Below are 55485 nucleotides of genomic sequence, written 5' to 3' on the forward strand. Positions count from 1 at the left end.
CATCGAGGGCATCACCCACAGCATGTGCAGCCTGGAATTCGAGAACCACCGTCCCCTCTACGAGTGGGTCATCGACAACCTGCACCTGGGGCCCTTCCCCATCCAGCGGGAGTTCGCGCGGCTGAACGTCTCCAACACGGTGATGAGCAAGCGCTACCTGCGGGAGCTGGTGGAAAAGGGCATCGTGGACGGCTGGGACGACCCCCGCATGCCCACCCTGTGCGGCCTGCGCCGCCGGGGCTACACCCCCTCCAGCATCTTCGAGTTCGTGAAGAAGGCGGGCGTTTCCAAGGTCTACAGCCTGGTGGACTGCCGCCTGCTGGAGCACTGCCTGCGCACCGAGCTGGAGCTGACCGCCCCCCGGCGCATGGCGGTGACCGACCCCATCCGGCTGACCATCACCAACTACCCCGCCGGCAAGGTGGAGTATTTCGACATCCCCAACAACCCCAACAAGGCCGCCGGCGATGATTCCACCCGCAAGGTGGCCTTCTCGGGCGAACTGTACATCGAGCGCAGCGACTTTGCCCAGGTGCCCCCGCCCAAGTTCCAGCGCCTCAAGCCGGGCGGCGAAGTGCGCCTGATGGGCGCTTATATCGTGAAGTGCGACGAGGTCGTTCTGGACGAAACGGGCGAAGTGGCCGAGCTGCGCTGCACCGCCGACCTTGAAACCGGCAACGGCATGCCCGCCGACGGCCGCAAGGTCAAGGGCACCATCCACTGGGTCAGCGCCGCCCACGCGGTGGACGCCCAGGTACGCCTTTACGACAAGCTGTTCACCCAGGAGAACATGGGCGATCTGCCCGAGGGCGCCGACTACAAGGACTACCTGAACCCCGAGAGCGTGAAGGCGCTGCCCGGCGCGAAACTCGAGGCCGCGCTGGCCGGCGCGAAGGCGGGCGACACCTTCCAGTTCGTGCGCATGGGCTACTTCACCGCCGACTCCAGGAACCCGGGCGTCTTCAACCGGGCGGTGACCCTGAAAGACAGCTTCTCCAAAACCCTGGAGCAGAAATAAATTTTTCACGCGGAAAGGCCCCGGCGCTGGTGCGCCGGGGCCTTGCTTTTTTGCGCTTTGCCGCCGCCCTTTGTTTTCTCAGGCGGGCTGTTCGCCCACCGCCGCCTCCTTGGTGCGGATGCACCGGCGCAGCCAGCCGCCCTGGAGGTAGTAGGCCAGGAAGAACAGGCTGGTGAGGGACCAGCTGACGGGGTAGCAGGCCAGCGCGCCGATGAGGGTGGGCCAGACGGCGGCCACCACGGTGAGCACCCAGAGGATGCGGGTGACGCACACGCCGATGCTGGTCATGATCATGGGGATGAGGGAGTCGCCCGCGCCGCGCACCGCGCCGCTGAGGATCTCGATGAGCACATAGGTGGGCCAGAAGGGCGCCACATAGCGCAGGATCTCCACGCCCTGCCGGATGACCGGCGCGTCCTGCACGAAGAGGCGGAACAAAACGCTGCCGAAAACCAGGGCGACGGCCATCAGCGCGCCGGTGGCGATGAAGGCCATCAGAACGCACTGGCGCACCCCCTTCTTTACCCGGCCGTACTCGCCCGCGCCGAAGTTCTGCCCCACGAAGGTGGTGATGGACAGGCCGAAGGAGTTCATGGTCATCCAGAAGATGCTGTCGATCTTGCCGTAGGCGGTGTAGGCGGCCACCACGTCGGTGCCGAAGCTGTTGATGGAGGCCTGCACCACGCTGTTGGACAAAGAGTACATCACCGACTGCAGCCCCGCGGGCAGGCCGATGCGCACGATCTTTTCCACCATGTCCTTGTCCAGCCGCAGATAGGCGGGCACGAAGCGGTAGCAGGCGGTGGTGTGGGAAAGGCTCATCACCGTCATGCCCGCCGCCACGCACTGGCTGGCCACCGTGGCCAGCGCCGCGCCGGCCACGCCCATGCCCAGCAGGGCCACCAGCACCACGTCCAGCACGATGTTGGTGAGGCTGGCGCAGATGAGGAAGTAGAGCGGGCGTTTGGAGTCGCCCACCGCCCGCAGGATGCCGGTGCCCATGTTGTAAATGAGGCTGGGCACCATGCCCAGAAAACAGATGCGCAGATAGAGCACCGCGTCCTCCATCACGTCCGCCGGGGTGTTCATGACCGAAAGGGCCCAGCGGCTGGCGGCAAGGCCGAGCAGCATGATGCCCACGCCGCCCAGCAGAGCCATGGCCATGGCGGTGTGCACCGCCCGCTGCACCTCTGCGCCCTTTCTTGCGCCGTAGTACTGGCTGATGACCACCGACGCGCCGCTGGCCACGCCCACGAAGAAGCCCACCAGCAGGTTCTGCACCACCGCCGTGGTGCCCACCGCCGCCAGGGCCCCCTTGCCCACAAAGTTGCCCACGATCACCGCGTCGGCGGTGTTGTAGAGCTGCTGGAAAAACGTCCCGAACCAGATGGGGAAGAAGAACAGCAGGATCTGCTTCCAGATGACCCCTCCGGTGATGTTGTTGTTCATTGCCCACCCTCCAAAATCAAGAAAAGCGGCGGCCTTTGGCGCATCCTGCGCACGAAAGGCCTCCACTGCATTATCACGATACTTCAGCCGCCCGCGTTTGTCAATAGGGGCGCGGGCCCGCCGGGAAAATTTTGCGGCGGCGGGCAAAGGGGGTGGCCCGCCGGCTTTTGATATGTTATACTGAATCTATATGGACATCACAGGGCGCGGCCCGTTTTGCGCGCCCTTCGAGGAGGCATTTCATTATGAGTTTTGTGTGGTTGCTGTGGGGCCTGTGCGCCCTTGCGCTGCTGGTGCTGGCGCTCGTCGCCGCGGCGGCGGTGCGCGCGGCGCGGATGAAGCCCACCGGCGCGGTGAAGGCGCAGTTCCCCGAGGCGGACATGGCCCGGGCGCAGAAATACGCCGAGGGCCTTGCGGGCCTTGTGCGCTGCGAGACGGTGTCCTTCCGGGGGCAGACGGACCGGCGCAAGTTCGCCGCCTTTCACAAGGTGCTGCGGCGCACCTTCCCCAAGCTGCACCGCACCGCCGAGATCATTGAGCTGGACAAAAGCCTGCTCTACAAAATCGCCGGCACCGCCCCCGGCCACAAGCCCCCCATCCTGCTGATGAGCCACCAGGACGTGGTGGCCGCCGAGGGCGAGTGGCCCCACGAGCCCTTCTCCGGCGACATTGCCGACGGCGCGGTGTGGGGCCGCGGCACGGTGGACACCAAAGGCAGCCTTTACTGCATCATGCAGGCGGTGGAAGAGCTGCTGGCAACCGGCTGGAAGCCGGAGTGCGACGTGTACATTGCCTCCAGCTGCACCGAGGAGTGGAGCGGCGACGGCGCCCCCGCCACCGCCGCCTGGCTCAAGGAGCACGGCGTGCACCTGGGCCTGCTGCTGGACGAGGGCGGCATGATCATGGAAGGCCCCATGGCCGGGGTGCGCGGGCGCTACGGCATGGTAGGCGTGGTGGAAAAAGGCTACGCCGACGTGAAGCTGGTGGCCAAGGACGACGGCGGCCACGCCAGCGCCCCGGGCCGCAACACCGCCCTGGTGCGGCTGGCAAAGCTGATGTGCCGGGTGGAAAAGCGCAACCCCTTCCGCGCGCGCTTTTCACCCACGCTGCGGGAGATGTTCCGCCGCATGGCCCCCAACATGAAGTTCGGCATGCGGCTGGTGCTGGGCAACCTGTGGCTGTTTGAGCCGCTTTTGTGCTTTGTGCTGCCCCGGGTGAACCACCTGGCGGGCGCGATGATGCGCACCACCTGCGCCTTCACCACCGCCAAAGGCTCCGACGGGCTGAACGTTCTGCCCCAGGAGGCCTATGTCACCGCCAACATGCGCTGCATCCCCCACCAGCCCACCGGCGAGAGCATCGCCATTCTGGAAAAGCTGGCGAAGAAGTACGGCGTGGAGGCCCAGGTCATCTATCAGGACGCGGTGCCCCCCGTGGCGGACTATCACGCCGCCCCCTTCAAGCTGCTGGAAGAGACGATGGCCAAGGTCTACCCCGGCTACGGCGTCTGCCCCTACATCATGACCGGCGGCACCGACGCCCGCTTTTATAAGGAAGTCACCGACAACGCCCTGCGCTTTGCCCCGCTGGAGATCAACCACCAGCAGCACGCCAGCATCCACGCCGCGGCGGAAAACCTGTCGGTGCTGGCGCTGCCCCCCGCGGTGGACTTCTACAAGCAGCTGCTGGAGAGCTACTGCACCCTGGAGGAGGGCCGCCGCCCCGCCGCCAAAAAACCCGCCGCCCGGCGCGCCGCCAAAAAGACCGCGCCGGCCAGCGCCCCCAAGGCTGCCGCACCGGAAACCCCCGCCGCCCCGGCGGAGAAGGCCCCGGCGAAAAAGCCGGCCGCCAAAAAGCCCGCGGCCAAAAAGCCCGCGGCCAAAAAGCCCGCCGCGAAGAAGGCCGCGCCGAAATCGGCTGCTGAAACTCCCGCCGAGCCTGCCCCCGCCGAGGGGACAAGCCCCGCCGAGGCCCCGGCCGCGCAGGCCGAAGCTGCGGAACCGGCCACCGTCTGAGCGCGGCGGCTGTCAAACCGACAAAACAAGACCCGGGACCCCAACGAGCGTTGACCGCTCAACGGGGTCCCGGGCCTTTTTGTTTTGAACCGTATGCCCTATGCCGGGCAGCGTTTCCGCCCTCAAAAAATCAGCGGTGCAGTATCTCCCGGCGGATGATGGCAAAGGCCTTGTCTTCCCCTTCGTTGCGCACCAGAAGCAGCATCTTTTCCAGCAGGGCGCGGGTGTTCGGGTGGAGGATGTAGTGGTCCCGCCCGTGCTGGTAGTACTCCCAGGCGGAGGAATCGGTGTAGGCCTCTTTCAGGTACACCCGGCTGGCGGCCAGCCGGTCGCAGAGCATCTCCGCCACATACTTCACCGGCATCTCGTTGCCGATGAGGCTGCCGGTGCCCGCCGGGTCGTAGTCGATCCAGTATTCCAGATGGTGGCGGTTGCGGCCCTTGTGGTGCAGCCAGGCGGTGCTGCAGCCCTCGGCGCGGCGCTGGGCGTCGTTGGGGCTGCGGTCGCCCTGAAAGTACTTCACGCCCGGCCAGAATTCCGCCGGGCTGTACTTCGAAAGGTCGTGGCAGAGCCCCTGGCGCACAAGGCCCAGCCGCCGGCAGTAGCCCAGCACCAGCCACTTGTGATAGGTGATGGTGGCCAGGTGCCCCCAGAACCTGCCAAGGGGGCCCCGCCGCTTCGCTTCGTCTCTCACAGGGTCTGCCTGGCCTGCTCTTTCATCTTGCGGCTGCCCAGATGCACCAGGGGCAGCCTGCCCTCGGCGCAGATGGGGCACTCCTCCGGCAGGTAGCTGGGCAGGTCCAGCTTGGCGGCGCTGGCCACGATGGGGATGGGGCTGGGGGCGTCCGCCTTGGTGCGGTCCACCACGCAGGCAATGCCCAGGCACACGCCGCCGGCCTCTTCGATGGCCCGCTTGGTCTCCAGGCTGGAGATGCCGGTGGTCACCACGTCCTCGGCGATGATGCACTTTTCGCCGGGCTTGATGGAAAAGCGCTTGAGGGTCATCACATTGTCCACCCGCTCGGTGAAGATGGCCCGCTTGCCCAGCTGGCGGCCCAGCTCGTAGGCGTAGACGATGCCGCCCATGGCGGGGCCCACCACCACGTCCACGTCCAGCTCTTTCAGCTTTTCCGCCACCGGGGCCATCACCTGGGCGCACTTGCCGGGATACTGCTGCAGGTAGGCCATCTGGCAGTAGGCGCTGGAATGGCGGCCGCTGCTCAAAAGAAAATGGCCTTCCAGAAAGGCCTCGCACTCTTTCAGAATCTCCACTGCGTTGCTCATGTTCGTCGCTCCTTTGGTTCGTTGTGTTCACATCCGGGCGCAGCCGCGGATCTCGTCGAGGGTTTTCACCCCGTGGCGGTCCATCCACTGGCCGATCTCGGCGGTGATGCGCCCGCAGGCCCGGGGGTCCATGAAACTGGCGGTGCCCACCTGCACGGCGGCGGCGCCGGCCATGATGAATTCCAGCGCGTCGGCGCCGGTGGTGATGCCGCCGAGGCCGATGACCGGCACGCCCGCCGCGCCCACCGCCTGCCACACCATGCGCAGGGCGATGGGCTTGACGGCGGGGCCGCTGAGGCCGGCGAAGATGTTGTTGAACACCGGCTTGCGGCGCTCGATGTCGATGGCGCAGGCCTGGAAGGTGTTCACAAGGCTCAGCGCGTCCGCCCCGGCCTTTACGCAGGCTTCGGCCATGCGGGCGATGTCTTCGGCCTGGGGGCTGAGTTTCACCACCAGGGGCTTTTTGCACACCGCCTTCACCCGGCCCACCACCTCTTTGGCGCTGGCCGGCTGGATGCCGCAGGCGATGCCGCCCTGCTTGACGTTGGGGCAGCTGATGTTCAGCTCGATGAAGTCCACGGCGGTCTCGCTGAGCAGCCGCGCGCCTTCCTCGTAGTCCTCGATGCAGCCGCCGCCGAGATTGGCGAACACCGCGGTGCCCAGCGCCAGCATCCGGGGCAGCTCCTCGGCGATGAAGTGGCGCACGCCGGGGTTCTGCAGGCCGATGGAGTTGATGAGGCCCGCCGGCGTCTCATACAGGCGCTCGCCCTCGTTGCCGTACCTGCCGTTCAGGGTGAGGCCCTTGGAGCAGATGCCGCCCAGAACGCGCAGGTCATACATGCCGGCGTATTCCTCGCCGTAGCCGAAGGTGCCCGAGGCCGCGATGACCGGCCCGGCCAGCCGCCTGCCCAGAAGATCCACATGCAGATCGCTCACTGGCCGAACACCTCCTTCGCATCGAACACCGGCCCGTGCTTGCACACGCTCCTGGCCCCTTTGGTGGTGTGGCAGGTGCAGCCGAGGCACGCCCCCACGCCGCAGGCCATCTTCTTTTCAAGGCAGACCAGGCACTTCACGCCCGCCGCGCCGCACTTGGCGGCCACCGCCTTCATCATGGGCTCGGGGCCGCAGCAGAGCACCAGGTCGTATTCCTCCGGGTGGAGGATGCCGGTGACCAGGCCGTGGTAGCCCACCTTGCCGCTGTCGGTGGCGACGTGCACCCGGCCGCACAGGGGCGCAAAGCGCTCGAGGCCGTAGGGCTCGTCCCGAAAGCCGGTGTAGAGGTGGGGCTTTTTGCCGGCGGCGGCCAGCTCCTTCACCAGCTGGTAGAGGGGCGCGGTGCCGATGCCGCCGCCCACCACCGCGATCCTGCCCGCGGCGGCGGCCGCGTCGAAGCCGTTGCCGGACGGGCCGGTGAGCAGCAGGGTGTCGCCGGGCTCAAGCGCCGCCAGCATGCGGGTGCCCTGGCCCCGCACCTCATAGAGGAATTCCAGCGTGCCGGCAGCTTCGTCCCAGCTGTGGACGCTGATGGGGCGGCTCAAAAGGGGGGCCGCCGTGTCCGGCCAGCAGCGCAGCATGAAGAACTGCCCGGCATGGGGGGCTTTGTCCGCCCGGGGCCAGGCCGCCGCCAGCAGGCGGATGCCCGGCGCGACCTGGCTGTGGGCCAGGACCTTCGCCTCACAGGCTGTTGCAGGCATGGGCAATGGCCTCCTTCATCGCGACGCACTCGCTGCGGGCCGCCTCGTCGAAGGCCGTGCCGGGCTGCTTTTTGTAGGCCAGCAGCACCGCGCGGCTGGAGTTCACCACGCCGCCGTTGCCGTGCCTGTCGAGATAGCGGGCGATGTCGTCGGCGGTGCCGCCCTGGGCGCCGTAGCCGGGGATGAGGAAGAAGCTGTCTTCATAGCGGGCGCGGATCTGGGCCGCCTCCTCGATGTGGGTGCCGCCGATGACCAGGCCCAGGCTGGAATAGCCCTTCTCGCCCATGCACTCGAGCCCCAGCTCGTGGAGCTTGTCGCCCACCATGTCGTAGACGTGGCGGCCGTCGGCCAGCTTTTCGTACTCAAAGTCCTTCGCGCCGGGGTTGGAGGTGCGCACCAGCACGAACAGGCCCTTGCCCGCGGCGGTGACGTAGGGCAGGTAGGGGCGGATGGAGTCGAGGCCCATGTAGGGGGCCAGGGTGATGAAGTCGGCCTCAAAATCCCCCTCGAAGTGGGCCTTGGCGTACATCTCGGCGGTCTTGGCGATGTCGCCCCGCTTGATGTCCGCGATGACCGGCATGCCGGCGGCCTTCACATAGTCCAGGGTCTCCTTGTAGGCGCGGATGCCGTCCAGGCCCAGGCTCTCGTAGTAGGCGATCTGCACCTTGAAGCAGCCGGCCACGTCCCTGGTGGCGTCCACAACGGCCTTGTTGAACCGCACGATGTTCTCGCCGGCGGTCAGCTCCGCTTTGGCAAAGCCCTCCGGCAGGTAGGAAAAGTCGGTGTCCAGCCCCACGCACACCGGGCCGCGGGCGGCCACCGCCTCGTACAGCTTGTCCATGTTGGTCATCATAACGCTTCCGCTCCTTTTAAGAATTGTATTAGAAAAATAAATTATAACTATTTGTATTACCGCTTCCAGGTGACCCTGCCGCCCTTGAGGGTGAGGTCCACCCGGCCGAACAGCCGCGCGCCGTGGTATTCGCACAGGTGCAGGCTGCGCACCGTTTCAAGGTTTTCGGCCAGCCGGCAGCCCCAGGGGGAGATGTCCATGTCCTCGGCGCGGCTCATGATGACAAGGCCCCGCTGGGCGGCGATGAGGCCGTTTTGCAGCAGCATGCGCAAGCTCGCTCCTTTCCACATCCCGCGGCCGCGGAAAGCCGGGATTTTGGGTAAAAAAAACTTTTCCCCCGAAAAGGAAAAGTCAAAGAAAAAGCACGGAAAAAACACGGGCCCGCAAACCAAAAAGCCAATGCTGTGCAAATCGGTGGGTCATCGCGCGCCGGCCCCTTTCTGTGCGTCTTAAACCATCTAATGTTAGCATACTTTTTACTGTGCGTCAAGCCTGCCCGGCGCCGCCCCTTGCGCCGGGCGGCGCTTTGCGCTACACTGGGAACAGCGCCCGGCGTTTCGGGCGCGGAGAGGAGCTTTTTTGTGATGAAACGACTGCTTTTGCTGTTTGCCTGCCTTTTGATGCTGGCGGGGTGCGCCGGCCAGCCGGCGGCGCCCTCCCTGCCCGCCGCCACGCCCGAGCCCACCGCCGTGCCCGAACCCACCGCCACGCCGGACCCGGAGGCCGCCTGGGCCGAGGCCGCCGCGGCCTTTCGGGAATGGCTGCCTGCCCAGCCGGGCTTTGAAAACTTCTCCTTCGCGGTGCAGGAGGGCTTTCCCTACCTCATCTGCGTGAACCGGGCGGCCAGCTGCGTGACGGTGTATGCCGACGACGGCGCGGGCAGCTACTCGGCGCCCTACATGGCCATGGTATGCAGCGGCGGCGAGGACACCCCCATCGGCAGCTTTTCCACCCCGGTGAACTACGACTGGCGGCTGCTCTCCGGCCCCTGCTACGGCCAGTACGCCACCCGCATCGACGGGCCCTATCTCTTCCACAGTGTGCCCTACTACACCCAGCACAAGGACGATCTGGAATACGACCAGTTCAACCAGCTGGGCACCCCCGCCTCGCTGGGGTGCATCCGGCTGGCGGTGGCGGACGTGCGCTGGATCTACGAAAACTGCCCCATCGGCACGCCGGTGGTCATCTATGACGACGCGGAGAACCCCGGCCCCATGGGCAAGCCGGAAACGCTGTACATCGACCCGGCGGACGAGACCCTGCGGGGCTGGGACCCCACCGACCCCGACCCGGCCAACCCCTGGGACGACAGCTATCTGGACGGCACCGCCATCCGCAGCCGGGCGGCGGCCGCCGACTGGGAGGCTTTTAAGAACAGCGAGGCCTTCACCCAGAACCTGACCCCCACCGACCTGCAGGGCTGGAGCCACGACAGCTCCATCGAGGGCACCCGGGGGTAAGCACGGCAGCGAAGGGCCGCCGGCCCGCACAAAACCAAACAGCCCGCAGGGCCCGGAAAAACCGGGCCCTGCTTTTTTTGCAAAAAAATCCGCTCTCCCTTGAAGAAAGCGCCGGCCGCGGCTCGTCTTTTCGTTCAGAAACAGAAAACGCCCGGCGAAAACAGTGAACGGTTTGCCCGCTGGCGACGAACAAGAAGAAAAGGGCGGCTGTTTTTCTGCCCGGCGTTTTGAAAAACAAAGAGGAGTGGATGAGGGATGAGCAGGATCATATCATTTTTGGGCCGGCATAAAAAGGCGCTGATCGCGCTGGCAGTGCTGGCGGCGGCGGGCGCGTTCGGCTGGGTGCGGATGAGCCGCGCGGCTCAGGCCGCGCAAAAGGCGGCGGCCCAGCAGGTGCAGACCTTCACGCTGGAAAAGGGCGACCTGCGCCGGACTTTGAGCGTGAGCGGGAGCATCCAGTCCGCCCGGGTGACCGAGGTGGCCGCGGCCCAGACCTACCCGGTGGCCGAGGTGCTGGTGAGCGAGGGCGACGTGGTGGCCGAGGGCGATGTGCTCGCCACGCTGGACACCACCGACCTGGACGCCCAGATCAAGGCCCAGCAGGAGGCGGTGGCCGCGGAACAGCGCCAGAACGAGCTGAGCGTTTCCCAGGCCCAGCGCCGCCTTGAGGACGCGCGCAACCAGAAGGCCATCGACGAAGAGGCCACCGCCGACTGGGACCAGGCCGAGCGGGACGCAAAACTCCGGCAGGACAGTCTGGCCATCGAGGACGCCCAGGATGTGCTGGTGAACGCGGTGACGGCGGCGGACGCCCCCAGCGCGGCGGCGCAGCAGCTGGGGACCCTGCAAAACGCCAAAAAGCAGTGCACCGTCACCGCCCCCTGCTCCGGCACCGTCACCCAGGTGAAGGCCGTGACGGGCGGCGCGGCGGGCGCCATCGCCACCATCGAGGACCAGAGCGCGCTGGAGGCGCTGCTCACCGTGCGGGAATACGACATCAACCAGCTGGCGGTGGGCCAGAGCGTGACCCTCACCTCCGGCGCGAAGGATGTGTTCCACGGGGCCGTCGCCTGGATCGCCCCCAAGGCCTCCGTGAACGAAAACGGCGAGGCCTGCTATGAGGTGAAGGTCTCGGTGGACGACGCCACCGGGGCGCTGCGGCTGGGCATGACCGCCAAGGCCAAAGTGCTGCTGGAAGAAAAAAAGGGCGTGTTCAGCGTGCCGCTGGACGCGGTGGGCGTGGACGAAAACGGCGCGCCGGTGGTCTACCAGAAAACCACCGACGCAGAGGGCAACGTGACCTTCGTCCCCGTCCCGGTGACCACCGGCATGGAGACCGACCTGTCGGTGGAGGTGAGCGGCGAGGGCCTGACCGAGGGCATGGAGCTGCGCAGCCTGGCCGACCCGGAGGCGATGCAATGAGCGGCGAAAAGCAGCCCATCATCCGGCTGAGGGGCATCGTGAAGAAATTTTACATCGGCCAGCCCAACGAGCTGGAGATCCTGCACGGCATCGACCTGGACGTGAATGAGGGCGAGTTCGTGGCGATCGTGGGCGAGTCCGGCAGCGGCAAGTCCACCCTGATGAACATCGTGGGCGCGCTGGACAAACCCACCCAGGGCAGCTACCTGCTGGACGGCATCGACATGACCGCCGCGAAGGACGGCGAGCTCTCCGCCCTGCGCTGCCGCAAGATCGGGTTCGTGTTCCAGACCTTCAACCTCATCGGCCGCACCAGCGCGCTGAAAAACGTGGAGCTGCCCATGCTGTACAACGGGGTGGGCGCGGCAAAGCGCACCGCCCGGGCCAAGGAGCTGCTGGAACTGGTGGGCATGGAAAAGCGGATGGACCACCAGCCCAACGAGCTTTCCGGCGGGCAGAAGCAGCGGGTGGCCATTGCCCGGGCAATGGCCAACGACCCGGCGGTGCTGCTGGCGGACGAGCCCACCGGCGCGCTGGATTCCGCCACCGGCCGGGTGGTGATGGACCTGTTCCACAAGCTGCACAAAGAGCAGGGCAAGACCATCCTGCTCATCACCCACTCCCGGGAGCTGGCCGCCGAGTGCGAGCGCATCATCACCATCCGGGACGGGCGCATCACCGGCGAAGCGAAAGGGGGCCGGGCGCAGTGATCTGGGAAAACATCAAGCTGGCCCTGGGCGGGCTGCGCAGCAACAAGATGCGGGCGCTGCTCACCATGCTGGGCATCATCATCGGCATCGGCTCGGTCATCGCCATCGTCACCGTGGGCAACTCCCTCACCAGTTCGGTGAGCGAGAGCCTGGTGGCCATGGGCGGGAACAATCTGCAGCTGAGCGTGGACCCCCGCCCGGACGAAAACGGCGACTACCTCGGCAGCTACGGTTACATGGAAAGCGACCTGCTCAACGATGAGATGCTGCAGGCGTATCAGGAGCGCTTTGCCCGGCAGATCAAAGCCGTGGTGCTCACCGAGAGCTGGGGCGCGGGCCGTATCCAGCAGGGGGCAAACACCGCGAAGGTGAACATCACCGGCGTGAACCAGGGCTACTTCGACGCGGGCAAGTGCGAACTGGTGGCGGGTCGCGCCCTGAACGAAACGGACCAGGAAGGCGCGCGGCAGGTGGCGCTGGTGAGCGACCTGCTGGTGGAGAACCTGTTCGGCGGCGACGCGCAGGCCGCTCTGGGCCAGACCGTCGAGGTGACGGGCCCCGACGGCGGGGTAAATGAGTTTGCCATCGTGGGCGTTTACGCCTACCAGATCATGGGCCCGCTGCTGGGCGGCGGCACGGTGAACAAAAACACCACCACCGACCTGTATCTGCCCCTCGCCACGGTGCACGAGATGGAGGGCATCGCCTCCGGCGGCTATTTCTGGTGCGAGGTGGCGCCCGCCGCCGGCGTGGACGCGGACGCTTTTCAATCCCGCAGCGAGCAGTTTTTCGAGGAACGCTTTTACAAAAACAACGAGCAGTTCCAGGTCACCGTGTACAACCTGCAAAGCGAGATGAGCTCCATCACCAGCGTGCTGGGCACCATCTCCCTGGCGATCGGGGTGATCGCGGGCATCAGCCTGCTGGTGGGCGGCATCGGCGTGATGAACATCATGCTGGTGAGCATCACCGAGCGCACCCGGGAGATCGGCATCCGCAAGGCCCTGGGCGCTTCCAACGGAGCCGTCCGCACCCAGTTCATCGTGGAGTCGGTGGTCATCTGCCTGGTGGGCGGCGCGCTGGGCATTCTGGCGGGCTTTGGCCTGGGCAGCCTGGGCGCTTCCCTCATCGGCGCGCCCGCCCGGGCAGACCTGGGCACGGTGCTGGCGGCGGTGGGCTTCTCCATGGGCATCGGCGTGTTCTTCGGCTATTACCCGGCCAACAAGGCCGCCAAGCTGGACCCCATCGAGGCGCTGCGCTACGAATGAGGGGGCCGGCGGGCCTCAGCCCGCCAGTTCCTCCATCGCCTCGCGGGCGGTGTCGGCGCTGAACAAAAAGGCTCCGCTGAGGGTGTAAACTTCCACGTGGCCGCCCACATAGCGAATTTCGTACTCCATATTCCATTGCCCGCCTTTCTGCGTTTTGGCTGTTTGCGGGGCTTCACCGCCCCGCCTCATGCTACCAGTATAGACGAACATGGGTACGATAATCAGGATTTTGAACGCCGGCGGGAAATTTTTCCGCCGAATGAAACAGGGGCCGCCCCCGGCGTTTGCGGGGGCGGCCCTTTTCGTTTTGGGTCCGGCGGCTCACTCGGTCTTTTGATAAACCGCCTCGATCTCGGCCACATACATGGTGTGGTAGTCCTTTTCCGGGTACCAGCGCCCGTCTGCGTCGCAGCCGGGGGCGAAGCCCGCCGGGTCCAGCCTCTGGGTATAGAGGGTGCGGCAGACCAGCACCGTCCGGGCCTGGGTGAAGGCGGGCGCGCCGTCAAAATCGCACACCTCAAAGCCCGCCTTCGCGATCTTGTCCTCGTTTCGTCCGCTCACCCGGCCCAGATAGGCCAGGTCCTGCCGGTGCTCCTCGCCGTAAAAGCTCAGGGTGAAGCGCCCGGCGGCGTCCACGAACTCCTTGGTGAAGCGCTGGGGCCGCAGGAACACAAAGGCCACGTCCTTGCCCCACATCACCCCCATGCCGCCCCAGCTGGCGGTCATGGTGTTCACCCTGCCCTCTTTTTCGGCGCTCACCAGCATCCACTGGCGGCCGATCATGGCAAAGGGCTCGGCGTGCAGTTCACTCAGTTCGATCTTTTCAAAGGACATCTCTCATCACACTCTGCTTTCTGTCTGAAACTTGCGGGGGGCCGGGCGGCCCTTGCCGCCGCCCCGGTAGCGGTCGTAGCAATACTGGATGATGGCGCCCCGCTTGACGATGCCGATGAAGCTGCGCTTGTCGTCCAGCACGGGCACAAAGTTCTGGCTCATGGCGGCGGCCACCAGTTCGTCCATCTGGGTGTTCACCGTCACCGGCAGATAGTCCCGCTTGCGGGGGATGGCCTTGATGGGGATCTCCTCCGCGTTCTCGATGCGCAGCCCCTGGTTCTTGATGGCCCACAGCAGGTCGCCCTCGGTCATGGTGCCCACATACTCCCCCCTGCGGTTGAGCATGGGGATGGAGGAATAGCGGTGATATTCCATTTTTTCCAGAGCCTGCCGCAGTGTGAAATCGTCGTACAAAAATGCCACGTCCTGTTTGGGTGTGAGGAAAAACAGGATGTTCACGCGCAAGACCTCTTTTCTGAAGCGCGGGGCGCTTCGTCATTCTTTTGTTACCTTTATTATACCACGGCGGGGCTCGCCGAGTGTGAAGAACTTGTTAAACCCGGCTCACAAAAGTGCGGCAAATTTTTTGGACCTGCGGTGCAAAACGGGCCGTTCCCCTTTTAAAATATCCGTTTCTATGGTAGAATAGAACACGATTATCCCACTTTGTGAGCCGAAAGGAGGCCGCATTTTGCCCTTTGCAAAACGAGCCGCCGCGCTGGCGCTGGCGGCCTGCCTTTTTCTGACCGGGTGCGGCGCGCGGCCCGAGGCCGATCCCGCCCCCGCGCCCAGCCCCACCCCCGCGCCCGCCGGCGCCGCCGCGGACCGGCTGGTGCTGGGCTACACCCCCGGCGACGGGTTCAACCCCTTCCTCACCGGCTCCACCCTGGTGCGCCAGAACGCGGGGCTTCTGTTTGAAAAGCTGGTGGAGATCGGGCCGGACATGTCCATCGTCTACCGGCTGGCCAGCAGCATCGACGTGCTGGACCTGCAGGCGGTCATCCACATCCGGGGCGGCGCCACCTTTGCCGACGGCGCCCCCGTCACCGCCGAGGACGCCGCCGCCAGCATCGAGGCCGCCCGCACCAGCCCCCTCTACAGCGGCCAGCTGGCCAACGTGACCAGGGTGGAGGTGAGCGACGGGGCGGTGGTGGTGACCCTGGCCCAGCCGGACTCGCTGTTCAGCTATCTGTGCGACATCCCGGTGCTGAAGGCCTCGGAGGTCGCCGCCGCGAACCCCACCTCCAGCGGGCGCTATGTCTACAGCGATGGCGCGCTGGAGGCGAACCCCCGCTGCCTTTTCGCCGAGGACGGCCAGCCGGAAACGATCGGCCTTGCCGAGGTGAGCAGCTACAACGAGATGGTCTCGGGCCTCACGGTGGGCACGCTGAACCTCTACCAGACCAGCGAGCTGAACGATTCGCCCTCCGGCGTTGCCAGCTCCCTGAGCTATTACCGCACCAACAACCTCATCTTCCTGGGGGTGAACGCCGACGCGGCCCAGGGCAGCGCCATGCTCGCGCCCCTGCTGGGCACCGCCGCCGGGCGCGGGCTGCTCAGCCAGGTCATCGACCGGCGCATCCTGGCGGAAAAGGGCTACTACTCCCGGGCCTACCCCGCCACCGGGGCCATCAACAGCTTCTACCCCTGCGTGCTGGCCCAGCAGGTCATCCTGCCGGAGGCCCAGCTGGACGAGGCGGCGGCCCGGGCGGCGCTGGCGGCGCTGGGCTACGCCGAAAACGCCATGGACGGCTTTTTCTACACCGCCGGCGGCCAGAAGTTGACGGTGCGGCTTCTGGTCTACAGCGGCAACACCTACAAGCGCTACGCCGCCAGCCTTTTGGCGGACCAGCTGGAGGCGGTAGGCGTTGCGGTGACGCTGGAGCAGACCGACGATTTTGAAGTTTTCCGCGAAAAAGTGCTTTTAGGCGATTTTGACCTGTACATCGGCGAGGTCAAGTTGTATAATAATATGGATATGAGCCCGTTTATGGAGGGCGGCGGCGCCAGCGCCGGCATCCTGCAGAGCGAAACGCTCGCCGCGGCCTACAGCGCCTTCCGCAGCAACATGAGCGCGGCGGCCGCCTACGAAGCGGCCTTTGCCGCCGAGATGCCCTTTGTGCCCCTTCTGTGGCGCAACGGCACCGTGGTGCACACCCGCAGCATCCAGGGGCTCACATCCTCCATCAGCAATGTGTTCTATTCCCTGGGGCAGCTTCAGTTTGTCTCCGCAGACTCTTAACCGAACAGGAGGTTGTTTCTATGATCACCTTGCAAAACCCGCTGGGCACCATCAGCATGAACGCCGACTACTTCGCCGAACTGGTCAGCCTGGCGGCCCGCAGCTGCTACGGCGTGGCCGGCATGGCCACCGGCGGCGCCCACGACGACTTCAAAAGCCTGTTCTTCGGCAGCGATTTCCCCGAGAAGGGCGTGCGGGTGACCCAAAGCGACGGCAGGCTCACCATCGAGCTGCACATCAAGGTGGGCTACGGGCTGAACATCGCCACCATCGTGCAGAGCATCACCCACAAGGTCAAACACGAGGTGGAAAACGCCACCGGCCTGAAGGTGGAGCGCATCGAGGTCTCTGTTGACGACATCGTGGCCGACTGACGGCCCTTCCCGCCGCCCGTGGAGGGCGGGACCCATAACTTTGACGTTGAGGTGTACTGTATGATTACTGGTCGTATCCTGCGTGACGCCATCCTCTCCGGCGCCAACAACATTTCCAACCAGCGCTCCCGTGTGGACGAGCTGAACGTCTTCCCCGTGCCGGACGGCGACACCGGCACCAACATGAGCATGACCGTGGGCGCAGCCCGCGCCGAGCTGGAAGCCATGGGCGACGACTGCACCGTGGGCGAGGCCGCCAAGGCCGCCGCCGGCGCGATGCTTCGGGGCGCCCGGGGCAACTCCGGCGTTATCACCAGCCTTTTGTTCCGGGGCTTTGCCAAAGCGCTGGACGGCAAAAAGGCCGCCGACGCCGCCGACGTGGTGTCCGCCCTGCACAAGGGCGTGGAAGCCGCCTACAAGGCCGTGATGAAACCCACCGAGGGCACCATGCTCACGGTGGCCCGCATCGCCAGCGAAGAGGCCGCCGCCTCCGGCATCGCCGACGTGGTGGAGCTGTGGAAACTGGTGATGAGCGCCGGCCAGCGCGCGCTGGACAACACCCCCAACCAGCTGCCGGTGCTGAAAAAGGCCGGCGTGGTGGACGCGGGCGGCCAGGGCCTGATGGTCATCTTCGAGGGCATGCAGATCGTGTTCGAGGGCGGGGCGCCCGTGCAGTGCGAGGAAGCGGCCCAGAACAAGGCAAAGCTCTCCACCGCCGGCGCCGGCAAGGGCGTGTTCACCGACGACCTGATGAAGGTGGAGGACATCAAGAACGGCTACTGCACCCAGTTTTTGGTGAACAAGGACGAGGGCGCCAGCATTGCAAAACTGCGGGCCTTCCTGGAGTCCAACGGCGACAGCGTTGTGGTGATCGAGGACGACGACGTGGCCAACTGCCACGTGCACACCGCCGACCCGGGCAAGATTTTGTCCGAGGCCATCCGCTACGGCTACCTCACCGGCTTCAAGATCGAGAACATGCACGAGCAGTTCCTGGCCCGCCAGAAGCAGGGCAAGGGCCTGGAGAAGCAGAAGGCCGCCGAACAGGCGCCCGCCGCCGCTTACCCTTACGCCGCGGTGGACCCCGAGCGCGCCTTCGGCTTTGTGGCCGTGGCCGCCGGCGAGGGCCTGGCCTCCGTGTTCACGGACCTGGGCGTGGACGCCGTGGTCAGCGGCGGCCAGACCATGAACCCCGCCACCGAGGACATCCTGGCCGCGGTGCAGAGCGTGCCCGCCGGCACCGTGTTCGTGCTGCCCAACAACAAGAACATCATCATGGCCGCCGAGCAGGCCCAGAAGATCGCCGACCGCAAGGTGGTGGTGCTGCCCACCCGCACCATCCCCCAGGGCATCACCGCCATGCTCAGCTTCGACCCGGACGCCGACGCCGACGCGAACTCCATCGCCATGATGGAGGCCGCCGGCCGGGTGAGCACCGGCCTTGTGACCTTCGCCGCCCGCAACAGCGACTTTGACGGCCACAAGATCAAGAAGGGCGACATCATGGCCATGGAGAACGGCAAGATCGTGAACATCGGCACCGACATCTCCAAGATGACCTACCGCCTGGCCCGCAGCATGGTGAAGAAGGACACCAGCTTCATCACCCTCATCAGCGGCTGCGACGTGAGCGAGGAAGAAGCTCAGCGCACCCTGGAACTGGTGCAGGCCAAGGTGGGCGACAGCGTGGAGGTCACCCTCATCAACGGCGGCCAGCCGGTCTACTACTACATGATCGGCGTGGAATAAGCCCGTAAAACATCCAAAGGCGGCAGGCACGGAATGTGCCTGCCGCCTTTTTGTTTTGTTATTCCCTGGCAATGCGCTCCAGCCGGCTGCGCAGTTTTTTCAGCCCCCGGTAGCCGCACTTGCGGGTCTGCTCGTAGGGCAGGCGCAGGGCGCGGGCGATCTCGGCGTAGCTCATCCGCCGCACACAGCGAAGCCAGACGATGGTGCGCTCCTTTTCCGCCAGCTCGCCCAGCAGCCATTCCTCCAGCGAGACCTCCCCCTCCCGCTCTGCCCCGCCGCCGCTGCGCGCCGCAGCCTGGCGCGCCCGCTCCCAGTTTTGGTTCTTGCGGTAAAGGTCCAGGGCGCGGCGGTCGGCGATGGCGGCAAGATAGCTTTTCACGCTGCCCTTCTCGGGGGAAAACCGCTTCCATTGCAGGCAGAAATCGGCCAGCGCCTCATAAACGCACTCCCAGGCGTCTTCCGGGTCCTGCAGGCGGCGGGAGCACACGCCCCACAAAAGATAGCGGTACTGCTCCACCAGCGCCGCCGCCCCGTTTTCCGGGTCGGCGCGGAACAGCTCCAGCAATTCCTCGTCCCTCATCCGCGCACCCCTTTCAGCCCACAGCAGGCCGCTTTATAACTGGATTCGCCGAAAAGGTGCGGATGGGGACAAAATTTTCCTTTTTTGTCAGTTTTTTGATCAAAAAAACGAAGGCCCGGCCTTTTTCAAAAGGCCGGGCCCGCGTTGTTTCAATACCAGTGGAAGGTCCCCTCGCCGGTGTTGGCGGTGGTGCCGCTGACGTAGTTCAGGTGGATGAGCACCTCCCGCCCGTCGTCGCTGTAATAGACGGCGCTGCCGTCGCCGTTGCGGTGGCGCAGCTGCCAGCGGGCGTTGGAATCGTCGAAGATGATGTTGGGCAGCGTGCCACGGCCTCCCCCGGCCGCATCCTCCGCCCCGCCCCGGAAGGCGGGCGCGGAGGAGCCGCCGAAGAACAGAGGCCGGATGATGACGCTCCAGCCGATCAGCGCCACCGGCACCGCGAACGCCAGGCCGATGACGATGCCGATGGCCGCGCCCAGCATTTCGGGCTTGAATTTGAACAGCAGCCAGATCGCCCCGTGGCCGGCCACCATGAGGGCAATGGCCTTGCCGCCGCTCTCTTTGGCCAGGCCCCGGCCCGCCGTCCAGAGAACGCCCGCCGCCGTGAACACCACGGCAAAGGCGGGGAAGTCGTGGGCGGAATCCACCATCAGGCCCAAAAAGGTGAGGAAATAGGGAACGATGAGAGAGACCATATATACCCGGACCCCCTTTTCTTCAGCCGAACAGGCCGAAAAAGCCCTTCTTTTTGGGCGCGCCGGGCAGCGGGGCGCCGCTCTGCAGCGCCTCGACGTCCTTCATAAAGAGCGCGCAGCTCTGGGGCGCGGGGGCGGCGCCGGCGGGATACTCTCCGGCCAGGTCCGGCAGCTGGCCCGCCTTCAGCTGGGCCTCCATGGCCTTGCCGTAGCGCCGGAGGTACTGCTGGTATTGCTGGCGGTAGTCGGCAAAATCGTTGGGGTACTCCGCTTTCTGCTCGGCGGTGAGGGTGCCGTTCAGCTCGGCGGCCCTGTCCAGATGCCACTTGGCGGCGGCCAGCATTTTGCCGGATTTGGAAAAATCCACCGCGTCAAGGCACAGCGCGGCCCGGAAGTACTCCGCCATGGCCTTGTAGCCCGCGGCCTCCATCAGGGCGCAGCCCCGCACGGCCGCCGCCAGCCACACCCCCTGGCCGGCCCTGTCGTCCCGGCCCGCCTCGAAGGCCCTGGCCACAGAGGCATAGGTGGAAAAGGCGTTGCCGCTGACTCGGAAGCTCCTGGTCTCGCCGCCCAGCGCCAGGGCGTACATCATGTCGAAGGCGCGGCCATAGCCCTGCCAGTCGGCATCGTTCATCATGCCCGGGTGGGCCGCGCCGATGGCCTCGCCCAGCAGGATGACCTTGGTGTAGAGGGTCATGGCCTGGCCGTTGGCTCGCCCGAAGGAGCGGGCGTTGAGGGTGCCGGCGGCGTCGCCCCGCAGCCTGTCGGCCTGGATCTTGCAGACGTTGGCCAGCAGGGTGCCGGCCTCGATGTTGCCCAGCTGGTACCCCTTTTCCAGCGCCGGGGCGGCCTGGGCATAATCGCCCAGCAGCATATAGGCGCTGCCAAGCCGGTTCCAGGCAAGGGCGTCCTCCGGCTCGATGCGCAGGTAGCGCTGGGCGCTGCGGGCGGCGGCGTTGTAGTCCTCCCGCACGTTCTCGCCCATGAAGTAAAAATAGGCCATGGCCAGCCCCGCCGCGTCGGCGTCCTCTTTTTCCAGCGTCTTCGTCAGTCGGAAGGCCTCTTCGCTTTTGCCCGCGTCGATGAGCTTTTCAATGGCCTGCACCATCTCCCGGCGCTGTTCCGGGGGCATTTTTTCCTTTTTGCCAAACAGCATGGTATCTCTCCTCCTGTTGTTTTCCAAAGCGCAAAGCGTTTTGCTTTTTAAATAATTCGCCCGCGCGGTGCAAAAGGGGACAAAAAAGCCGCCCTCCGCGCAAAAATGCGCGGAGGGCGGCAGCCGATGCGGCTCAGGGCAGATGCACGGTCAGTTCCACCGGCCAGGCCCACTTCCAGGTGATGCGGCCCTGCATGCCGGGCGCGAGGTGGCAGCCCTGTTTCACGGCGTCGGGGGAGACCTGCAGCCCCAGCCCCGCCCAGGCCCCGCTTTCGTCCGGCAGGGTGACGCAGCTGGACCACGGGCCGTTCGCGGTGGGTTCGGGCAGGCCGTCGGTCCCGGCCTCCAGCCAGACGCCCGCCAGGGCCAGGTCCTCCCGCCGGGGGGCCGCGTCAAAGGTGATGTAGAAAGCCTCCGCCCCCGGCTCCGGCTCAGCGGCGGCCAGGCGGCCCGGCTGGCGGCTCACATGGGCGGTGAGGCTGCCGCCGGGCGCTTCCAGCACAAGGCCGTCCCCCTCGGGCAGGGGCAGGACGAACGTTTCGGGCAGCGGCGCGCTCAAAAGCAGATAGGGCAGCGAGAGGGTGTACTCCCCGGCGGGCAGGCTGCCGAACTCCCAGCGGGAATAGAGGGAGGTGCCGTAGGGGTTGAAGCCCGCCGGCGTGCCCTCGTGCACCGAGCCGTCCGCCCCGGTGAGGGTGACCGCGCCGGGGGCCGGGTCCATAAAGGAGCTGAGGACCATCCAGGGCTCCACCGAGAAGGCCTCGCCGTTCAGGGGGTAAAGTTCCACCGCGCCCCCCTGCCCGCTTCGGGACGGGATGGCCAGCACCCCGCCCAGCTCGCCCAGGGCGTAGGCGTATTCCTCCGGCGAAGCCTCGCTGGCGGCGGCAAGGGTGAAGGGGATCTCCAGCCCGCCGCAGCAGAGCACGGCCTCCACCGGCCCCTTCCCCTCTTCCGGCGCGGGCAGGCCGGTGAACACCAGCTCCATCGCCAGGCAGTCTTTGGTGGAGCGGGCCGCGTCGGTGACGACCGTGCCATACATCTCCTCCTGTTCGCCCCAGCGCAGGGTCAGGTCTCCCACGAGGCTGGTCTGCCAGAGGACGGTGTACTCGCCGCCGTCGGGCAGGGTGACCACCCGGTCCGCCGCGTCGGGGCCCTTTTCCAGCCGCACGTCCAGCACAAGGCCCTCCTGCCACCAGAGGGCGTCCTCGATCCGCAGGGCCGCCATGCGGCCCTCCCCTTCGGCGGGGGCGGCCAGGGTGTGGAAGGGCGCGTCGGCCCGGGTGTTCACGCCGTAGCCGGGCAGCACCCCGAAGTAGCGCAGCAGCAGGTAGCCGCAGGCCGCCAGCAGGGCCGCCAGGGCCAGCACCAGGCCGGTGAGCAGCAGTTTGCGCAGCTTGGCAAGGCTGCGCTGCTGGCGCTTTTTCACCGTTTCATAGGGCTCGTCCAGCGCCCGGGCGATCTGGCGCACCGTGAGCCCCGCGGCCCGCATGCGCAGAAGGGCCGCCTCTTCCTTTGGCAGGCGGGCCAGGGCGTTTTCCACGTCCAGCCGTTCGTCCGGGTCGGGGGCCCCGGCGGCGGGCAGGGCCTCGGGCAGCGGGTCCGCCTGCCGCCGGAGCAACGCGCGGCGGCGGTCGGCGGCGCGGCGCGCCGCCAGGGTGCACAGCCAGTTTTTCAGCGAGCCTTTGGCGGCGTCGAACCGGGCGCGCTGGAAATAGAATTGCGCGAACACGTCGTTGACGCACTCCCGCACATCCTCCTCGTTGGAGAGGCGGCGGGCCGCCGCGGCGCGCACCGCCCCGCCGTACCGCTCCATCAGGGCGGCAAGGCCCGCTTCCGGGTCCTGTTCCAGCAATTCCAGCAGCCGTTCGTCCGCGCTCATCCCGTCGCCGCCCCCTTTTGTTCCGCTTATGAAAGAATTATAGCATATGCCGCCGCACCGGAACAGGCCGGGCGGGATTTTTTCGACCCCCTGCGGGCAGGAATTTATGCTATAATAAACAAAAGGATGGGAAAGGGGGCCATGGGCCATGCGGGCGGACACACCGGTGCAGTACCTCAAGGGCGTGGGCCCCAAGACCGCCGAGAAGTTCGCAAGGCTGGGGGTAGCCACGGTGGAGGACCTGCTGGGGCTTTATCCCCGGCGGTATGTGGACTATTCAAACCCCGCCCCGGTGGCCGCCGCCCCCTTCGACGCCGACACGGTGGTGAAGGCGGCGGTGTATTCCAAGCGGGGCGCGGTGCGCCTGCCCGGCGGGCGCACCATGGTGCAGGTGCTGGCGGGGGACGACAGCGCCGCGCTGACCCTGACCTGGTTCAACACCCACTTCGCGGCGGACAGCCTGCGGGTGGGGGAGGAATACTTTTTTGAGGGCCGGGTGCGGGGCACCCTGACGCGGCGGGAGATGGCGAACCCCACGGTGCGCACCCCCGCCCAGGTGGAAAAAACGCCGCTGGCGGCGGTGTATCCCCAGACGGAGGGCCTTGGCAGCGGGCAGATCGCCCGCTGCGTGGCCCGGGCGCTGGAGGAGGCCCAGCCGCTGGAGGAGTTCCTGCCGCCGGACTTTCTGACCCGCTTCAAGCTGCCGGGGCGCTGGCAGGCCGTGCGGGACATCCACCGCCCCGCTTCCATGGCCGCCGCCCAGGCGGCCCGGCGGCGGCTGGTGTTCGACGAGCTGTTCACCCTGCAATTGGGCCTGGGGCTTCTGCGCAGCCGGGGCGCGGCGAAGGCTGGCGCGGTGATGAAACCCGCCGACCTTGGCCCCTTCTGGTCGAGCCTGCCCTTTGCCCCCACCGGGGCCCAGCGGCGGGCGGCGGGGGAGATCTGCGGCGACATGGCAAAGGCCGCCCCCATGAACCGGCTTTTGCAGGGGGACGTGGGCAGCGGAAAGACGCTGGTGGCGGCGGCGGCGGTGTTCACCGCTTACAAAAACGGCTGGCAGAGCGCCCTGATGGCCCCCACCGAGATCCTGGCCGCCCAGCACGCCGAGACCTTCCACCGGCTGCTTTCCCCCTTCGGGGTGCGGGTGGCGCTCGTCACCGGCGGCATGAAGGCGGCGGCGCGCCGCGCCGCGCTGGCGGCCATCGCGGCGGGGGAGGCCGGCCTTGTGGTGGGCACCCACGCGGTCATCGGCGAGGGGGTGCAGTTCAAGGCGCTGGGCCTTGCGGTGGTGGACGAACAGCACCGCTTCGGCGTGCGCCAGCGGGGCCTGCTGGCGGGCAAGGCCGCCCAGCCCCATGTGCTGGTGATGAGCGCCACCCCCATCCCCCGCACGCTGGCGCTGCTTGTTTACGGCGACCTGGACATCTCGGTGCTGGACGAACTGCCCCCCGGGCGCAAGGCCGTGAAGACCTACGCCGTGGGCGGCGAAAAGCGCAGGGCCATGTACGGCTTTCTGGAAAAGCAGATCGCCGCCGGGCGGCAGGTGTACATCGTCTGCCCGCTGGTGGAGGAGAGCGGCGCGGAAAGCGCCGGGGACCTGGCGGCGGTGACCACCTATTACACCGAGGTGGCCAAGGCCCTGCTGCCGGGTCGGCGGGTGGGGCTGATGCACGGGCGGCTGAAGGCGAAGGAGAAGGCCGCCGTGATGGAGGACTTCAAGGCCGGCAGGCTGGACGCCCTTGTCTCCACCACCGTCATCGAGGTGGGGGTGGACGTGCCCAATGCCACCGTGATGGTAATTGAAAACGCCGAGCGCTACGGCCTGTCGGCCCTGCACCAGCTGCGGGGCCGGGTGGGCCGGGGGGCGGCGGAAAGCTTCTGCATCCTGGTGAGCGACCACGGCGGCGAGGCCGTGCGGGACCGGCTGCGTTTCCTCTGCTCCACCCAGGACGGCTTCGCCATTGCGAAATACGACCTGGAGCACCGGGGCCCCGGCGACTTTTTCGGGGACCGGCAGCACGGCCTGCCCACCCTGCGGCTGGCCAGCCTCACCACCGACACCCGCACCCTGGCGGCGGCCCACGCCAGCGCCGCCGGGCTGCTGAAGGCGGACCCCGCCCTCACCGCCCCGGAACACCGGGCGCTGGCGGGGCAGGTGCGGCGCCTCTTCGGGCGCACCACCTTCAACTGAACCTGCGTGTTTTCCGCAAAAGGCCCGGACGGGGTTTTCCCCCGTCCGGGCCTTTCGTTATGATGAGGCGGCAAAGGCGGCCTTCCCGTTTTTTCGCTCAGCCCACGGCCAGCGCCCGGCTGCCCATGGCGGTGTAGATGCGCTCGAAGGCGTCTTTGTCCACCCGGGTGCTGCCGGAAAGCGGGTCCGCCAGCAGGCAGTCGCCTCCTTCCACCCCGGCCAGCACCAGACAGTGGAGGTTGCCGTAAGGGACGTACCGCTCGCCCGAAGGCAGCGTCCAGGTAAAGTTTTCGTTCCTGCGGGGGTCTTCATAGTCCTGGGTGAACCACACCGCCACCGGCTGGCCCTTGGCCAGCCGCTTTTCCAGCTCGGCAAACCCTGCGCCGGTGAGGTCCTCCGCCCGCAGGGGGCTGCCGGTGGCTTCAAGATAGCGGTTCGCGCCCTCCACCACCGGGCCGGCGAAGCAGTACCAGCCGCCGGAGGCGCTGGTGGGATCGCCCGCGTAGGCCTCATTGGGGTCGGGGCCCAGGCGGTCCGGCCCGGAACAGGTGAATTCCTGGCGGGGGATCCACTCCATGGCCAGCTCCACTGCGTCCGCCTCCACCCCGGCGTAGCGCAGCAGGGCGGCCAGGCTGGCCGCCTCGCAGCCGTTGGGCAAAGCGGGGTTTTGCAGCACCGGCTCCACCTTCAGCACGCCGGCGTCCTCGGGCGCGTCCACGCCCCAGCCGGCGGCGATGGAAAAGAGGGCCTCGGCCCGGTGCACGCCCGCCGCCAGCGCGCCTTTTGCCTCGCTCAGCACCCGCAGCAGTGCCCAGCCGCAGAGGGCCAGCACCGCCAGCCGCAGCAGCACGCCGGCAAGGCGGCGCTTGCGCCGGCGGCGGCGAGGCGCGGGCGCGGGGGCCCGGTAGACCTGACGCTGGCGCTCCGGGGGGCGGCGGATGGGCGCGGCCTCCTCCACCGGGCTCCAGGCGGGCAGGGGAATGGCCTGTTCCCACTCCCCGGCAGGCCGCAGTGCGGCGGCGGTGCGGATGACGCGCGTGCTCATAAAATGACCCCCTCTGATGCGATAGTCTCCCGCGGCGGTCATCCGCCGCAAGACAAGTATCGCGCCAAAGGGGGCGCAAAGTCTGCAAAAAGAGGTATCGAAACTGTAAACATCTCGCAGAAAAACTGCAAAAAATGCAGGGGGGCGGCCCCTCACTGCTGCAAAGCGTAGCCGGAAAAGCAGTCCAGCACCGGGTCGTAGTAGACCGCCAGGTTGCCGCCGTACCAGCCGAAAAGCACCATCACCTGCTTTTCCAGCGGCACGATCTGCACGTCCAGGGAGACGTCGGCCAGCACCCGGGCCAGCTCCGCTTCGCCGGGCATGGGGTCGGCATAAAGGGGCTGGTGGTTGTAAAGGCAGCCCCAGCTTTCCCCCGGCTCCTGCCAGCCGCCGTCACTGTAGAGCACAAGGCTGTTGTACTGGGCCGAGCGCACCATGCCCTGCAAGCCGCCCAGCATGCCGGCCAGCTGGTCGCGGCCCATGCCCTGCCAATAGTTCTCCAGCGAACCCAGGGGGAAGGAGGCGTCCTCCAGCGCCCAGGGGAAAGGGGTGAGCATGCTGTTCAGCCGGTGATAGAGCTGGACGCGCTGGTCGTCGTTGGAGAGGTTGAACAGATAGAGCAGCTCCTCCCGGCAGCGCTGCACCGCCGTCTCCTGCCAGTCGCCGGGCAGGTCCTGGTAGCCGTCGGCGGCATAGACAAGGCAGCTCACCGCAAACCCGCTGGAGCGGTAGCCGGCGGCGAACTCCGCCGTCAGCTCCTGCTGCACGGCATTGGGGGTGGAAAGGCCGGCGATCTGGGGCGGGGTGTCGGTGAAGCGGATGGCGCGCACATAGAGGCAGTCGCCATCCTCCGGCAGGGCCATGTAGACCCGGCCGCTGCTGGCGTTCGCCCCCTGGCCCATGCCCCAGTCGAAAAGGTTCAGCCAGGGGGCGGCCAGCTCGCCCGAGGCCTCCTGCCAGAAGTAAGCGCCGTTTTCCGTGTTTTTCGCCTCCTCCCAAAGCTGCCAGGGCCAGAACTGCACGTCGGCGCTCTCGGCGCCCAGGGCGCTGTAGACCGGAAGGGCGGGGCGGCTGCCCACCTGGCGGCCGGGGGTGGAAAGGCCCGCCGCCCCCACCAGGGCCATGCCCGCCGCCAGCACCCCCGCGCAGCAGCCCACAAAGGCCAGGGTGGCGCGCCGGGGCGCAGAGCGCTTTTCCATGGGTTCGGGGCCTCCTTTCCTGTGGTTTGCCCGGCGGGCGGAAAACGCCGCCGGAGGGCGCGGCCTCCTTTTTGCAAGCGCGGTCACTGGACGGCAAAGCCGGACCAGGCTTCCAGCACCGGGTCGTAGTAAAAGCCGAGGGTGGCGCCGGAGGAGAAAAGCACCAGCACGCTGTCCGACAGGGTGACCACCTGCAGCTCCATACCGTATTCGGCGTATTGCTGCTGGAGGCGCTGCTCCAGCTTGCGGGTGTCCTCCTCGCTGAGGGCGCCGGCGGCCAGCGCCGCCGGGTCGGGGGAGTTCTCCACCGGCCAGAGGGCGGTGTCCGGCCCGAGGCCCGCCGGCCATTGCAGAACGAATTCGTCGAGGCCCGCCAGCGCCGCCAACGGCCCGCCGAGCTGGCCCAGCATCCTTTCCAGGGGCATCTGCGCGGCGCTTTGCAGCCTGCGCGCCGCGTCGCCGTCCAGGCTGCTGCCGGCTGCATCAAGGGCAGGCGAGGCCGCGGGCGCGCCTGCCTCGTCCTGCAAGGAGGAAGCCGCATCCGCCGGGAGCGGAGTTGCTTCCATGATCTCGGAGGCGGCGGCGTCCAGCAGCCAGCCCGCCGCGCCGCACTGGAAATACAGGTCCAGCAGCACCTGGCGGTAGGCCGCCTCCAGCTGGGCCTCGGTGGGGGCCTGGTCCGCCGGTTTCACCGCAAAGCTCACCGCCACGCCGAAGGTCAGGGCGGGGTCGCTGCCGCTGCCGTAGCCCATGTTCAGGACAAGGTTTTCGGCTTCGCCGCCGCCGGGCGGCGTCCAGCGCACCGGCAGGTCGCGCAGATACTGGCAGCCAGAGCGGGCGCCGGCATAGGATTCCACCGCCACGGAGGAGGTCTCCATCTCCACCCCGCCGCCCAGCAGCGCGTTGATGAGCGTCGTCAGCATCTCGGCTGTGTAGGCGTCGCCCTCCATCGGGAACAAAGCGGGCGTCTGCCCGGCCTGCTCGGCGTAGAAAGTCCAGGGCCAGAAGCTCACGTCGTCGGTGCGCTGGCCCACCGCGCTGTAAACCGGCAGGGCCGGCTGCTCCTGCACCTGCCGCCGGGGGGCCAGCACCGCCCCTTCCAGAAGGAAGGTGGCCGCGGCGCCCGCCAGCAGGATGGCTCCGCCGGCGGCCAGCACCCGCTGCTGCACCCGGCGCGCCCTGTCTTTCTGACGGGGGGCGCGGGCGGGGGCCGCCGTGCCCGCCGGGGGCCGGCGGATGCGCCGCCCGCTCATGCTTCGGCCTCCCGCCCCGGCGCGGGCGGGGCGGCCAGCGGAAAGCGCAGGGTGATGAGGGTGCCCTTGCCCACCCGGCTGTCGATGGCGAAGGCCCCCTTGTGGATGCGGCAGATCTCCTCGCACAGGGCCAGGCCCAGCCCCGCGCCGCCGGCCTTGCGGCTGCGGGACTTGTCCACCATGTAAAAGGGCTGGCGCACCTTTTCCAGCTCCTTTTCGGGGATGCCCTGGCCGTAGTCCCGGATCATGATCTCCGCCTGGCCGCCCTGGCGGTGGGCCAGCATCTGGATGCGGCTGCCCTCGGGGCTGGCCTTGCGGCCGTTGTCGATGAAGTTGTAAAGCAGCGATTTGAACAGTTCCCGGTCCATCATCAGGAACATCCCCTCCTCGCACACCTGCTGCAAAGTGAGGCCGGAGCTGGCCAGCACCGGCTCCATGGCGGCGGCCACCTCCTTCATCACGTCCGCCAGAGGCTCGGGGGTGAACACCAGGTTCTGGCTGCCCACGTTCAAAAGCTCCATCAGCTTGCCGGAGAGCGAGCGCATGCGCTTTGTCTCCTCCACGATGATGCCGGCGTACTCCATGCGCTTTTTGTCCGGCACGTCCTTTTGCAGATACAAAAGGTCGGCAAAGCCCAGGATGCTGGTCAGCGGCGTTTTCATCTCGTGGGCCATGTTGGCGATAAAGGCGCTGCGGTCCTCGGCGGCCTGCTCCAGCTGGGTGACCCGGCTTTCCACCGCCTCGGCCATGCGGTTCATGTCCTGGGCAAGGTCCGCCAGCTCGTCGGAGCCGGAAAGGCGGATGCGCTCGGAATAGTTTCCCGCGGCGATGCGCCTCGACGCCCGGCTGAGCACGTTCAGCGGGCGCAAAAGGCCCTGCACCACCACCAGCAGCGCGCCGGCGGCGGCAAGGCTGCCGGCGGCGCTGAGGGCCAGGGCGGTGGCCGCCTGCCGGCGCAGGATGCCCTCCACCTCCGACACGTCAAAGATGCACAGAAGGCGGTAGTCCGTCTGTTCCAGCGAGAGGGGGGCGTTCAGCGCAAGATGCAGCCGCCCTTCCCGGCGGAAGGTGCGGGAGTAGGTGAGGGCGGGGTCGGCGTATTCGTCGCCCTGCAAAGCGGCGGCGTCCATCAGCCCGTCGTAGCTGGCGCCGGCGACGGTGCTCCACTCGCCGGCGCCGCGGCGCAAAAGGCGGCTGGCAACGAGATACCCGTCCGCCTCCTGCCTTGCCAGCACCGCGGCGGCGGCATCGTCCGCTTCTTCCGCCGAAAGGCGCACCTTGCCGCTTTGCAGCCGCTGGCTGACCACGCCGGTCTTGACGAGGCTGGCCAGCGACTGCTGCTGGACCAGGGCGCGCTGGTTTTCCCGCTCCCACAGCGAGCTGCGGCTCGAAAGCAGGAAAAGCAGGCTCAAAAGGCTGGTGACCGCGACGGTCAGCGCCAGGGTGGACAGAAAAATTTTCTGCCAGAGTTTCATCTGTCAGCTCTCCAATCGGTAGCCCACCCGGGGAAGGGTGACCAGTTTTTCCGAAAGATGCAGCTTCTGGCGCAGCCGCTGCACGTGGATGTCCACCGTGCGGCTCTCGCCCTCGAACTCATAGCCCCACACCAGGGCCAGCAGCTTTGCCCGGCTGAGGGCCAGGTCCCGGTTCTGCAAGAACACCCGCAGCAGCTCGAACTCCTTGGGCGAAAGGGCCACCGGCTCGCCCTTCAGGGTGACGGTGTGGCTGCCCAGGTCCTGGCGGATGTCGCCGTATTCCAGCACCTCCCGGCCCTTGCCCCGGCGGCGCAGGGCCACCTCCACCCGCGCCAGCAGCTCCAGCGCCTCGAAGGGCTTGGCGATGTAGTCCTCGGCCCCCAGATGCAGCCCCCGCACCTTGTCCGCCACCTGCTGCATGGCGGACAGAAAGATCACCGGCGTGCCCTGGCTGGCCACCCGCTCCATCACGGCGAAGCCGTCCAGGCCCGGCAGCATCACGTCCAGCAGCACCAGATCGAAGCCGCCCGCAAAGATGCGCTCCACCGCCTTTTCTCCGTCGGAACAGATCTCGCTGGTGTAGCCCCCCAGCGACAGGGTGGCCTCGATCATCTGGGCGATATGCGCCTCGTCCTCCACGATCAGGATGTGTGCCATAGGTGTGATTCCTCCTTATTTCTGCAAACGGGCCCCGGGCCCCCTAACAGTATGCCACACCTGCGCCCAAGGTGTCGGCAACAAGTTGTATCGAAACTGTAAATACCAACAAAAAACGGGCCGTTTTTTTCAAAAAGCGGCCCGTTGGTCCTCTTATTCGTGCCCGCCCACCCAGCGCTCGCCGGTCTCCCACACGGGGGAGGCGGCGGCAAGGCTTGCCGGCACGTTCAGGATGCGCTGGTTGCGGCTGCCCCGAAAGCGCAGCTCCAGGCTGCACTGGCTTTGCAGGAAGGGGCCGTCGATGAGGGTGTCCAGCTGGCGCAGCAGGGCTTTCTGGGCCTCGGTGCCCGCCAGCAGCTGCTCGAAGGTGTAGCCGGTGTAGGCGGCCACCTCAAAGCCCGCGGCGCGGCAAAGGCGCACGAATTCCAGCATTTCCTCCCCCGCCTGGGCGAAGGGCTCGCCGCCGGAGAGGGTGACGCCTTTGCACAGGGGGCTTTTTTTCGCCAGCGCCGCCAGCTCCCCGGGGGTGCATTCCCGCCCGCCCTCAAAGGCCCAGGTCTCGGGGTTGTGGCACCCCGGGCAGTGGTGGGGGCATCCCTGGAAGAACACGGTGAACCGCAGCCCCGGGCCGTCTACGATGCTGTCGGCCACACAGCCTGCGACCCTCAGCATTACAGGTGCTTCACCCGGTCGCGCTCTTCGGCCTTTTTGGCGTCGTTCCACTTGTCCATGGTGCCCACCAGATAGCCGGTGATGCGGCGGATGCGCTCGAAGGGGACGTCCTTGCCCACGACGGATTGTTTCTGCATTGCAGCCATGATGTTTCCTCCTTGGACCTTTCCCGGTCTTTTGAAAATCGTTATCGTTATTATATCACGTTCAGCGCCCGCCGCATGTTGCGCCGGCAACACCGGGCGTTCGCCCCGCGTTTTCAAAGGGGGTTCATTCGCACCCGCAGAAGGCGGGCACGCTGGGGTATTTCTTGCGAAGCTCGGCCAGCTTTTCGGGGCTGAGGGCCTCGCCGCTGCGCCGGCCGCACCGGGGGCACACGTCGCCGATCACGCCCACATAGCCGCACACGGGGTCGCGGTCGACGGGGTGGTTGATGCTGCCGTAGCCAACGCCCGCGTCGTGCATGCAGCGCACCACGCTTTCAAAGGCCTCCAGGTTGTTTGCGGTGTCGCCGTCCAGCTCCACATAGCTGATGTGGCCGGCGTTGGTGAGGGCGTGGTAGGGCGCTTCCTTCTGGATCTTGTCGTAGGCGGAGATGGCAAACCACACGGGGATGTGGAAGCTGTTGGTGTAGTACTCCCGGTCGGTGACGCCGGGGATGGAGCCGAAGCGCTTTCTGTCCATGCGGGTAAAGCGGCCGGAAAGGCCCTCCGCCGGGGTGGCCAGCAGGGTGAAGTTCATCTTCATCTCGGCGCTCTTTCTGTCGCAGAAGTCGCGCATGTGCTTCACGATCTCCAGGCCCTTCTTCTGCATCTCCTCGCTCTCGCCGTGGTGGTGGCCGTAGAGGGCGGTGAGGGTCTCGGCCAGGCCGATGAAGCCGATGGAGAGGGTGCCGTGCTTCAGCACCTCCCGCACCTCGTCGGCGGGGCCCAGGGCGTCGCTGTCCAGCCAGACGCCCTGGCCCATCAGGAAGGGGAAGTTGTAGACCCGCTTGGCCGCCTGGATCTCATAGCGGTCCAGCAGCTGCTTTGCCACCAGCTCCAGCATGGCGTCCAGCTTTTTGTAGAAAACCGCCTCGTCGTGGCCGGCCAGGATGGCCAGGCGGGGCAGGTTGATGGAGGTGAAGGACAGGTTGCCCCGGCTGTAGCTGATCTGGCGGTCGGGGTCGTAGACGTTGCCCATCACACGGGTGCGGCAGCCCATGGTGGCCACCTCGGTCTCGGGATGGCCGGGCCTGTAGTACTGGAGGTTGAAGGGCGCGTCCAGGAACACATAATTCGGGAACAGCCGCTTGGCGCTGACCTTCATGCTCAGCTTGAACAGGTCGTAGTTCGGGTCGCCCTCGTTGTAGTTGACGCCCTCCTTGACCTTGAAGATGTGGATGGGGAAGATGGGCGTTTCGCCGTGGCCCAGGCCCGCGTCCTCCGCCAGCAGGATGTTGCGGATGGCCATGCGGCCCTCGGGGGAGGTGTCGGTGCCGTAGTTGATGCTGCTGAAGGGCGTCTGGGCGCCGGCGCGGGAGTGCATGGTGTTCAGGTTGTGCACAAAGCCCTCCATGGCCTGGTAGGTGTCCCGGTCGGTCTGCCTGCAGGCGCGGCGGCGGGCGGTGGCCACGATGCGCTGCGCCTCCCCGGCGGAAAGGGCGCTGGTCTCTTCCAGAGCCTGGGCCACGATGGCGTCAAACTCGCCGGCCTTCACCTCGATGCGGGGGGGCATGCCCAGCTCGTCGGCGGCCCTGTTCACCGCCGTCTCGGCCAGGGCGCTCTCGTCCTCCGAATCCAGCAGGTCCTCCACGCCCTCGGCCAGCTTTTTGCGGTAGAGCTTGGCAAAGCTTTTGCGGATGCCCTCGGCCATGCCGTAGTCGAAGTTCGGGATGGACTGGCCGCCGTGCTGGTCGTTCTGGTTGGACTGGATGGCGATGGCCGCCAGCGCCGCGTAGCTGCCGATGCTGGCGGGCTCGCGCAGAAAGCCGTGGCCGGTGGAAAAGCCGCCGTGGAACAGGCGCAGGATGTCGATCTGGGTGCAGGTGGTGGTGAGGGAATAGAAGTCGAAATCGTGGATGTGGATGTCGCCCTCGGCGTGGGCCTTGGCCTGCTCGGGGGTGAGCAGGTAGGCCGCGTTGTAGGCCTTGGCGCCGGCGGTGCCGATCTGCAGCATGCTGCCCATGGCGGTGTTGCCGTCGATGTTGGCGTTGTCGCGTTTCATGTCGCTGATGCGGGCGTCCACGTTGGTGATCTCGTCGATGGTCTTCATCAGGCTGGTGTTCGCCTCGCGGATGCGGGTGCGGTTGGCCCGGTACAGGATGTACTTTTTGGCCGCCTCGTCGTGGCCGCACTCCATCAGGCCGGTCTCCACCGCGTCCTGGATCTGCTCGATCTGGGGGGATTCCTCGCCGCAGTCCACCTCCAGATGGCGGGTCACCTTGTTGGCCACGCGGGCCGCTTCCCGCGCGTCGCCCTCGCCGGCGGCCTCCAGGGCCTTGAGCACGGCGGCCGCGATCTTGCCCTCGTCGAACAAAACCACGCGGCCATCCCGCTTGATAACGCTTTTGATCATGATGCAAACTCCTCCTGACCCGGCTTGGCGCCTTGCTTCGCGCTTTGTCGGCCCCCCATGCGCGCCGTCTGGTCATTCTCTGTATTTTGGGGTGAAAACGCTACTTAAAACATTATGGCACCTACATATAGTGGCTGTCAATACGACCGGGCGCAAAATTAGCGCCAAGGTTTGAATGAATTTTTTGTGAGTTTTGCTTTTCGCGTTCAAAAGGAGGAAAAAACATGCTACAATGGATGGGCACGATAGGTTAGCATGCCCTGTTTTGAGGAAAAGAAAAGGAGCGGACGCCGCCGTGGAAAAAGCGGAACTGCGCCGCGCGGGCGGCGTGGACTATGCCCTCACCCGCAAGCGGGTGAAGAACCTGAACCTGCGCCTTGCACCGGACGGCAGCGTGCGGGTGAGCGCCCCCCGCGGGGTGAGCGCCGCGGCGGTGGACGCCTTTGTGGCCGCCCACGCCGGCTGGGTGCAAAAGGCCCTGGCCCGGCACAAGGCCGCCGAAGCCGCCCGGGCGGCCCTGGCCCCGCCGGAAAAGGACCAGTGCCTCGCCCTTTTTAAAGAGGTGAGCGACGGGGTGTACCCCCGGTTCGAGAAGGTGCTGGGGGGCCAAAAGCCGGTGATAAAGGTGCGGGACATGCGCACCCGCTGGGGCAGCTGCCACCCGGCCAGGCGGCAGATCACCCTGGCGGCGCGGCTGGCGCTGCAGCCCCCCGAGGCCATTGAGTATGTGGTGGTGCACGAGTACTGCCACTTTGTGCATCCGGACCACCAGGCCGGGTTCTGGGCGCTGGTGGCAAGCATCCTGCCGGACTACAAGGCCCGCCGGGCCCTTTTGCGAAGCCCGCGCTGAGCGCGCACCACCCACGGAAAGGAAGATCCCTTTGGACGCCAAATACAAACGCCTGGCGAACAACACCCTTTTGTTCGCCATCAGCAACTTTTCGGCAAAGCTGCTCAGCATCGTGCTGCAGCCCTACATCACCTTCGCCATGGGCCAGGTGGAAGAGGTGGGCATCACCAAGCTGGTGCAGAACATCGGCTCGCTGCTCATCCCGCTGGTGAGCATGGGCGTGAGCTACGCCATCATCCGCTTCGGCCTGGACGAAAAGGTGAAGAAGGGCGCGGTGTTCACCGACGGCCTGCTCACCATCCTCGCCGGCTTTGCCATCATGCTGTGCTGCTATCCCCTTCTGCGGTTCATCCCGCTGTTCGCGGACTACGCCCCCTTCCTTTATGTCCATGTGCTGGTGAGCTGCCTGCGCACCTGGTGCACCCAGTTCGTGCGCAGCCGCCAGCTGAACCGGCTGGTGGCGGTGGACGGCGTGTTGTGCAGCGCCACCAACCTGGGCTTCACCATCCTGTTCCTCTCCGGCTTCCACATGGGGGCCAGAGGCTATGTGCTGGCCATCATCTGCTCGGACGCTTTGAGCGCCCTGTTCGTCTTCTGCATCGCCGGGCTGGGGCGGTATCTGCGGCCCCGTTTCCACTCCACGGCCCTGTGGAAGCAGATGCTGGCCTACTCGCTGCCCATGGTGCCCGCCCAGATCAGCTTCTGGGTCATCAACGCCAGCGACCTGTTCTTCGTGCAGGCCATGTGCGACGGCTACAAAGGCAAGGCCGGCGAATACTGGACCGGCCTTTTGGGCGTGGGCTATTTTCTGCCCACCATCCTGTCGGTGCTGGGCACCATCTTCTATGAGGCGTGGCAGCTGTCCGCCGTGACCGAGCTGGAAGGCCGCCAGCGGTTCTTCAGCCGGGTGTTCGGCCTTTACCAGAGCCTGCTCTTCTGCTGCTGCGCGGGCATCATCCTTTTGTGCCGCCCGCTGATGTTCATCTTCAAATCGAACTTCTTCGACGCCTGGCAGTTCGTGCCCATGCTGGCCATCGGCACTTTGTTCAGCTGCCTGAACCAGTTCCTCAACAGCATCTACATGGTGGAAAAGCGCAGCACCCTCTCCCTTTACACCATGCTGGCGGGCGCGGTGGTCAACTGCCTGCTCAACTGGCTGTTCATCCCGGTGATGGGCCCCGTGGGCGTGACCCTGGCCAGTTTCCTCAGCTACTTCGTGGTCTTTATCCTGCGGGCGGTGAACACCCGGGGCCTGCTGGCCATCGACTTTGCGCCCCTGCGCCTTTCCCTCAACCTGGCCATGGTGCTGGCCGAGGCCGGGCTGATGATCTTCCAGACCCCCTACTGGCCGCTGTGGTGCGTCCTCATCACCGTGGGCGTGTGCGCCTTCAACTTCCAGGGCGTCGCCGGCATCATGATGCAGCTTCTGGGCCGCCGGCGCCGCGCTTGACAGGCGGGCGGACAAGGGGTATACTATAAGCAGTAATAATTCCTGTTTTGTAGAAAGGACGGCAGAACAATGGATATGACAGCGCTTTACAAACTCAGCTGCGGGCTGTATGTCATCACCACGGTGGACGGCGGCCGGGGCGTGGGCTGCGTGGTGAACACGGTGACCCAGGTGACCGCCGCGCCGGTGCAGGTGATGGTGGCCGTCAACAAGGAGAATTTCACCGCCGGGGCGGTGCAGCGCGCCGGGCGGTTCGCCGTGTCGGTGCTGGCCGAAAGCGCCCCCATGGAGCTGATCGGGCGGTTCGGCTTCCGCTCCAGCCGGGACGAGGACAAGTTCGAGGGTCTCAAAGCGGTGGAGTTCAAGGCGCTGCCCTGCCCGGCGGAGCATGTGAACGCGGCGCTGGTGTGCCGGGTGAAGGAGACGGTGGACGCGGGCAGCCATCTTTTGTTCATCGCCGAGGTGGAGGACGCCGAGACCCTCTCCCAAGAGCCCTCCATGACCTACGCCTACTACCACCAGGTGAAGAAGGGCCTGACCCCGCCCAAGGCCAGCAGCTACCAGGCCGCCGCGCCGGCCCCCGCCGCCGGCCGCTGGCAGTGCTCGGTGTGCGGCTATGTCTACGAGGGCGAGGAGCTGCCCGCCGGCTTTGCCTGCCCGGTGTGCGGGCAGGGCGCCGGGGCGTTCAAAAAACTGTGACGGTGCAAAAAGGCTGGGCCCCGCGCTTGCAGGGCCCAGCCTTTTTTCTTTTCAGCGGCGCAGCTTTTCCTCCAGCTCCGCCTTCAGGGCCTCCAGCACCTCCCGGTGGCGCAGGTTGCGCATGCCGGGGAAGGCGCGCAGAAGCCGCCGCGCGCCGAAGAGCCGCCGGTCGGTGATCGCCGCCCGCAAAAGGTCCCGCCGCGCTTCCAGGTCGGCGATGCGGCCGGGCAGGGCCTGCCGGCCCTCGGCCAGCTTTTCGTCGGCGGCCAGGGCCGCGTCGCCCAGCTCCCTGCTCACCGCGTCGCTGCCCCGGCGCAGGGCCGCGCCCAGCTTTTCCAGCTCCCGCAGATCCCGTTCGAGGCCCGCCAGCGTGACCAGCGTGGCCGCCAGGTCCGCTGCCAGCAGCGCGCCGAAGACCCCCAGCAGCGCCCAGCCCGCCGCGTGGGGCAGGCGGTCCACCAGCCGGGCGATGGGCGGGTGCAGCAGCCGCACCGCCGCCATGCCGGCGAGGCCCCAGGCAAGGCTGAATTTCAGGCAGATGTAGCCCCCGACGTTGAAGGGCTGGTCGGAATAGTCCCACCAGCTGGTGTGGAAGGCCTTTTTCAGCACAAAGCCGGTGGCCAGCTCCAGCGCGCTGGTGAGCACCATGGAACCGAGGAAGAGCAGCAGGGCGCTGCCCTTCAGCGGTTCCAGCGCCAGCAGCACGATGCACATCCCTGTGCCGTAGATGGGGCAGACCGGCCCGTTCAGAAAGCCCCGGTTGACCCACCGGCCGGAGTTGACGGTGCAGAACACCACCTCCAGGCACCAGCCCAGGAAGGCGTAGATGAAAAAGTACCACAACAGCTGGTACGGTGTAAACGGCATGGGACACACGCTCCTTTCCATGCCTGCCATTATAGCACAGGCGCAGCCATTGTGGTATACTGGATGTGGCAAAGGGGGCGGAAGAGATGGCCGAGCGATGGGTGCTGCACTGCGACTGCAACAGTTTTTACGCCAGCGTGGAGCTGCTCACCCGCCCGGAACTGCGCCGCAAACCGGTGGCGGTGTGCGGCGACCCGGCCAGCCGCCACGGCATCATCCTGGCGAAAAACGAGCCCGCCAAGGCCATGGGGGTCAAGACCGCCGAGGCCATCTGGCAGGCAAAGCGCAAGTGCCCGGACCTTGTGCTGCTGGAGCCTCACCGGGAGCGGTATGTCCATTATTACAAGGTCATCAACGAGATCTACTGCCGCTTCACCGACCGGGTGGAGCCCTTCAGCATCGACGAAAGCTGGCTGGACGTGACCGGCTCCTGGCAGCTGTTCGCCCAAAGCCCCAAGGCGCTGGCGGACCGGCTGCGGGCCGAGGTGCGCGAGGCCACCGGCCTGACCATCTCGGTGGGGGCCAGCTTCAACAAGGTGTTCGCAAAGCTGGGCAGCGACTACAAAAAGCCGGACGCCACCACCCTGATCACCCGGGAAAACTTCAAAGACGTCCTCTGGCCGCTGCCGGCCCGGGACATGCTTTTCGTGGGGCGCAGCGCCGCCGAAAAGCTGGCGGGCATGGGCATTTCCACCATCGGGGACCTGGCGGCGGCGGACGAAAAGGCGCTGGCGGCGGCCCTGGGCAAGCTGGGGCGCACATTGAGCCGCTATGCCCGGGGCCTGGACGACGCGCCGGTGCGCCTGTGGGGCGAAAAGGAGCCGGTGAAGAGCGTGGGCAGCGGGCGCACTTTCCCCCGCGACCTTGCCAGCGCCGCCGAGGTGCGCTCGGCGCTGTGGGCCCTCTCGGACGAGGTGGCCGCCCGCCTGCGCCGCCACGGCCTGTGGGCGGGGGCGGTGCAGCTGACGGTGCGCGACGCCTCCCTCAAAACCATCACCCGGCAGACGCGGCTGCCCATGAGCACCCACCTGGGCCGGGACCTGGCGGAGGCCGCCTGGCGGCTGATGCAGGCCAACTGGCGGGAGGGCCAGCCGGTGCGGATGCTCACGGTGACGGCCCAGGCCATCACCGAGGAGCCGGCGGCGGTGCAGCAGAGCTTTTTGGAGGACGCGCCCCGCCCCGACCCGAGGCGGGAGAAGCTGGAACAGAGCCTGGACGCCATCCGGGGCAGATACGGCAAGGGGGCCATCGGCGCGGGCAGCATCCTGCGCCGGGACCTGGGGCTGGGCCGCCTTTCCATGGAGGAAAAGGGCGGCGAAGACGAGGACGACGAGCGGGCGAAAGGCCCGCTGTGACGGAGCGGGAAAGGAACGAGAAAGTATGATCGAAGCGGTTTTGTTTGACATGGACGGCCTGATGTTCGACACCGAGCGGCTGTGGACCGAGGCCTGGATCGCCACCGCCGAGGCCGAGGGCCTGCCGGTGAACCTGGACGTGGTGGTGGCCATGCGGGGCTGCAACCGGGCGGGCTGCAAGCAGGTGTGCCTGGAACGGCTGGGCCCGGACTTTGACTTTGACGACTACCAGGCCAAGGCCCGGGTGGTGATGGACCGGCTGGTGGACGAGCACGACCTGCCCAAGAAGCCCGGCCTTGTGGAGCTTTTGAAAGAGCTGGAGCGCCGGGGCCTGCCGGCGGTGGTGTGCACCAGCACCCGCCGGGTCATCACCGAGGGCTATCTCAAGCGGGCGGGCGTCGAGCGCTTTTTCCGGGGCCTTGTGTGCGGCGACGACGTGCAGCACGGCAAGCCCGACCCGGAGGTGTTCCTGAAGGGCGCGGCGCTGGCGGGCAGGGCCCCGGAGCGCTGCATGGTGCTGGAGGACAGCCCCAACGGCATCCGCGCCGGCGCGGCGGCGGGCTGCAAGGCGGTGATGGTTCCCGACCTGATGGAGCCCACCGGCGAGCTGCGGGCGCTGGCGGCGGCCATCCTGCCCGACCTTTCCGCGGTCATCCCTCTGCTGGACACCCTGTAAAAACGCGCGCCGCAAAGGGCGGCGCGCAAGAATTTTTTTGCGCCGCTTATGCGCCCACGGAAAAGGCCGCCGGCTTTTTTGAAAGCCCCCGTTTACCTGTGGACGTACATCCTTGTCATGCCGGCTTCGCCGTCGCCCTGGACCATGCACAGGAATTCCCATCCATACTTTTCGTAAAAGCCGGTATGGTCGGTGATAAGATAGAGCGGCGATATGCCCTTTGCCCGCATGTCTTCCACGGCCAGATGCAGCAGGTTCCCGGCGATCCCCCGGCCGCGGTGCCCCTCCTCTGTGAAAACGGCGCACACGTTCGGCGCAAGGTCCTTTCGGTCGTGGAAATCGTTTTCGATCACGCCCAGCCCGCCGACGATCCGGCCGCCCCGCAGGCAGAGATACCAGCCATATTCCGTTTCGCCGCGCAAATAAGCGTCCATGCATTCCAGATAGGCTTTTGCCGGCACGCCCCACTTGCTGTGGAACCACTGCGCCGCCCGCTCTTTTATTTCGCTTTTTTCTCTCAATGAAACATATTGATATTCCGCCACGGTCCCGTCCCTCCTGCGTCAAACCCCGGCCGGCCCCATCCCGCCGCCGCGCAAAACGCCGCAAAAACGCGAAAAGGGCCCGCCGGCAAAACCGGGCCGCCCGGGCATTTTGCCCGGGCGGCCCCGCTTTGCCCGTTACTTCGATCTTTCTTTGGCCTGGCCTGCAAAAAACTCCCGCACAAGGCGCGCCACCGTGCCGCTGAGCAGCAGCAGCGCGATGAGGTTGGGGATGGCCATCAGGCCGTTGAAGGTGTCCGCGATGCTCCACAAAAGGCCCAGGTCCACGGTTGCGCCCAGGATGGCCACGAAGGAGTAGACCACCAGGAAGGGCCGGATGACCTTTTCGGTGCGGCACAGGTAGGAGATGCAGGTGGAACCGTAGAGCCCCCAGCCGATGATGGTGGAGAAGGCAAAGCAGCACAGCGCCACCATGGTGAACAGCGACACCCAGCTGCCGTAGGCGGCGGTGAAGCCGGAGATGGTGAGCTCGGCGCCGGCCTCGGCGCCGTAGGGCACCGGCGTGCCGCTGCACAGGATGACCAGGGCGGTGAGGGTGCAGATGACGATGGTGTCGGCAAAGACCTCGAAGATGCCGAACATGCCCTGCTTCACCGGCTTTTTGGTGTCGGCGCAGGCGTGGGCGATGCTGCCGGTGCCAAGGCCCGCCTCGTTGGAGAAGATGCCCCGGGACACGCCCTTTTTCAGGCTCAGGAACACGCTGCCCACCACGCCGCCGGTGAAGGCCCGGGGCTGGAAGGCGCCGCCCACGATGGCCGCCAGCACGCCGGGCAGCCGTTGGAAGTTCAGCGCCACCACGCCCAGCGCCAGCGCCACATACAGCAGCGCCATGAAGGGCACCAGCTTTTCGGCCACGCTGCCGATGCGCTTGATGCCGCCCAGCAGCACCAGGGCCACCAGCATGGCCACAAAGACGCCCACGATGAGGTTGAGCATGGGCAGCGCGCCCTCGCCCGCCAGGCCGTACTGCAAAAGGGCCGCGTCGATGGAGGTGACGATGGTGTTCACCTGGGTGGCGTTGCCGGTGCCGAACACCGTGAGCACGCCGAACAGGGAATAGAGCGCCGCCAGCCACTGCCAGCGCTTGCCCAGGCCGTTTTTGATGTAGTACATGGGGCCGCCGGTCCAGTTTCCCCCGGCGCTGCGCTCGCGGAAGTGAAGCGCCAGGGTGACCTCGGAGAACTTGGTGCACATGCCCAGCAGCGCCGAGCACCACATCCAGAACACCGCCCCCGGCCCGCCGATGGCGATGGCCCCCGCCACCCCCGCGATGTTGCCGGTGCCCACGGTGGCGGCCAGCGCCGTGCACACGGCCTGGAAGGGGGTCATGGCCCCGTCCGCCGCGTCCCGCTTGCGGAACATCCGCCCCAGGGTGGTGCGGATGGCATAGGGAAATTTGCGGATCTGCAAAAAGCGGGTGCGCACGCTGAGCAGCAGCCCCACGCCCAGGATGCACACCATCGCCGGCACGCCCCAGATAAAGTCGTTGACCGCCCCGTTGACGGCCCGTATCAGTTCTACCATAGTTCCTTGCTGCCCCTTATCCTGTATCGTTCAAATCGGGCCCGCCGCGCCGGGCCCTCTGCCGCCTTTAGCCCCCGCCGTGCGCGGCGCGCCAGGCGGCGCTCTCCGCCTTTTCGATGGCGGTGCGCTTTGCGATGGCCTCGGCCAGCGCCTGCCGCTCGTTTTCCAGCGGCAGCTTGCGGGCGATGAGGGCCTTGGTCTTGACGCCCTGCTGGGTGAACATGGCCTCGTGCTCGGTGCGGATGTTCCAGGCCGGCTCGCCGGCGTGCAGGTCCCGCGTCTGCCAGGCGATCTCGAAGCCCGCCTCGGCAAAGTAGGCCAGGCTGTCGTCAAACAGGCCCTCGTCGTCGGTCTTGAAATACACCTCGCCCCCGTCCGCCAGCATCCGGCGGTAGAGCGCCAGCTGCCGCGTGTGGGTGAGCCGGTGCTTTTTGTGGGCCAGCTTGCGGTTCCAGGGGTTGCAGAAGTTAATGTAGATGCGCTGCACCTCGTCCCGCTCGTCCATCACGTTCAGGATGCGCTCGATGTCGAAGCTGGCGATGAGCACGTTGTCCACCGGCAGGCCCTTTTCGGCATAGGCCTTTTCGATCTTGCGCTTGGCCAGGATCAGCACCTTGTCGGTGATGTCCACCCCCAGATAGTTCACCTCCGGGTGGGCCGAGGCCAGTTCGGAGAGATAGCCGCCCTTGCCGCAGCCCAGCTCCAGATGGAAGGGCTGGCCGGGCCGGGCGAAGAGGCTGCGCCAGCGGCCCTTGTTCTCCAGCGGCTCGTGGGCGTGCCAGCCGGTGGCCAGAAGCTCCGGCCTCGCGTAGGGTTTGAATCGCATTCGCATGGGTGTCGTTTCTCCTTATTCCGTGAATTGCCGCGCCCAAAAAGCGCGCAGGGCGTCAAAGCCCGCCGAACAGCTGCCCTGCACAAAGCCGGGCTTGCCGCCGCCGCGCCCGTCGAGGGCGGCGTTCAGCTCCCTGCAAAGGGGGCGCAGGTCCGCCCCTTCGCCGGTGCAGGCAATGGCGTAGCTGAGGCCGCCCTCTTTTTCGCTCACCGTGCAGCACACGCCGGGGCGGGTCTCGGAAAGGGCCGCCGCCAGCCGCCGCAGCCCGTCGGGGGAAAGGCCCGGCCTGCTCACCAGCGGGTTTTCGTCCGTCTCGGCGGCGGCCCAGAGGGCGAACAGCTGGTTTTCCAGGCCGGTGAGGCGGAACTTCGCCGCCTCCAGTTCCTCCTTCTGGCGCTGCACCGCGCCGGCAAGGCCCTCCACCGGGGCGGAAAGAGCCGCCCCCGCCCGGCGGCACTGGCCGTCCACAAGGCGGTGATGTTCCAGCGCCCGGCCCCCGCACACCACCTGCAGCCGGGTGCCGGATTTATACTTGATGTGGTCGATGATCTTGATCTGGCCCACCTGCCCCGTGCGCTGCACATGGGTGCCGCAGCAGGCGCAGCAGTCCGCCCCGGGCATGGTGACAAGGCGCACCGGGCCCTCCAATTCCTTCTTGCTGCGGTAGGTAAGGCTGGCCAGCTGCTCCTTTTCGTACCAGACGGCTTCGGTCTCCACGTCCTGCCAGACGACGCGGTTGGCCGCCTCCTCCGCTCTGGCAAGGCCCTCGGCGTCCACCGCAACGCTCAGGTCCATCAGGAGATAATCCTGCCCGATGTGGAAGCCCACGTTCTCCGCGCCGAACATGCTGTGCAACAGGCCCGAGAGGATGTGCTCCCCCGAGTGCTGCTGGGTCAGGTCCAGCCGGCGGACGGCGTCCACCTTGCCCTCCACTTCGCTGCCGGGCGCAAGGGGCCCGTCGGTGAGGTGGCGGATGACCCCCTCTTTTTCGTGCACGTCCAGCACATGCACGCCGCCCAAGAGCCCCCGGTCGGCGGGCTGGCCGCCCCCTTCGGGGTAGAAGGCGGTGCGGTCCAGCACCACCTGCCATCCGTTTTTGTCCTCTTCGCACTCCAGCACCCGGGCGGTGAATTCCAGCACCGGCGGCTGGGCGTAGAAAAGTTTTTCGGTGTGTTCCATCAAACGGGCCCCCTTTTGGCGGTATCAGGCCTATTATAGCACAAAGCTGCCGCTGGAAAAAGCCCGGCGGATAGTGTATAATAAAGCGATATGTTTTCAAATGGGAGGTGCGGCGCGTGAAACGGCTGCTGGGTATCCTTTTGGCGGCGGCGCTGCTGGCGGGCTGCGGCGGGCGGCTGCGGCTGCTGCCCCAGGGCGGGCAGGAAAGCGCCTCTTCCGCTGCGCCCGAAGCCGCCGAAGCCCCCGAACGGGCGCTGGCGGTGTGGGACGAGGGCGGCGCGCTGAGCGAAGCCCTGGCCCTTTATGCCGAAGCGCAGGGCGTGCGGGTGGAGCAGGCCGCCGACGCGGCCTCGGCCGCGCTGGCGGTGAGCGCCGCCCAGCCGGGCGCGGACACAGCCCTGGACCTGGCGCAGCAAGGCGAACTGATGCAGGGCATGGCGGGCGCGCTCACCGGCGGGCAGGAGGGCTGCCACGGGCTGCCCCTGGCAGGCGCCGCCTACGGGTATCTGGCCAGCGCCGCCAGCCTGACGGCGCTGCTGGGGGCGCAGTTCGACCCCGCCGACCTGCAAAAGGCCACCGCCGCCGAATGGCGGGACTTCACAAGCGCGCTGGAGGGCTGGCTAAACGCGCCCGCCGAGGCCGCCGTGACCCTGAACGGCAGGGAATATTCCCTGCCCGCCGAAAGGCCCGCCGCGCTGGCGGCGCTGGAGGCTGTGTTCGCGGTGGCAGACGAGGATCGCTTTGCCGGGCCGGTGCTCGCGCCGGTGCTGGGCGCATGCTACAAGACCGCCGGGGAGGCCGCCGCGGGCGGGCGCACCGACGCCCAGCTCACCGGCGCGCTGAACAGCCTTTGGACCCTGCTCACCGACGAGGCGGCCAGCCTTGCAGGGGCGGGGGAGAACGGCGCGGCCCCCGGCCGGGTCGGGGCCCGGGCCGCCTTTGCCGGAGGGAAGGTCCTGTTCTACCGGGCCGGCGCTTCGGAAGCGGCGGCGGCGGGGCTTCGCGCCGAGGATACGGTGGTGGTGCCGCTGAAATTCACCTTTGACGGCACCGACCTGCACGGCGGCTTTTCGCTGGAAGAGCTGCTGGGCCAGCCGGTGGTCAAAAGCGGCGGCTGGGTCTACATCCCCGCTGCGGCGGACGAGAGCCAGCGGGCCGAGGCCTGCGCCTTCCTGCTGTGGCTCTACGCAAGCGAGGCCGGGCGGCAGCTGACGGGCGGCGAAACGCCCGAGGGCCTGCCGGACCTGTCGGCGGCGCTGAGCGCCGAGACGCTGGAGGCCATCGACGCGGCGGGGGACGAGCTGGCAGGCCTTTCGCAGTTCACCGCCGCCGGACGGCGGGCCTTCACCAGCGCGGTGCTGGAAGCCTTACCATAAAGAGAGGGAGAAGAACACAATGCGGGAATGCGGCGTTTTGATGCCGGTGTTCAGCCTGCCGGGCCCCTACGGCATCGGCTGCTTCGGCAAAGAGGCCTACAACTTCGTGGATTTTCTGGCCGAGGCAGGCCAGCAGGTGTGGCAGATCCTGCCCCTGGCCCCCACCGGCTACGGCGACAGCCCTTACCAGAGCTGTTCCGCCTTCGCCCTGAACCCCTATTTCATCGACCTGGACGACCTGGCCGCCCGGGGACTTTTGGAAAAAGGGGAGTATGAGCGCCTGGCCTGGGGCGGCGGAGCGCGCATCGACTACGGCGCTTTGTACCAGCTGCGCTTTGGGGTGCTGCGAAAGGCCGCCGCGCGGTTTTTCGCCTTCCCGGAGGACGATTACTACGCCTTCTGCTTTTTAAACGAGGACTGGCTGGAGGACTACGCCCTCTACATGGCCGCCAAGGGCGAAAACGGGATGAAGCGCTGGCAGGAATGGCCCGCCCCCCTGCGCCGCCGCGAGCCCGCGGCCCTGGGAGCCCTGCGCAAAGAGAAAGCGGAGGAGATTTCCTTCTGGAAGTTTTTGCAGTACCAGTGCCACCGCCAGTGGACGGCCCTCAAGGCCTACGCGGGCGAAAAGGGCGTGCGCATTCTGGGGGACATGCCCATCTACGTCGCGGCGGACTCTGCCGACGCCTGGGCGGGGGGCGAGATGTTCGAGACCGACGCCGAGGGCAATTTCACCCGGGTGGCGGGCTGCCCGCCGGACTACTTCTCCGCCGACGGCCAGCTGTGGGGCAACCCCCTCTACGACTGGGCCTGGCACAAGCGCACCGGCTACGCCTGGTGGGTGCGGCGGCTGCGCCATGCGCTGGAGCTGTTCGACGAGGTGCGCATCGACCACTTCCGCGCCTTCGACACCTACTACGCCATCCCCGCCTCCCACACCACCGCCCGCAACGGCGTGTGGGAGCAGGGCCCCGGCCTTGACTTTTTCAACGCCCTGAACGCCGCTTTGGGCCGGGCGCCCATCGTGGCCGAGGATCTGGGGCTTTTGTTCGACAGCGTGCGCAAGCTGCTGGCGGACACCGGCCTGCCGGGCATGAAGGTGCTGCAGTTCGCCTTCCACCCTTCCTGCGACAGCGAATACCTGCCCCACAACCACGTCGAAAACTGCGTGGCCTACCCCGGCACCCACGACAACGCCACCCTGGCCGAGTGGCTTTCCACCGCCCCCAAAAAGGAGCTGGCCAAGGCAAAGGCGTATCTGGGCCTCAGCCGCGCCGAGGGCTTTGCCGCCGGCATGCTGCGGGGCGTCCTTTCCAGCTGCGCAAGGCTGGCGGTCATCCCCGCGGCGGACTGGCTGGGCCTCGGGGCCGAGGGGCGCGTGAACACCCCCGGCGTGGGCAGCGGCAACTGGCAGTGGCGGGCGAAGGCGGGGGCCTTCACCCCCGAGCTTGCCGCGCGCATGCGCCGCACCTGCGCGCTTTATGGGCGGTGCCGCGCCGGGGCGGAATAAGGCCCCCCGTGGGCCGCGGCAGGCCCCTTGGGCGGCGTTGCCCTAAAAAATACATACTCCCCCTTTTTGCGGGCACACTACCGGCAAAGGGGGAGTTTTTTCATGCAGCGACGCAGCGACCAGAACCACGGCGCAAACGACAACGAGGCCGTGCTGAACGAGGTGGTGCGCGGCACCGAGATGGGCAAGAACACCACCGAGCAGCTCATCCACATCACCGGCGACCGGCAGCTGAAGGCCAGCCTTTTGAACCAGCAGCGGCAGTTCCGCCAGCTGAACCAGCGGGCCCACACCGCCCTGGCGGCCCTGGGTTCGCACGGCCACGGCCAGGGAAAGATGGCCAAGGCGGCCGCCGCCATGGCCATCAAGTCCAAGACCATGGCGGACAAATCCAACCGCAACCTGGCGGACATGCTCATCCAGGGGGCCACCCAGGGCTACACCGACTGCGAGATGGCCCGCCGGGACCACCCGGACGCCTCCACCGGCGCGATGCAGCTGCTGGACGAGCTGCAAACGCTGGAGCAAAGCATTGCCCGGGAAATGAAAAACTATCTGTGACGGGGCGGGCAGACGCCCGCCCGGCAAACGTATACAGACGGCAAAGCGCCGCCGCGCCCGGTGTTCGGGGCGCGGCGGCGCTTTCGGTTTCCGGCTCAAAAAGGCGTTCAGTCCAGCCGGGCCAGCATGCGCGCCACGATCCGGGTGGCGGTGGCCACATATTCCGAAATGCTGAATTTCTTGACCACCAGCACCTCGTGGCCCGCCTCGTCGGCGTTGTCGCTCATGGCCCGCAAAATGACGCAGGGCACGCCGTTTTTCTCGGCGATCTGGCTCACCGCCGCGCCCTCCATCTCCACGCAGTCGGGATGCACCTTCTCGGCGATGGCCCGCTTGGCAGCCTCGTTGCCCACGAACTGGTCGCCGGTGGCGATGGTGCCGGCGATGGCCTTCACCCCCAGCTCCCCGCAGGCGTCCAGGGCGGCTTTCACCAGCTCCGGGTCGCCCTCGTAGCGGGCGGTGAAGGGGGCGCTCTGGGCGATCATCTCATCCTCGGCGTCGTGGTAAAGCACCGTTCTGCCCACCACCACGTCGCCGATGCCCACCTTGTCGGTCATGTTGCCGGCGATGCCGGAAAAGATGATGCGGCCGGCTCCGAACCGGGTGACGAGCACCTGCACGGTGGCGGCGGCGTTGGCCTTGCCCATGCCCGCGCAGCACACCACCACCGGCTTTTCGCCCAGCAGGCCCCGGTGGTAGACAACGCCCGCATAGGGCTCGACGGTCACGCCGTCCAAAAGAGCGCAAAGCTGCTCCACTTCGTCGGGCATGGCGCCCATAATGGCGGTAATGGTCATGGTTTTCTCCTTTTTAAACGTTGAACAGGAATTCGATGATGTCGCCGTCCTGCACCACATACTCCTTGCCCTCGGTGCGCTGCAGGCCTTTGGCCTTCACGTTGGCCATGCTGTAGCCGCAGGCGGCAAAGTCGTCGTAGCTCACCACGCTGGCGCGGATGAAGCCCCGCTCGAAGTCGGAATGGATCTTGCCCGCGGCCTGGGGGGCTTTGGTGCCCTTGCGGATGGTCCAGGCGCGGCACTCCTTCTTGCCGTCGGTCAAAAAGCTGATGAGGCCCAGCAGCCTGTAGCTGGCCTGGATGAGGTTGTCGAGGCCGGTGGCCTCGATGCCCATCTCCGCCAAAAACTCCTTCTTCTCCTCGGGGGTGTAGTCGGCGATGTCCTCCTCGGTCTTGGCGCAGATGGGGATGCACTCCGCGCCCTCGGCGGCGGCCAGGGCCTTCACTGCCTGGTAGTGGCGGTTTGCCTCCATGCCCTCCATCAGGTCGTCCTCGCTCATGTTGGCGGCGTAGATGACAGGCTTTGCGGTGAGCAGGCCCATCTCCTTCATCTGAAGGGCCTGGTCCTCGTCGGCCTCGTCGAAGGGGAAGGTGCGGGCGTTTTTGCCCTCGCCCAGGTGGGCCTCCAGCCGCTCCAGCCAGGCGGCGGATGCGCCGGCCTTCTTGTCGCCGGTCTTGGCGGCCTTGGCGAATTTGGCGGCGCGGCTGCTCACCACCTCCAAATCGCTGAGGATGAGCTCGGTGTCGATGGTCTCGATGTCCCGGATGGGGTCCACCGCGCCCTCCACGTGCACGATGTCGGTGCCGTCAAAGCAGCGCACCACATGCACGATGGCGTCGCACTCGCGGATGTTGCCCAAAAACTTGTTGCCCAGGCCCTCGCCCCTGGACGCGCCCTTCACAAGGCCCGCGATGTCCACGAACTCCACGATGGCGGGGGTCTTTTTGTTGGTGTCCCAAATTTCGGCCAGCTTGTCCAGCCGCGGGTCCGGCACGGCCACGATGCCGGTGTTGGGGTCGATGGTGCAGAAGGGGTAGTTTGCCGCCGCGGCGTTCCTGGTGCTGGTGATGGCGTTGAACAGGGTGCTCTTGCCCACGTTGGGCAGGCCCACGATTCCTAATTTCATGGTCTGGTTCCTCTTTCCGTGAAAAAACTGCCGGCCATGAGCCAGCAAGCGCATGATTATACAAACAGCATTATAGCCCAAACGCCCCGGCGGCGCAAGGGAAAAAGAGGGTTCAGGGCGCTCGCGGGGCGGACGAGGCCGCCAGGTCGATGACCGCAAGGCCTTTTCTGCGGGCGCGGGCCAGGGTCTTGGCCGCCCCGCCGAAGCCGCGGGTCACATAGGCCACCATCCAGCGGCAGTTGTCCACCATCCAGCGGTTGCGGTGCGGGATGGCGAAGCGGGGCGGCGCCTTTTCCAGCCCCTCGGGAAACAGCGTTGGGTCGGCAGGGTCTGCGGGCCCGCTTTTTCCCGGCAGGCGGGCCAGCACCACCGCATAGCGGATGGCAGGATATTTCTTCTTCATCTCCCGCAGCGCCCGCAGGGCCATGCGGTCGAACGCGCCCTCGCTGCCCACATAAAACTCCCGCACGCCCTGCCGGCAGATCAGCTCCTCGATGCAGCTTCGCAGGGGGGCGTACACCTTTTCCGGCGTGTCGGCATGGCCGCAGAAACCGCAGGCGTCGCTCATTTTTCTCCGCTCCCTTTTACGAGATTTTGTCCTTTTTTACCTAAAGAATATAGTATTAAATATCACACGTCAAGAAATTCGCAGGATTAAATCTCTCATTTCAGTGACTTATGAGGGATAAAATAGTGCGTAGCAAGGGGAGGTGGTTCCTTGTACGAGGAATTCACGCAGAACCGCATCGCACAACTGCGGATGCAAAAGAATGTTTCTGCCCGGGATATGTCGCTGTCGCTGGGGCAGAACAGCAGCTATATCAATCAAATCGAAAACCGAAAGGCTCTGCCCTCGCTGCAAGGTCTTTTCTACATCTGCGAATACTTCGGCATCACGCCCCGTCAGTTTTTTGATGAGGAGGACGCCTGTCCTGCGCTGCTGGCGCAGCTGACGGAAGACATGAAAAAGTTGGACGCGGCTTCGCTGGAGCATATCGCTGCCATCGTGAAGAATCTGGCCGGAAAAGGTTGATGCATCACAGCACGGCCCGCAGGCGGGGCGCGGCTTTTTTAAAAAGCCGCGCCCCGTTCTTTTTTTGTCCACAAATATACTGTATAATAGAGAAAATGCCCCTTTTGGGGGCGCTTGCCGTGAACACACCGCCGCCGCGCCTGCCGGGCGCGGCGAGGGAGGGGAGAATAAACAATGCCAAGCGAAAAAATACTTATCGTGGACGACGACCAGAACATCTGCGAGCTTTTGCGGCTGTATCTGGCCAAGGAGGGCTACCAGCCCATCATCGCCACCGACGGCGAGGCCGCCGTGGCCGCCTTTGAAAGCCAGAAGCCCAGCCTGGTGCTGCTGGACGTGATGATGCCCAAGATGGACGGCTGGGAGGTCTGCCGGCGCATCCGCGCCGCGGGCGACACGCCGGTCATCATGCTCACCGCCAAGGGCGAGACCTTCGACAAGGTGCTGGGCCTGGAGCTGGGGGCGGACGATTACGTGGTGAAGCCCTTCGACACCAAGGAGGTGGTGGCCCGCATCAAGGCGGTGCTGCGCCGCTGCCACGCCGCCGAAAACGGCGATAAGAACGTCATCCAGTTCGAGAACCTCTCGCTGGACATGGGCCAGTATCAGCTGAAGGTGAAGGGCAAGGTCGTGGAAGCGCCCCCCAAGGAGCTGGAACTGCTGGCGTATCTTGCCGGCCACCCCAACCGGGTGTTCACCCGCGACCAGCTGCTGGACGAGGTGTGGGGCTTCGAGTATTACGGCGACTCCCGCACCATCGACGTGCACATCAAGCGCCTGCGGGAAAAGCTGGAGGGTGCCAGCGAAAAATGGAGCCTCAAGACCGTGTGGGGCGTGGGCTACAAGTTTGAAGTAAAGGACTGAACCTCCTTATGCGCAAAAGCATCAGCTCCATGTATTTTTCCACCACGGCGGCGCTGCTCATCGTCAGCACCGCCGTGCTGTGCGCCATCCAGATGTATCTGGTGATGGGCTATTTCAGGCAGGACAAAAAGGAATCCCTCAGCGAGGTGGTGTCCATCGTCACCGCCCAGATCCATCTGCGCCAGCAGATGGAGGACGCGGGGGACATCGACCCGGCGCTGGCCCAGAAGATCCAGGAGAGCCTGGTCCTGGTCAGCGAGACCAGCAGCACCATCATCCTGTTCACCGACGAGAACGGCGTGGTGCAGCTGTGCAGCGAGGGCGCGTCCAGCTCCAACGTGGGGCGGAAGGTGCCGCAGAACGTCCTGGCGGACCTGGCGGCCGACGACAGCTTCTTCGAGACCGGCACCCTGGGCGGCATCTATCCCTCCGCCTGCTACACCGTGGGCGGCGCGGTGAAGGGCCAGGGCGGCCGGCCCCTGGGCTATGTGTTCGCCTCCGCCAGCACGGGCAGCCTGAACATTTTTGTGGGGGACATGTTCTCCAGCTTCGTGCTGGCGGCGGGGCTGATGCTGCTGGCCTCCAGCGTGCTGGCCATCTTCTTCACCACCCGGCTCACCACCCCTCTGCGGCGCATCAGCGAGGCCGCCCGCAAATTCGGCAGCGGCGACTTCAGCGTGCGGGTGCCGGTGGACGGCGACGACGAGGTGGCCCAGCTGGCGGTGACCTTCAACAACATGGCCCGCAACCTGGAGACCATCGACTCCAGCCGCGCCAGCTTCATGGGCAACATCGCCCACGAGCTGCGCACCCCCATGACCAGCATCAAGGGCTTCATCGACGGCATGCTGGACGGCACCATCCCCGACGACATGCGCCAGCACTATCTGGGCCTTGTGAGCCAGGAGGTGGGCCGGCTGACGCGGCTCATCCAGAACATGCTGGATATTTCCAAGCTGGAGGCCGGCGAATACCGGGTGAACGCCCAGAGCTACGACGTGTGGGAGAGCCTCACCGGCGTGGTGTTCAGCGCCGAGCAGCGGGTGGAGGACCAGGGCGTGGAGATCCAGGGCCTTGCGCCGCAAAAGACCCTGGTCTACGCCGACCCGGACCTGGTGTATCAGGTGGTCTACAACCTCTTCGACAACGCCCTCAAGTTCACCCCCAGGGGCGGCTACATCCGCTTCTCGGTGCAGAAATCGGGAGGCTTCGTCACCGTTTCGGTGGAAAACTCCGGCCAGGGCATCAGCCCCGAGGCGCTGCCCTTCGTCTTTGAGCGCTTTTACAAGGAGGACAAGAGCCGCGGCCTGAACGCCAGGGGCAGCGGCCTGGGCCTGCACATCTGCAAGGTGCTCATCGGCCTTTCCGGCGGCAAGATCTGGGCCGAGAGCGAGGAGGGGCGCTTGTGCCGCTTCAGCTTCACTCTGCCCTGCGACTGCCCGCCCTCGGAAAAGCGGAAAAACCACAAGTGACCGTTCCCGCCGCGCTCTGATTTTCAGGGCGCGGCTTTTTGTGCAAAAAGCGTGAAAAAGGGCGGCGGCGATTTGCTTTTTGCGCCGGTTTGGGATAAAATAAGCTATATATTGCTTTGTATAAGGGAGAGTTTGCCCATGACCCAACTGAGCGCCTCCATCCTGGCGGCGGACTTCGCGCGCCTGGAGGAGGACTGCCGGCGGGTGCTGGCGGCGGGCGCGGACATGCTGCACTTCGACGTGATGGACGGCCACTTCGTGCCCAACATCAGTTTCGGAGTGCCGGTGCTGAAAAGCCTGCGCGCCGCGCTGCCCGGCGCCTTTTACGACGTGCACCTGATGATCAGCCGCCCCTTGCAGTACGTGGAGGCGTTCGCAGAGGCAGGGGCGGGCATCATCACCTTCCATCTGGAAAGCGAAGACGACCCCGTCGAAGTGATCGACGCCATCCATGCCGCCGGCTGCAAGGCGGGGCTTTCCATCAAGCCGGGCACGCCCGCGGGGGCGGTGCTTCCCTATCTGAGCCGGCTGGAGCTGGTGCTGGTGATGAGCGTGGAGCCGGGCTTCGGCGGCCAGAAGTTCATGCCCCCGGCGCTGGATAAGCTGGCGTTTCTGAGGGAGGCCTGCGCCGGGCGGGGCCTTGCCCCCCTTCTGGAGGTGGACGGCGGCGTGGACGCCGTCACCGGCCCGCAATGCGCCAGGGCCGGGGCGGACCTGCTGGTGGCGGGCAGCTACCTCTTCGGCGCGAAGGACGCCGCCGCGGCTGCCCGCGCTTTGAAACAAGCCTAAACCGGCCTTCTGGGGGCCGGAGAAAGGAAACCCGATGAGCACAAGACCCAAAGGGATCGCCCCCCTCCGCGAGGACCAGGGCGCCCACACCGACATTGTTTACATGTGCCTGCCGCTGATCGCCATGGCGGTGTTCTTCTACGGGCCGCGGCCGGCGCTTCTGTGCGCGGCGGCGGTGGTCACCGCCAACCTGTGCGACCGGCTGGTGGCGCTGCTGCGCGGCCAGAAATACGAAAAGGGCGAGTGGAGCAGCGAGGCCTTCGCCCTGCTTTTGACGCTGATGATGCCCGCCACCGCCAGCTATTACATGGTCATCGTCGGCACGCTGGCCGCGGTGCTGGTGGGCAAAGAAGCCTTCGGCGGCTACGGCGCCTACCTTTTCCACCCGGCGGCGGTGGGCTACGCGGTGGTGGCGGTGAGCTGGCCCGGGCGGATGTTCGCCTACCCGGACACCTCGCTTTTCGCCTTCCTGCCGCTGGGGTCGGCGTCCGGCGTGGGCCTGGTGGAAAGCCCCAGCCACATGCTGCGCGAGGGAGGCCTGCCCACCATCGACACGGTGGACCTGGTGCTGGGCAACTACGCCGGCCCCATGGGCACCACCGTGCTGCTGGTCATCCTTGCCTGCGCGCTGTTCCTCATCCACCGGCGGCGGATGGGCCTTGTGGCGCCCCTGTGCTTCATCTTCGCCTGCGTCTTCATGGCCTTCTTCTTCCCCCGCCTCGGGGACCTGGCCTTCGCCGCCCCCTGGGAGCATCTGCTGGAGCGGCTGGACGTGGTGAAGTACGAGATCTGCACCGGCGGCGTGCTCTTCGCGGCGGTGTTCCTCATCAACGACCCGGTCACCCTGCCCAAGTCCACCGCCAGCCGCGCGGTGTACGGCCTGGTGCTGGGCGTGACGACCATGCTTTTCCGCTACTACGGCACCTACGAGACCGGCGTGTGCTTTGCGCTGCTGGCGGTGGGCGCGGTGTCCGGCTGGATGGACCGGGCCGTGCAGCGGGCGATCCATCACAAGGGGGTGGTGCGGCGTGAATACTAAGAAAGCAGCTTACCTGTCGGAAAACATGACCCGCATCGCCCGACGGGACCGCATCTTTCTGAACAACCCCGTCATCATGCAGGGCATGGGCCTGGCGCCGCTGGTGGTGGCAGCCACCACCGGCAGGAACGCCCTGATGCTCAGTGTGGCGGTCATCCTGATGCTCACCCCGGTGCGGGTGATCGCGGCGCTGCTGGCCCGCACCGGCTACTACCGGTTCCGCGGCCTCATCTACTGCCTCACCAGCGCCACGGTGTACATCGGCGTATACTACGCTTTGCAGGCCATTTTTGATGTGGACATCCTGCTGCTGGGCATCTACCTGCCCCTGCTGGTGGTGGAGCCGCTGATCATCAAGCGCTACGAGCGGCCCCAGAAGGAGCGGCTGGCCACGGCTTTCAAAAAGGGCCTGCGCACCACCTGCGGCTATGTGCTGGTGCTGATGCTCATGGGCTGTGTGCGGGAGGCGCTCACCACCGCCACCCTGTTCGAGCAGGCCATCCCCCGGCTGCCCGCCGACCTGCTGCCCATGGCCAGCCTGCCCGCCGGCGGCTTTCTGCTGCTGGGCGTGGTGTGCGCGGTGTGGCGCAGCGCGGTGAACCGCTACAAGAAATATGTGAACATGGAGGCGAAGAGAGGCCAATGAGTGAAGTTTTGAGAGCCTGCGCCGCCTTCTTCCTCTACGCGACGGCGGCCATGTTCGCTGAAAACGCGGTGTTCAGCCGCGCGCTGGGCGTTTCCCGCCTGGTGAAGCTGGTGGACGACTCCACCGTGGACACCCTGGTGTTCGGCGGGCTGATGTGCGCGGTGCAGCTGATCAGCGCGCCGCTGGCCAAGGTGGCGAACTCCCTCATCCAGCCCTTCGAGTTCCGCAGCGCCATCCGCCCGCTGGTGTTCATCCTGTGCAGCGCGGCGGCCTTTGCGGTGGTGCTGGGGCTGGCGCTGCTCATCTTCAAGGAGCGGGCGAAGGACATCGTGTCCGTGCTGCCCATGGCCACCTTCAACACCGCCGTGCTGGGCGTGATGCTGCTCACCGCCACCCAGGGCTTTTCCTGGGCGCAGACCATGGGCTTTGCCCTGGGCAGCGGCGTGGGCTACACCCTGGCGGTGGTGGTGGTGACCGAGAGCCAGCGCAAGCTGCGCAGCCGGGCGGTGCCCGCCGCCTTCAAAGGGCTGCCCATCACCCTCAT

General features: G+C 66.5%; 53 protein-coding genes and 1 pseudogene (1 of these 54 only partly in view). 25 read left to right on the forward strand and 29 right to left on the reverse strand.

From position 1 onward, the window contains the following. On the forward strand, window positions 1-1018 hold a 1018-nt coding region (locus ACH2AT_RS01205; protein WP_394962845.1), incomplete at its 5' end, for a glutamate--tRNA ligase family protein. Window positions 1019-1096: 78 nt separating this feature from the next. Here the strand turns inward: ACH2AT_RS01205 and ACH2AT_RS01210 are convergent. Beyond that, on the reverse strand, window positions 1097-2467 hold the full coding sequence (locus ACH2AT_RS01210; protein WP_394962847.1) for an MATE family efflux transporter: 1371 nt from the start codon (window positions 2465-2467) through the stop codon (window positions 1097-1099). A gap of 245 nt (window positions 2468-2712) precedes the next feature. Here ACH2AT_RS01210 and ACH2AT_RS01215 point away from each other — a divergent pair, with 245 nt between their 5' ends. Next, a complete protein-coding gene (locus ACH2AT_RS01215) occupies window positions 2713-4482 on the forward strand; it encodes a M20/M25/M40 family metallo-hydrolase (RefSeq protein ID WP_394962849.1) in 1770 nt (589 codons plus the stop codon). Window positions 4483-4612: 130 nt separating this feature from the next. On the opposite strand, the gene ACH2AT_RS01220 is transcribed toward ACH2AT_RS01215, so the two are convergent. From ACH2AT_RS01220 to ACH2AT_RS01245, 6 genes are read right to left on the reverse strand one after another with little or no spacing between them, the layout of a single operon-like run. After that, window positions 4613-5176, reverse strand: a complete 564-nt coding sequence (locus tag ACH2AT_RS01220) for a DUF5662 family protein (RefSeq protein WP_394962851.1) — start codon at window positions 5174-5176, stop codon at window positions 4613-4615. Further along, the gene (gene pyrE, locus ACH2AT_RS01225) at window positions 5173-5766 is read right to left on the reverse strand and encodes an orotate phosphoribosyltransferase (protein ID WP_394962853.1); all 594 of its coding nucleotides are present in this window, start codon (window positions 5764-5766) and stop codon (window positions 5173-5175) included. The genes ACH2AT_RS01220 and pyrE overlap by 4 nt, the downstream gene beginning before the upstream one ends. Before the next feature lie 27 nt (window positions 5767-5793). Next, entirely contained in the window at window positions 5794-6702 is a 909-nt protein-coding gene (locus ACH2AT_RS01230; RefSeq protein ID WP_394962855.1) for a dihydroorotate dehydrogenase, read from the reverse strand. Next, window positions 6699-7463, reverse strand: a complete 765-nt coding sequence (locus tag ACH2AT_RS01235; RefSeq protein ID WP_394962857.1) for a dihydroorotate dehydrogenase electron transfer subunit — start codon at window positions 7461-7463, stop codon at window positions 6699-6701. The genes ACH2AT_RS01230 and ACH2AT_RS01235 overlap by 4 nt, the downstream gene beginning before the upstream one ends. Next, entirely contained in the window at window positions 7444-8313 is an 870-nt protein-coding gene (gene pyrF / locus ACH2AT_RS01240; RefSeq protein WP_394962969.1) for an orotidine-5'-phosphate decarboxylase, read from the reverse strand. The genes ACH2AT_RS01235 and pyrF overlap by 20 nt, the downstream gene beginning before the upstream one ends. A 59-nt stretch (window positions 8314-8372) precedes the next feature. Then, window positions 8373-8582 (reverse strand): hypothetical protein, encoded by a 210-nt coding sequence (locus ACH2AT_RS01245; RefSeq protein WP_394962859.1) that lies wholly within the window; start codon window positions 8580-8582, stop codon window positions 8373-8375. A 318-nt stretch (window positions 8583-8900) separates the two neighbouring features. On the opposite strand from ACH2AT_RS01245, the gene ACH2AT_RS01250 reads away from it, so the two are divergent. From ACH2AT_RS01250 to ACH2AT_RS01265, 4 genes are all read left to right on the forward strand, one after another. Further along, window positions 8901-9779 (forward strand): L,D-transpeptidase, encoded by an 879-nt coding sequence (locus tag ACH2AT_RS01250; protein ID WP_394962861.1) that lies wholly within the window; start codon window positions 8901-8903, stop codon window positions 9777-9779. A 255-nt stretch (window positions 9780-10034) separates the two neighbouring features. Continuing rightward, the gene (locus ACH2AT_RS01255; protein WP_394962863.1) at window positions 10035-11201 is read left to right on the forward strand and encodes an efflux RND transporter periplasmic adaptor subunit; all 1167 of its coding nucleotides are present in this window, start codon (window positions 10035-10037) and stop codon (window positions 11199-11201) included. Beyond that, a complete protein-coding gene (locus ACH2AT_RS01260; protein WP_394962865.1) occupies window positions 11198-11911 on the forward strand; it encodes an ABC transporter ATP-binding protein in 714 nt (237 codons plus the stop codon). Before ACH2AT_RS01255 ends, ACH2AT_RS01260 begins: the two co-directional genes overlap by 4 nt. Continuing rightward, window positions 11908-13179, forward strand: coding sequence for an ABC transporter permease (locus ACH2AT_RS01265; protein ID WP_394962867.1), 1272 nt, complete (start codon window positions 11908-11910; stop codon window positions 13177-13179). Before ACH2AT_RS01260 ends, ACH2AT_RS01265 begins: the two co-directional genes overlap by 4 nt. 321 nt (window positions 13180-13500) lie before the next feature. Here ACH2AT_RS01265 and ACH2AT_RS01270 read toward each other — a convergent pair whose 3' ends face one another. After that, window positions 13501-14013, reverse strand: coding sequence for a flavin reductase family protein (locus ACH2AT_RS01270; RefSeq protein WP_394962869.1), 513 nt, complete (start codon window positions 14011-14013; stop codon window positions 13501-13503). 6 nt (window positions 14014-14019) lie between these two features. Beyond that, window positions 14020-14472 (reverse strand): CBS domain-containing protein, encoded by a 453-nt coding sequence (locus ACH2AT_RS01275; RefSeq protein ID WP_394962871.1) that lies wholly within the window; start codon window positions 14470-14472, stop codon window positions 14020-14022. Between the two features lie 232 nt (window positions 14473-14704). On the opposite strand from ACH2AT_RS01275, the gene ACH2AT_RS01280 reads away from it, so the two are divergent. Genes ACH2AT_RS01280 through ACH2AT_RS01290 form a run of 3 tightly spaced genes read left to right on the forward strand, consistent with a single transcriptional unit; the run spans window position 14705 to window position 18378 of the window. After that, the gene (locus tag ACH2AT_RS01280; RefSeq protein WP_394962873.1) at window positions 14705-16255 is read left to right on the forward strand and encodes an ABC transporter substrate-binding protein; all 1551 of its coding nucleotides are present in this window, start codon (window positions 14705-14707) and stop codon (window positions 16253-16255) included. Between the two features lie 20 nt (window positions 16256-16275). Next, window positions 16276-16629, forward strand: coding sequence for an Asp23/Gls24 family envelope stress response protein (locus tag ACH2AT_RS01285; RefSeq protein WP_394962875.1), 354 nt, complete (start codon window positions 16276-16278; stop codon window positions 16627-16629). A gap of 60 nt (window positions 16630-16689) precedes the next feature. Next, window positions 16690-18378 carry a DAK2 domain-containing protein gene (locus ACH2AT_RS01290; protein ID WP_394962877.1) on the forward strand — a complete coding sequence of 563 codons (1689 nt, stop codon included), beginning with the start codon at window positions 16690-16692 and terminating at the stop codon, window positions 18376-18378. Window positions 18379-18436: 58 nt separating this feature from the next. Here the strand turns inward: ACH2AT_RS01290 and ACH2AT_RS01295 are convergent, their stop codons facing one another. The 4 genes from ACH2AT_RS01295 to ACH2AT_RS01310 form a co-directional block, all read right to left on the reverse strand. Then, entirely contained in the window at window positions 18437-18958 is a 522-nt protein-coding gene (locus ACH2AT_RS01295) for an RNA polymerase sigma factor (RefSeq protein WP_394962879.1), read from the reverse strand. A gap of 149 nt (window positions 18959-19107) precedes the next feature. Next, a complete protein-coding gene (locus tag ACH2AT_RS01300) occupies window positions 19108-19653 on the reverse strand; it encodes a hypothetical protein (RefSeq protein WP_394962881.1) in 546 nt (181 codons plus the stop codon). 22 nt (window positions 19654-19675) lie between these two features. Beyond that, window positions 19676-20809: a hypothetical protein gene (locus ACH2AT_RS01305; RefSeq protein WP_394962883.1), complete on the reverse strand. Its 1134-nt coding sequence runs from the start codon at window positions 20807-20809 to the stop codon at window positions 19676-19678. A 133-nt stretch (window positions 20810-20942) separates the two neighbouring features. After that, window positions 20943-22688 (reverse strand): RNA polymerase sigma factor, encoded by a 1746-nt coding sequence (locus ACH2AT_RS01310; RefSeq protein WP_394962885.1) that lies wholly within the window; start codon window positions 22686-22688, stop codon window positions 20943-20945. 148 nt (window positions 22689-22836) lie between these two features. Between ACH2AT_RS01310 and recG the strand changes: the two genes are divergently transcribed. Continuing rightward, window positions 22837-24879, forward strand: coding sequence for an ATP-dependent DNA helicase RecG (gene recG, locus ACH2AT_RS01315; RefSeq protein WP_394962887.1), 2043 nt, complete (start codon window positions 22837-22839; stop codon window positions 24877-24879). Window positions 24880-24976: 97 nt separating this feature from the next. Here recG and ACH2AT_RS01320 read toward each other — a convergent pair whose 3' ends face one another. The 8 genes and pseudogenes from ACH2AT_RS01320 to ACH2AT_RS01355 form a co-directional block, all read right to left on the reverse strand. Continuing rightward, on the reverse strand, window positions 24977-25924 hold the full coding sequence (locus ACH2AT_RS01320; RefSeq protein ID WP_394962889.1) for a C39 family peptidase: 948 nt from the start codon (window positions 25922-25924) through the stop codon (window positions 24977-24979). A gap of 152 nt (window positions 25925-26076) precedes the next feature. Further along, window positions 26077-27123 carry a hypothetical protein gene (locus ACH2AT_RS01325; protein ID WP_394962891.1) on the reverse strand — a complete coding sequence of 349 codons (1047 nt, stop codon included), beginning with the start codon at window positions 27121-27123 and terminating at the stop codon, window positions 26077-26079. An 83-nt stretch (window positions 27124-27206) separates the two neighbouring features. Further along, window positions 27207-28376, reverse strand: coding sequence for a hypothetical protein (locus tag ACH2AT_RS01330; RefSeq protein ID WP_394962893.1), 1170 nt, complete (start codon window positions 28374-28376; stop codon window positions 27207-27209). Beyond that, a complete protein-coding gene (locus ACH2AT_RS01335) occupies window positions 28373-29851 on the reverse strand; it encodes an ATP-binding protein (RefSeq protein ID WP_394962895.1) in 1479 nt (492 codons plus the stop codon). The genes ACH2AT_RS01330 and ACH2AT_RS01335 overlap by 4 nt, the downstream gene beginning before the upstream one ends. A 3-nt stretch (window positions 29852-29854) precedes the next feature. Then, complete coding sequence (locus ACH2AT_RS01340; protein WP_177522638.1) at window positions 29855-30508, reverse strand: response regulator; 654 nt, start codon at window positions 30506-30508, stop codon at window positions 29855-29857. Window positions 30509-30661: 153 nt separating this feature from the next. Then, a complete protein-coding gene (nrdG, locus tag ACH2AT_RS01345) occupies window positions 30662-31180 on the reverse strand; it encodes an anaerobic ribonucleoside-triphosphate reductase activating protein (RefSeq protein ID WP_394962897.1) in 519 nt (172 codons plus the stop codon). Beyond that, window positions 31180-31287, reverse strand: a pseudogene (gene nrdD, locus ACH2AT_RS01350) (anaerobic ribonucleoside-triphosphate reductase); the annotation flags it as partial. The pseudogene nrdD and the gene nrdG, both read right to left, overlap by 1 nt. A gap of 163 nt (window positions 31288-31450) precedes the next feature. Next, window positions 31451-33736 (reverse strand): anaerobic ribonucleoside triphosphate reductase, encoded by a 2286-nt coding sequence (locus tag ACH2AT_RS01355; RefSeq protein WP_394962899.1) that lies wholly within the window; start codon window positions 33734-33736, stop codon window positions 31451-31453. 295 nt (window positions 33737-34031) lie between these two features. Here ACH2AT_RS01355 and ACH2AT_RS01360 point away from each other — a divergent pair, with 295 nt between their 5' ends. The 3 genes from ACH2AT_RS01360 to ACH2AT_RS01370 all read left to right on the forward strand — a co-directional run bounded on the left by ACH2AT_RS01360 (window position 34032) and on the right by ACH2AT_RS01370 (window position 36735). Continuing rightward, window positions 34032-34586 (forward strand): M48 family metallopeptidase, encoded by a 555-nt coding sequence (locus tag ACH2AT_RS01360; RefSeq protein ID WP_394962901.1) that lies wholly within the window; start codon window positions 34032-34034, stop codon window positions 34584-34586. A 31-nt stretch (window positions 34587-34617) separates the two neighbouring features. Then, the gene (locus ACH2AT_RS01365; protein ID WP_394962903.1) at window positions 34618-36036 is read left to right on the forward strand and encodes a lipopolysaccharide biosynthesis protein; all 1419 of its coding nucleotides are present in this window, start codon (window positions 34618-34620) and stop codon (window positions 36034-36036) included. A 69-nt stretch (window positions 36037-36105) separates the two neighbouring features. Continuing rightward, entirely contained in the window at window positions 36106-36735 is a 630-nt protein-coding gene (locus ACH2AT_RS01370; protein WP_394962905.1) for a flavin reductase, read from the forward strand. A 51-nt stretch (window positions 36736-36786) separates the two neighbouring features. Here ACH2AT_RS01370 and ACH2AT_RS01375 read toward each other — a convergent pair whose 3' ends face one another. After that, the gene (locus ACH2AT_RS01375) at window positions 36787-37602 is read right to left on the reverse strand and encodes a hypothetical protein (RefSeq protein WP_394962907.1); all 816 of its coding nucleotides are present in this window, start codon (window positions 37600-37602) and stop codon (window positions 36787-36789) included. A gap of 86 nt (window positions 37603-37688) precedes the next feature. On the opposite strand from ACH2AT_RS01375, the gene dinB reads away from it, so the two are divergent. After that, window positions 37689-38957 carry a DNA polymerase IV gene (gene dinB / locus ACH2AT_RS01380; protein ID WP_394962909.1) on the forward strand — a complete coding sequence of 423 codons (1269 nt, stop codon included), beginning with the start codon at window positions 37689-37691 and terminating at the stop codon, window positions 38955-38957. Window positions 38958-38982: 25 nt separating this feature from the next. Continuing rightward, window positions 38983-39633 (forward strand): HAD family hydrolase, encoded by a 651-nt coding sequence (locus ACH2AT_RS01385; RefSeq protein WP_394962911.1) that lies wholly within the window; start codon window positions 38983-38985, stop codon window positions 39631-39633. A gap of 92 nt (window positions 39634-39725) precedes the next feature. Here ACH2AT_RS01385 and ACH2AT_RS01390 read toward each other — a convergent pair whose 3' ends face one another. From ACH2AT_RS01390 to ACH2AT_RS01405, 4 genes are all read right to left on the reverse strand, one after another. After that, window positions 39726-40178, reverse strand: a complete 453-nt coding sequence (locus ACH2AT_RS01390) for a GNAT family N-acetyltransferase (RefSeq protein ID WP_394962913.1) — start codon at window positions 40176-40178, stop codon at window positions 39726-39728. Between the two features lie 135 nt (window positions 40179-40313). Then, window positions 40314-41720: an alanine/glycine:cation symporter family protein gene (locus tag ACH2AT_RS01395; protein WP_394962915.1), complete on the reverse strand. Its 1407-nt coding sequence runs from the start codon at window positions 41718-41720 to the stop codon at window positions 40314-40316. A 67-nt stretch (window positions 41721-41787) separates the two neighbouring features. Beyond that, window positions 41788-42552 (reverse strand): tRNA (guanosine(46)-N7)-methyltransferase TrmB, encoded by a 765-nt coding sequence (gene trmB / locus ACH2AT_RS01400; protein WP_394962917.1) that lies wholly within the window; start codon window positions 42550-42552, stop codon window positions 41788-41790. Window positions 42553-42567: 15 nt separating this feature from the next. Continuing rightward, window positions 42568-43731: an alanyl-tRNA editing protein gene (locus ACH2AT_RS01405; RefSeq protein ID WP_394962919.1), complete on the reverse strand. Its 1164-nt coding sequence runs from the start codon at window positions 43729-43731 to the stop codon at window positions 42568-42570. A 116-nt stretch (window positions 43732-43847) separates the two neighbouring features. Between ACH2AT_RS01405 and ACH2AT_RS01410 the strand changes: the two genes are divergently transcribed. The 3 genes from ACH2AT_RS01410 to ACH2AT_RS01420 all read left to right on the forward strand — a co-directional run bounded on the left by ACH2AT_RS01410 (window position 43848) and on the right by ACH2AT_RS01420 (window position 47175). Continuing rightward, window positions 43848-45107, forward strand: coding sequence for a hypothetical protein (locus ACH2AT_RS01410; protein WP_394962921.1), 1260 nt, complete (start codon window positions 43848-43850; stop codon window positions 45105-45107). 19 nt (window positions 45108-45126) lie between these two features. Next, window positions 45127-46614 (forward strand): 4-alpha-glucanotransferase, encoded by a 1488-nt coding sequence (gene malQ / locus ACH2AT_RS01415; RefSeq protein ID WP_394962923.1) that lies wholly within the window; start codon window positions 45127-45129, stop codon window positions 46612-46614. A 102-nt stretch (window positions 46615-46716) separates the two neighbouring features. After that, the gene (locus tag ACH2AT_RS01420; RefSeq protein WP_394962925.1) at window positions 46717-47175 is read left to right on the forward strand and encodes a hypothetical protein; all 459 of its coding nucleotides are present in this window, start codon (window positions 46717-46719) and stop codon (window positions 47173-47175) included. A gap of 107 nt (window positions 47176-47282) precedes the next feature. Here ACH2AT_RS01420 and ACH2AT_RS01425 read toward each other — a convergent pair whose 3' ends face one another. The 3 genes from ACH2AT_RS01425 to ACH2AT_RS01435 all read right to left on the reverse strand — a co-directional run bounded on the left by ACH2AT_RS01425 (window position 47283) and on the right by ACH2AT_RS01435 (window position 49666). Then, entirely contained in the window at window positions 47283-47972 is a 690-nt protein-coding gene (locus tag ACH2AT_RS01425) for a 5'-methylthioadenosine/adenosylhomocysteine nucleosidase (protein WP_394962927.1), read from the reverse strand. A gap of 13 nt (window positions 47973-47985) precedes the next feature. Further along, window positions 47986-49098: a redox-regulated ATPase YchF gene (gene ychF, locus ACH2AT_RS01430; protein ID WP_394962929.1), complete on the reverse strand. Its 1113-nt coding sequence runs from the start codon at window positions 49096-49098 to the stop codon at window positions 47986-47988. Between the two features lie 112 nt (window positions 49099-49210). Then, on the reverse strand, window positions 49211-49666 hold the full coding sequence (locus ACH2AT_RS01435) for a hypothetical protein (protein ID WP_394962931.1): 456 nt from the start codon (window positions 49664-49666) through the stop codon (window positions 49211-49213). Window positions 49667-49816: 150 nt separating this feature from the next. Here ACH2AT_RS01435 and ACH2AT_RS01440 point away from each other — a divergent pair, with 150 nt between their 5' ends. From ACH2AT_RS01440 to ACH2AT_RS01470, 7 genes are all read left to right on the forward strand, one after another. Continuing rightward, window positions 49817-50131, forward strand: coding sequence for a helix-turn-helix domain-containing protein (locus ACH2AT_RS01440; protein WP_177522450.1), 315 nt, complete (start codon window positions 49817-49819; stop codon window positions 50129-50131). Between the two features lie 174 nt (window positions 50132-50305). Beyond that, window positions 50306-50995, forward strand: coding sequence for a response regulator transcription factor (locus tag ACH2AT_RS01445; RefSeq protein WP_394962933.1), 690 nt, complete (start codon window positions 50306-50308; stop codon window positions 50993-50995). An 8-nt stretch (window positions 50996-51003) separates the two neighbouring features. Beyond that, the gene (locus tag ACH2AT_RS01450) at window positions 51004-52467 is read left to right on the forward strand and encodes a sensor histidine kinase (RefSeq protein WP_394962935.1); all 1464 of its coding nucleotides are present in this window, start codon (window positions 51004-51006) and stop codon (window positions 52465-52467) included. A gap of 138 nt (window positions 52468-52605) precedes the next feature. Continuing rightward, a complete protein-coding gene (gene rpe, locus ACH2AT_RS01455) occupies window positions 52606-53256 on the forward strand; it encodes a ribulose-phosphate 3-epimerase (protein ID WP_394962937.1) in 651 nt (216 codons plus the stop codon). A gap of 34 nt (window positions 53257-53290) precedes the next feature. Further along, a complete protein-coding gene (locus tag ACH2AT_RS01460) occupies window positions 53291-54295 on the forward strand; it encodes an RnfABCDGE type electron transport complex subunit D (RefSeq protein WP_394962939.1) in 1005 nt (334 codons plus the stop codon). After that, window positions 54285-54941 (forward strand): Rnf-Nqr domain containing protein, encoded by a 657-nt coding sequence (locus tag ACH2AT_RS01465; RefSeq protein ID WP_394962941.1) that lies wholly within the window; start codon window positions 54285-54287, stop codon window positions 54939-54941. The genes ACH2AT_RS01460 and ACH2AT_RS01465 overlap by 11 nt, the downstream gene beginning before the upstream one ends. Continuing rightward, a protein-coding gene (locus tag ACH2AT_RS01470; protein ID WP_394962943.1) for an Rnf-Nqr domain containing protein crosses the window boundary here: on the forward strand, window positions 54938-55485 show its 5' portion. It continues 61 nt past the right edge of the window; only the first 548 of its 609 coding nucleotides appear in the window; it begins with the start codon at window positions 54938-54940; its stop codon lies off the right edge, out of view. The genes ACH2AT_RS01465 and ACH2AT_RS01470 overlap by 4 nt, the downstream gene beginning before the upstream one ends.

Source organism: Candidatus Allofournierella excrementigallinarum, from assembly GCF_944388085.1.
GTDB classification, from domain to species: Bacteria; Bacillota; Clostridia; order Oscillospirales; family Ruminococcaceae; genus Allofournierella_A; species Allofournierella_A excrementigallinarum.

Bases quoted from the DNA above. Each gene is read 5' to 3' on its own strand.
- ACH2AT_RS01210 (WP_394962847.1), bottom strand. From the start codon at position 2,467: ATGAACAACAACATCACCGGAGGGGTCATCTGGAAGCAGATCCTGCTG.
- ACH2AT_RS01215 (WP_394962849.1), top strand. From the start codon at position 2,713: ATGAGTTTTGTGTGGTTGCTGTGGGGCCTGTGCGCCCTTGCGCTGCTG.
- pyrE (WP_394962853.1), bottom strand. From the start codon at position 5,766: ATGAGCAACGCAGTGGAGATTCTGAAAGAGTGCGAGGCCTTTCTGGAA.
- ACH2AT_RS01235 (WP_394962857.1), bottom strand. From the start codon at position 7,463: ATGCCTGCAACAGCCTGTGAGGCGAAGGTCCTGGCCCACAGCCAGGTC.
- pyrF (WP_394962969.1), bottom strand. From the start codon at position 8,313: ATGACCAACATGGACAAGCTGTACGAGGCGGTGGCCGCCCGCGGCCCG.
- ACH2AT_RS01245 (WP_394962859.1), bottom strand. From the start codon at position 8,582: ATGCTGCTGCAAAACGGCCTCATCGCCGCCCAGCGGGGCCTTGTCATC.
- ACH2AT_RS01250 (WP_394962861.1), top strand. From the start codon at position 8,901: ATGAAACGACTGCTTTTGCTGTTTGCCTGCCTTTTGATGCTGGCGGGG.
- ACH2AT_RS01255 (WP_394962863.1), top strand. From the start codon at position 10,035: ATGAGCAGGATCATATCATTTTTGGGCCGGCATAAAAAGGCGCTGATC.
- ACH2AT_RS01260 (WP_394962865.1), top strand. From the start codon at position 11,198: ATGAGCGGCGAAAAGCAGCCCATCATCCGGCTGAGGGGCATCGTGAAG.
- ACH2AT_RS01270 (WP_394962869.1), bottom strand. From the start codon at position 14,013: ATGTCCTTTGAAAAGATCGAACTGAGTGAACTGCACGCCGAGCCCTTT.
- ACH2AT_RS01285 (WP_394962875.1), top strand. From the start codon at position 16,276: ATGATCACCTTGCAAAACCCGCTGGGCACCATCAGCATGAACGCCGAC.
- ACH2AT_RS01290 (WP_394962877.1), top strand. From the start codon at position 16,690: ATGATTACTGGTCGTATCCTGCGTGACGCCATCCTCTCCGGCGCCAAC.
- ACH2AT_RS01295 (WP_394962879.1), bottom strand. From the start codon at position 18,958: ATGAGGGACGAGGAATTGCTGGAGCTGTTCCGCGCCGACCCGGAAAAC.
- ACH2AT_RS01300 (WP_394962881.1), bottom strand. From the start codon at position 19,653: ATGGTCTCTCTCATCGTTCCCTATTTCCTCACCTTTTTGGGCCTGATG.
- ACH2AT_RS01305 (WP_394962883.1), bottom strand. From the start codon at position 20,809: ATGCTGTTTGGCAAAAAGGAAAAAATGCCCCCGGAACAGCGCCGGGAG.
- ACH2AT_RS01310 (WP_394962885.1), bottom strand. From the start codon at position 22,688: ATGAGCGCGGACGAACGGCTGCTGGAATTGCTGGAACAGGACCCGGAA.
- recG (WP_394962887.1), top strand. From the start codon at position 22,837: ATGCGGGCGGACACACCGGTGCAGTACCTCAAGGGCGTGGGCCCCAAG.
- ACH2AT_RS01320 (WP_394962889.1), bottom strand. From the start codon at position 25,924: ATGAGCACGCGCGTCATCCGCACCGCCGCCGCACTGCGGCCTGCCGGG.
- ACH2AT_RS01325 (WP_394962891.1), bottom strand. From the start codon at position 27,123: ATGGAAAAGCGCTCTGCGCCCCGGCGCGCCACCCTGGCCTTTGTGGGC.
- ACH2AT_RS01330 (WP_394962893.1), bottom strand. From the start codon at position 28,376: ATGAGCGGGCGGCGCATCCGCCGGCCCCCGGCGGGCACGGCGGCCCCC.
- ACH2AT_RS01335 (WP_394962895.1), bottom strand. From the start codon at position 29,851: ATGAAACTCTGGCAGAAAATTTTTCTGTCCACCCTGGCGCTGACCGTC.
- ACH2AT_RS01340 (WP_177522638.1), bottom strand. From the start codon at position 30,508: ATGGCACACATCCTGATCGTGGAGGACGAGGCGCATATCGCCCAGATG.
- nrdG (WP_394962897.1), bottom strand. From the start codon at position 31,180: ATGCTGAGGGTCGCAGGCTGTGTGGCCGACAGCATCGTAGACGGCCCG.
- ACH2AT_RS01355 (WP_394962899.1), bottom strand. From the start codon at position 33,736: ATGATCAAAAGCGTTATCAAGCGGGATGGCCGCGTGGTTTTGTTCGAC.
- ACH2AT_RS01370 (WP_394962905.1), top strand. From the start codon at position 36,106: ATGGATATGACAGCGCTTTACAAACTCAGCTGCGGGCTGTATGTCATC.
- ACH2AT_RS01375 (WP_394962907.1), bottom strand. From the start codon at position 37,602: ATGCCGTTTACACCGTACCAGCTGTTGTGGTACTTTTTCATCTACGCC.
- dinB (WP_394962909.1), top strand. From the start codon at position 37,689: ATGGCCGAGCGATGGGTGCTGCACTGCGACTGCAACAGTTTTTACGCC.
- ACH2AT_RS01385 (WP_394962911.1), top strand. From the start codon at position 38,983: ATGATCGAAGCGGTTTTGTTTGACATGGACGGCCTGATGTTCGACACC.
- ACH2AT_RS01395 (WP_394962915.1), bottom strand. From the start codon at position 41,720: ATGGTAGAACTGATACGGGCCGTCAACGGGGCGGTCAACGACTTTATC.
- trmB (WP_394962917.1), bottom strand. From the start codon at position 42,552: ATGCGAATGCGATTCAAACCCTACGCGAGGCCGGAGCTTCTGGCCACC.
- ACH2AT_RS01405 (WP_394962919.1), bottom strand. From the start codon at position 43,731: ATGGAACACACCGAAAAACTTTTCTACGCCCAGCCGCCGGTGCTGGAA.
- malQ (WP_394962923.1), top strand. From the start codon at position 45,127: ATGCGGGAATGCGGCGTTTTGATGCCGGTGTTCAGCCTGCCGGGCCCC.
- ACH2AT_RS01420 (WP_394962925.1), top strand. From the start codon at position 46,717: ATGCAGCGACGCAGCGACCAGAACCACGGCGCAAACGACAACGAGGCC.
- ACH2AT_RS01425 (WP_394962927.1), bottom strand. From the start codon at position 47,972: ATGACCATTACCGCCATTATGGGCGCCATGCCCGACGAAGTGGAGCAG.
- ychF (WP_394962929.1), bottom strand. From the start codon at position 49,098: ATGAAATTAGGAATCGTGGGCCTGCCCAACGTGGGCAAGAGCACCCTG.
- ACH2AT_RS01435 (WP_394962931.1), bottom strand. From the start codon at position 49,666: ATGAGCGACGCCTGCGGTTTCTGCGGCCATGCCGACACGCCGGAAAAG.
- ACH2AT_RS01445 (WP_394962933.1), top strand. From the start codon at position 50,306: ATGCCAAGCGAAAAAATACTTATCGTGGACGACGACCAGAACATCTGC.
- ACH2AT_RS01450 (WP_394962935.1), top strand. From the start codon at position 51,004: ATGCGCAAAAGCATCAGCTCCATGTATTTTTCCACCACGGCGGCGCTG.
- rpe (WP_394962937.1), top strand. From the start codon at position 52,606: ATGACCCAACTGAGCGCCTCCATCCTGGCGGCGGACTTCGCGCGCCTG.
- ACH2AT_RS01460 (WP_394962939.1), top strand. From the start codon at position 53,291: ATGAGCACAAGACCCAAAGGGATCGCCCCCCTCCGCGAGGACCAGGGC.